Genomic DNA, 56240 nt, shown 5'->3' with positions numbered 1-56240 from the left:
CCACATCAATGGCCGCCACCGGCGCCGCACCGGTGGGCCGTAGCAGTTCGGCGATCGCTGTGGCGCCGATCCCGTGGCCGACCTCCTTCAACAGTACGGGGTAGCCGAGCTTATCGGTGAGGTCATGGAGTCGGTCCAGTGAACCGGCAAAGTCGGTATCGCCGTTGTCCTGCATTGCCTCCTGCAACGGATTCGTGTGCACGGCAAGGGCATTCGCCCCCACCCGGTCAAGTGCTTGCGCGATGTCGCCTATCGTATCCTTGGTGAACTGCGACAGCCCGATGTTGCCGAACAGCAGCACGTCTGGTGCCACGTCACGCACGGTGAAGCTGGGGGCGGCACGTTCGCCCAACGCGCTCTCGAGCATGATCCGCTGTGACCCCAGCATCATCCCGAGGCCGAGTTTCTGCGCCGCTGCGGCCAGATGCCGATTGATGGTGCCCGACAACTGCGCGCCGCCGGTCATCGCGCCCAGCAGCACGGGCGCCCGCAACCGCACCCCGAGAAATTCGGTGGACAAGTCGATGTCGTCGAGGTTGGTCTGGGTCAAGGCGTTGTAGGGCAACGTGTAGCGTTCCAAACCGGTCGTCGTGCCCTGATACCCGACGTCATCGTGCAGACAAACGTCGATGTGCCGGCGTTTACGTGTGGTCAATTCAGCGCGGTCGGCCGTCATTGTTATCCGGTCCGCTTGACCGGCACCGCAATTTCATTGCGCCGCAACGGCGGAACTGTCCACGGCGGATCGTAGAACCACGCTGCGGGCTCATCGGTGGCTTTGAATCCGTTGTCGCGCAACGTATTGAACAACTCAGCGGTCTGCGCGGCAACAGCGCGGGCACTTCGGCTGCCGGAGAACCGACGTACCGCCATCGTCTCCGGCGGCACGCTGACCAGCCTGACTTCCGCGTCGTCGGGCACCGGCAACGACTCCAGCGTCTTGTCGGCAGGCATGAAGAACCGGATCACCCATTCCTGGTCGCCGGCTCGGACTTGGGCCACCGGTGCAGTCATGGCTATCTTCTCGCCTTTGCCGGTGCGCTGTTCAACCGGTGCCGTCATGGCGATCTTCTGGCTGTCGCGGTTGGCACCGAATATGTACCGGGCAAGCCGCCGGAAGCCCGCGTTGCGGGCACTCTCTTCGTCGGCTCGCACCGTTGTTTCCGCGGCGATCCGTGCACCGTAGCGGCGGATTTCCACGTTCTCAGTCAGCTTCTCGACGCTATGGTCGGGCTCCTCGGTGCCGTGACGGTACCCGACCACCGAACCCGCCGCCTCGAGCAGCTGCCCGACCATGCTTGCTATCGACCCGAACACAGCAACCTCACTCATTTGGAATACACGCCAGCCTATCGGAAGATGGGTTTTAGTTAAATACTTGAATGTTTCAGTTACTTAACGTAATCTCGGCATCGATCGCCGCCACCGAAGCCGCGGGAACCAACGGTTGGAGGTCACACTCGCCTTGGGATCCGCCGCCCGTCAGAAATCGCTGAAGTCATCGCGCGGCATGGGGCGCGTGCTCGCCCGCCGGCGCCCGCCGAGGGAAGATGCAGGCCGCGGCCCCCTGGCGCGAGCGGCGCGATTGTGCGTGAAACACCCCAAGCGAGTTATCGCAATAGCGCTGTTAGTCCTGTTGGCCACCACCGTATTTGGCCTGCCCGCTGCCAACAGCCTGTCGGCCGGCGGATTCATGGACCCAACTTCCGAATCGGCGCGCGGCGCGGCAATAATCGCCGGAAAGTTCAATCAGGGTGAGCTCGAACTCATTCTGTTGGTGAGTTCGCCCAACGGCGCCCGGGACGGCTCAGCAAGGACGGTCGGGACCGAGATCGTCGGGCAACTTGTGAAATCTCCGTTCGTATCTCAGGTGGCATCCCCGTGGGACTCCCGACCTGCGCCCGGCTTACTCACCGCGGACGGAAACACCGCGATGATCCTCGTCGCTCTCAACGGGGATGAGAACAGCGCTCCCAAGCGTGCCCAGTCACTCGCAGAGCGTTACGTAGGTGACCGGCAAGGAGTGACGGTGCGGGCGGGTGGATCGGCATTGGTGTTTGAACAGATCAACCAGCAGACCGCAAAAGACCTGCTGCGAATGGAAGTCATCGCGATACCGCTGAGTTTCATCGCGCTGGTCTGGGTGTTCGGCGGGATACCGGCCGCGGCACTACCGATGGCCGTCGGCGCTTTGGCGATCGCGGGTTCACTCGCGGTATTGCGCGCGATCGCGTTGCTGACGAACGTATCGGTCTTTGCCCTCAACGTGACGGTGGCACTGGCGTTCGCCCTGGCCATCGACTACACGTTGCTGATTATCAGCCGCTACCGCGACGAGCGTGCGGACGGGGTGGGTCCCGACGAGGCGTTGGTGAAAACCGTGACCACGGCCGGCCGGACCGTGTTGTTCTCGGCGAGCACGGTGGCGCTGGCACTGGCTGCTACGGCACTGTTCCCGATGTATTTCCTCAAGTCCTTCGCCTACGCCGGGACGGCAGTGGTCGTGTTCGCCGCCGTGGCGGCGGTGGTGGTGGCGCCCGCAGCGATCGCGCTGATCGGAGACCGGCTCGACGCGCTGAACGTCTGGCAATGGGGTCGTCGGCTCCTCCCTCGCCCGTCAGCACAACGGGGGGTGCAACAGAGCTTCTGGTACCGAACCGCGAAATTGGTTATGCGTCGCGCGATCCCAGTTGGGATGGCCCTCACGGCAGTCTTGCTGGTGCTCGGTGCGCCGTTCCTCGGCGTCAGATGGGGCTATCCCGACGACCGAGTACTGCCGAGATCGTCGACGGCCCGAATCGTCAACGATCGAGTCCGTACCGAATTCGGCACAAATTCAGAGACCCGAGTGAAGGTCGTCTTTCCCGAATCCGACGGTCTGACAACGACCGAGCTGGACAACTACGCGATGCGGCTGTCCCGAGTCACCGATGTCTCTGCGGTGTCCTCTCCGACCGGAACCTTCGTCGCCGGTGAGGCCAAGGGTCCGCCGTCGGCTCCGGCCGGGATCGCGGGGGGCAGCGCGTACCTGACCGTTGAAAGCACGGCACCGCTTTTCACACGAGCGTCAGAGGCACAACTGGCTCGCTTGCACGCGGTCGTCCCGCCGCAAGACCGACGTGTCCTGATCACCGGTCTGGCACAAACGAATCGTGATTGCATCGACGGCATCACCTCCCGGCTGCCGTTCGTGTTCGCGTTCATCGCCGTCGTCACAATGTTGCTGATCTTCCTGCTTACCGGCAGCGTGATACTTCCGGTCAAGGCGGTGCTACTCAACGTGCTGTCGCTGACCGCGACGTTCGGTGCCTTGGTGTGGATCTTTCAAGACGGCCACCTGGGGGCGGCAGGAACCACGTCGACGGGCACGCTGGCGGTCAACGTCCCGGTGCTGATGTTCTGCATCGCCTTCGGATTGTCGATGGACTACGAGGTCTTTCTGCTTGCCCGGATCCGCGAGTATTGGCTCAGCTCACCGCGCACGCGGACGGACAACGACGAAAGTATCGCCCTGGGTCTGGCGCGCACGGGCCGGATCATCACCGCCGCGGCGCTGCTGATGTCGATCTCTTTCGCGGCGCTGATCTCCGCCGGGGTGTCCTTCATGCGGATGTTCGGTTTGGGACTGACGATCGCCGTCTTGATGGACGCGACTGTGGTGCGCGTGCTACTCGTGCCGGCATTCATGCATGTGCTTGGCGGCCTGAACTGGTGGGCCCCCGCGCCGCTGGCACGATGGCACGATCGCACCTTCGGCGACCGTGCGGCGCGGCTAGGGCTGGGCTGAGCCCAACTCACCCTGGAAGTGGCGCATTGCCGCGATAACTGCCGTGAAGACCCGATGTGCCGCAGCCAAATCCGCATCAGGTAAGTCATCGAGCGCCGCACGAGTATGGATGCCCAAGGGGCTGAAGAACGAGCGGGCGGTCGCCATACCGGGATCGGAGTACCGCAGGATGACCTTGCGACGATCGTTTGCGTCCGAATCTCGGGTGATGTGACCGGAGTTGATCATGCGCTCGACCAGGTAGGTGATGGCCGCCGCGGACAAGCCCATCCGTTGGCCCAACTCCCCCGATGTCAGTGGCGCCCCGGAAGTCTCGGCCACCAGGATGTGCAAAAGGGCGCGAAAGTCATTGGGATGCAACCGGTGTACCGCCGCGAACACTCGACCCATCTGGTCGGACTCTGCGCTGAGGGTACGTGCGTCGGCCGCAATCAGTGCTTCGAGCCGAACACGTTCGGGGGAGCCCTCGTTGGGGTACATCAGAATCGCAGCATAGCGCTTTCCTACCAAGAATGTTAAGTTGATTAATGATTAATCGACTGAAATAATGGTGCCGATGTCGAACACTCTCGCCTCGTGGGTGAGCAACCGTCGCTCGTGGCGGCTGGGATTGGCAGCGGCCCTGCTGGGCATGGGGTTGATCGTGTTGATCGGCGCAAATGCATCGGCCGGGCAGGCGCCGCTGTCGTTACCCAGCGACTCGGACTCGGCCAAAGTCGACGCCCTGGCCAGGCAATTCCCCGGCGGCGATCAGGCTCCCCTGCTGTTGGTGGTGAGCCGTGTCGACGGCGCCCCGCTGGACTCCGCCGACGTGACCGCGACCCGGGCCGCCCGTGACCGGATGCAGCGCGTCGTCGCACCGTTCGCGGCGGCAAACATGCAGCCGCCGATGGTGTCGGCGGACGGCAAGGCGGCCATCGGCCTCGTGACCATCCGCGCGGATCTATCCGGCATGGTCCTCAACGAGGGAGTCGCAGCGCTGCGCACCGCGGCAAACGACGGCCTGCCCGCCGATCTGCGGGACCACGTCACCGGAGGCCCGGCGTTCGGCGCCGATATCGCCAACGCGTTCACCGACGCCAACATCACGCTGCTGGCGGTGACCGCGTCCGTGGTGGCGCTGCTCCTGATTGCCACCTACCGCTCACCGGTGCTGTGGCTGGCACCGCTGTTGGTGATCGGCTTCGCGGATCGGGTGGCGGCGGCGGTGGGGACCTCGGTGTCGTCAGTAACGGGCCTGAGCTTCGACGGCGCGACCTCCGGGATCACCAGCGTGCTGGTGTTCGGGGCGGGCACCAACTACGCGCTGCTGCTGATCTCCCGATACCGGCAAGAACTTCGGAGCCACCCCGACCACCGCGACGCGTTGCGCCTCGCGGTGCGCAGAGCGGGACCGGCGATCCTCGCCAGCAATGCGACCGTGGTGCTGGCGCTGCTCACCCTGCTGTTCGCGTCGACCCCCAGCACCCGCAGCCTGGGCGCGCTGGCAGCCTGCGGCCTGGTCATCGCGGCCCTGTCGGTCCTGGTGGTACTGCCTCCGCTGCTCGCGCTGTGCGGCCGGCGACTGTTCTGGCCCCTGATTCCCCGGCCCGACGGCGCCGACACTCTGGAAGCCGGAGCGTGGCACCGGGTCGCCGAACAGGTGGCCCGTCGTCCCGCCGTCGTCGCCGTCGTGGCGATAGCGGTGCTGGCGGCATTGGCCAGCGGGCTGCTGGGGACTCGAATCGGCTTGTCGCAGACCGAACAATTCCGGGTGCAAGCCGACTCAGTGTCCGGCTACGACATCGTGGCCGCGCATTTTCCCGCCGGCTTGGCCAACCCCACGCTGGTCGTGGCCCCCCGCTCCCAGGCAGCCCAGGTGCGCACGGCGATCGCCGCGACTCCCGGTGTGGTGTCGGTGACCGACGCGGGTCAGTCGAACTCCGGCCTGACGAAATGGTCGGTGGTGATCAGCGCCGCGCCCTCGTCGGACCGAGCATTCGCCACCATTGCCGCACTGCGCAATTCGACGAAATCCGCCTCCCCCGCTGCGCTGGTCGGCGGATCCGACGCGCAAGCCCTCGACGTCCGCGACGCCGCCCTGCACGACCGGCTGACGCTGATCCCGGCGATCCTCATCGTGATACTCGTCGTCCTGTTCGTGCTGCTGCGCTCGGTGCTCGCCCCGCCCAACCTGCTGTCCGCGACGATTCTCGGCGCGCTGGCGGCGCTCGGCCTCGGCGGCTGGACGAGCCAGCACGTCTTCGGATTTCCGGCCCTGGACAACAGCACCCCTTTGTTCGCGTTCCTGTTCCTGGCCGCCCTCGGCGTGGACTACACAATCTTTCTGGTCACCCGCGCCCGTGAAGAATCGGCGCGGCACGGGGCACGCGATGGCATGATTCGAGCCGTGTCGGCCACCGGCGGCGTGATCACCAGCGCGGGAATCGTTCTAGCCGCCGTGTTCTGTGTGCTGGGAGTATTGCCGCTGATCGTGATGACCCAGCTCGGGATCATCGTCGGGCTCGGGATCCTGCTCGACACCTTTGTGGTGCGCACGCTGGTCATACCCGCTCTGTTCGCCCTCATGGGCGATCGCATCTGGTGGCCTGCAAAGCCAACTGAAACGACAGTCATTGCGCAACAGCGCAATTCGATCCAATATGAACGGAGTACGCTGTGAAGCGCTCAACTCTGGCCGTGACATCGCTTGCCGTAGCCGTGGCCGCGGGCACCGGAAGCATCGCCAGCCCCCGACGCGTGCCCGGGTGGTACACGCGACTACGCAAACCCGCATACCAGCCGCCCAGCGTCGCCTTCCCTATCGTGTGGACCGCGCTCTACGCGGACATCGCGACCACGTCCGCGGTGACCGTGGACAAGTTCCGCGCAGCGGGACAACACGACAAGGCGCGCGGCTATGCCGCCGCCCTCACCGTCAACCTGCTGCTCAACGCCGGATGGAGTTGGCTGTTCTTCCGTTTTCACAAACTCGGGGCGGCGGTGCTCGGTGCGGCCGCGTTGACGGTCAGCAGCGCCGATCTCGCCCGCCGCGCCGCCGCGGCCGACCCGCGCGCCGGCGCGGCCCTGGCGCCCTACCCGCTGTGGTGTGCGTTCGCCACTGTGCTGTCCACCCACATCTGGCGGCTGAACCGATAGTGCCTGCCCTCTTGTGGTTTCGCCGCGATCTGCGGTTGCGCGATCATCCCGCGCTGCTCGCCGCGGCCGAATCGCAGGACGTGCTCGCCTGCTTTGTGGTCGACCCCCGGCTCGAGAACTCGTCGGGTCAGCGCCGCCTGCAGTTCCTGGGTGACACGCTGCGACGACTGCAAGACGACCTGGGCGGCCGGCTCCTGGTGACCCGAGGCCGCGCCGAGGAGCAGATTCCCCGCATCGCCAAGAAGATCGACGCGACGGCGGTGCACATTTCGGAGGATTTCGCGCCCTACGGAAAACGCCGCGACGAAAAGGTGTGCGCCGCACTGGGTTCGGTGCCGTTGGTTGCGACCGGATCGCCGTATCTGGTGTCTCCCGGTCGGGTCACCAAAGACGACGGTGAGCCCTACAAGGTGTTCACCCCGTTTCTGCGGAAGTGGCGAGAAGAAGGATGGCGCAAACCCGCACAGTCGAGCGCCGATTCGGCCCGCTGGCTCGACCCGGCCCACGTGGTCAAACAGTGCGCGATCCCCGACCCCGGCGTCGAGCTGGGTCTCGAAACCGGTGAGGCGGCGGCACTTTCGCAGTGGAAGCAGTTCGCCGACGACGGGCTGCAGCGCTACGCCGAAGACCGGAACCGGCCGGACCTGCCGGGCACCAGCCGAATGTCGGCCCATCTGAAGTTCGGCACCATCCATCCCCGCACCATGGTGGCGGCGATGAACCTGGGTGCAGCTGGAGCGCAGACATACTTGCGGGAGTTGGCCTTTCGTGACTTCTACGCGGGGGTGTTGCACTATTGGCCGGCCAGCGCCTGGCGCAATTGGAACAGCGACTTCGACGGCATCCAGACCGATACGGGCGCGGAAGCCAAACGTCGGCTCGAAGCGTGGAAGGCCGGCAGGACCGGGTTCCCGATCGTCGACGCCGGCATGCGCCAACTCCACGAGACCGGCTTCATGCACAACCGGGTACGGATGATCGTCGCGTCGTTTTTGGTAAAAGACCTGCATCTGCCGTGGCAATGGGGTGCCGAGTGGTTCCTGGACCAGCTCACCGACGGCGACATGGCCAACAACCAGCACGGCTGGCAGTGGTGCGCGGGTTGCGGCACCGACGCCGCGCCGTACTTCCGGGTTTTCAACCCGACCACCCAGGGCCAAAAGTTCGATCCCGCAGGCGATTACATCCGGTACTGGCTGCCCGAACTGCGCGGCGCGGAGGATGTGCACTTACGCAAAGGCGAACGGCCACAAGGGTATCCGGAACCGATCGTCGACCACGGCACCGAGCGTGCCGAGGCGCTGCGCCGGTACCAGGACATCGGCTCCTAGCCACCACGCTCTGATCTGGCGTCCGCACTGTAGGGCAGGCCGAGACAATCTTTTGCCGAAATCGGCTTCCCATACCTATTTCGCATGTAATCATCAGCCGATTCACAGTCGTCAAGTCAAAGCGCCAGGGAGGCGATATGGCCCACTCGATCGTTCGGACGTTACTGATTTCTGTTGCTGCGGCGGGTCTGATGGCCACCGCCGGCGCCTGCTCGTGCTCGGTGGGTTCGTCGTCGTCGCACGCGGTGGACAAGAAGGACGTCGCAAGCCAGATCACCCAGAAGTTGACCGACGCTCAGGGCAATAAGCCCGATTCGGTCGACTGCCCCGGCGATTTGCCCGCGAAGGTCGGTGCGCAGCTGAACTGCTCGATGATGGTCAAGGGCGCCTCCTACGGCGTCAACGTCACCGTGACCAGCGTCGAAGGCAGCAACGTCAAATTCGACATGGTGGAGACCGTCGACAAGTCCCAGGTCGAGAAAGCGATCAGCGACAACATCACCCAACAGGTCGGGACCAAGCCCGAATCGGTGACCTGTCCCGACAACCTCAAGGGCGTGCAGGGCGCGACGTTGCGGTGCCGCCTTGTCACGGGAGGCCAGAACTACGGCGTGAATGTTTCCGTCACCGGCGTTGACGCCGGCACGGTCGACTATCACTTCGTCGTCGACGACGCGCCGTCCTCGCCCTAGGGGTCAGTAACCGACCGCGGCGAAGTACCCCACCACGCCCAGCAATTCGGCCAGCGCGGAGATGGCCAGCGTCGCGACGGCGTACGGCCAGCCCGACCGTCGGCGCACCAGCCGGATGACCGTGGCGATACACCCGAGCACCGTCGCCGCGGCCACCACCGAAACCGACAGCAGGACGGAGGTGGCTGCCCGGTCGGTGCTGCAGTGTTCGGGCGGACAGTAATCGGTGAAGGCCAGGAACATGAATTCCATGCCTGCGGTCGCCCCCCAGCCGACGACGGCGACGACCATCAGCACGACGGACAGTGCCACGTCCCAGCCGGGACGCGTCGGCGCGGGACCGTATTGGCCCGGTGAGGTCAGTGCGCGGCCTTCTTGCGCTCGATATCGGCCAGGGCCGTGGCCAATTCGGCCCGCTGCGCGGCGGAGCTCTCCCAGGACAACTGCCGGTTCTTGACCACCTTGGCCGGCGCACCGACCGCGATCGAATAGTCGGGAACGACGCCGCGCACCACCGCGTGCGAGCCGAGCACACAGCCCCGCCCGATCGAGGTGCCACGCAAAACGGTCACCTTGACCCCGACCCAGGTGTCCGGGCCGATCCGCACCGGGGACTTGATGATGCCCTGATCCTTGATCGGCAGGTTGATGTCGTCCATCCGGTGGTCGAAATCGCAGACGTAGCACCAGTCGGCCATCAGCACCGAATCCCCGAGCTCGATGTCGAGGTAGCAGTTGATCACGTTGTCGCGGCCCAGCACGACCTTGTCGCCGAACCGCAGCGAGCCCTCGTGCGCGCGGATCGTGTTCTTGTCGCCGATGTGCACCCAGCGGCCGATCTCCAACTGCGCCAACTCGGGTGTCGCGTGGATCTCCACGCCCTTGCCGATGAACACCATGCCGCGGGTGATGATGTGCGGGTTGGCCAGCTTGAATTTCAGCAGCCGCCAATAGCGCACCAGGTACCACGGCGTGTAGGCACGGTTGCGCAGCACCCACTTCAGCGAGGCCATCGTCAAGAACTTGGCCTGACGTGGGTCTCGCAGCCGATGGCCCCGCCAGCGGCGGTGTACCGGGGCTCCCCACATGCTTGTCACAGCCGGAAAGCCTAACCCGGTCAATCGACAGTGCGCGAACCGCCACGGGTTACCCTCACCTGTACCGAGCGACCCGCGTGCCGAAAGGATTTGGAAAATCGAGGTGCTTGCCCGACAACTCCGGCATTGGTCAGCTGCGGCGCTCGCGTCCGTGCTCACGGCGGGGCTCGCCGGTTGCGGCAATACCGACTCGTGGGTCGAAGCGGCGGCGGCGCCGGGCTGGTCGGCGCAATACGCCGACGCGGCCAACAGCAGCTACACGACAACCGCCGGCGCCACCAAGCTGTCGCTGCAATGGACGCGGTCGGTCAAGGGCAGCCTCGGAGCCGGACCCGCACTGGGCTCGAGCAACTACCTCGCCCTGAATGCGCAGACCCCGGCCGGATGCTCGCTGATGGAATGGGAGAACAACGACAACGGCCGGCAACGCTGGTGTGTGCGGCTGTTCCAGGGCGGCGGCGTCGGCGGTCCCCTGTTCGACGGTTTCGACAACCTCTACGTCGGCCAGCCGGGCGCTTTTCTGTCGTTCCCGGTGACGCAGTGGACGCGCTGGCGCCAGCCAGTGATCGGAATGCCTTCCACCCCAAGGTTTCTCGCCGACGGCCAACTTCTGGTCAGCACACACCTGGGACAGGTGCTGGTTTTCGACGCACACCGCGGCATGGTGGTCGGCAGTCCGCTGGACCTGGTCGAGGGGATCGACCCGACGGACGCGACGCGCGGGCTGGCCGATTGCGCCCCGGCGCGGCAGGGCTGCCCGGTCGCGGCGGCCCCCGCCTTCTCGGCAACCAGCGGCATGGCGGTACTCGGTGTGTGGCAGCCGGCCGCCCCGGCGGCGGGACTGGTCGGGCTTAAATACCACCGAGGGCAGACGCCCCTGATGACCCGCGAGTGGACCAGCGACGCCGTTGCCGCCGGGGTGATCGGCAGCCCGGTGCTGTCCGCCAACGGATCAACCGTCTACGTCAACGGCCGCGACCAACGGTTGTGGGCGCTCAACTCCGCCGACGGGAAGCCGAAGTGGTCGGCGCCGCTGGGCTTCCTGGCGCAGACGCCGCCTGCGATCACCCCGCAGGGCCTGATCGTCTCCGGCGGTGGACCCGACACCAAGCTGACGGCCTTCAAGGACGCCGGCGATCACGGCGATCAGGTGTGGCGGCGCGATGACGTCACGCCGTTGTCGGCCGCGGGCCTGGCCGGTCCGAGCGTCGGCTACGCGGTGGTGAGCGGGCCGCCGCACGATGATGCTCCCGGCATGTCGCTGCTGGTGTTCGATCCGGGCAACGGCCATACCATCAACAGCTATCCGCTCCCCGCGGCCACCGGCTATCCCGTCGGCCTCGCGATCGGCAACGATCGGCGGGTCGTGGCAGCCACCAGCGACGGTCAGGTATACGGCTTCGTCCCGGCCTGAACCCGTCAGATGGCCAGCGGCGGGATCGCGTTGCGCGGCACCTGGGCCTGGCACGGGCCGGCGAATGCGGGCAGCATCTCCCCGGGTGCGAAGTAGAAGATCAGCTGATCGTCGGTGATCGCGAAGTTCTGATAGTGCGACGGGTCGCGGCCCGACGACGGCAAGATGGCTGCACCCAACGCGTTCTGCCGTTGCAGGTCGCGCTGGATCAGCGGGAAGATCGCCTCGAGCGCCGGCGTGTTGGGGGCGAACAGGTTGTCAAAGGTGATCGGCTGCTTGGTCCCGAGGTTGTAGTTGAACGTCTTGTACCACGTGGACGTGTGCGATCCGCCGACGTCCTGGAAAAATTTGAGCACCACACTGCGGGTGTTGTGCGGTGGCTGACCAGCGAAGTGCTGCTCCGCGGTCGCCTCCAGCTGGTACGGCTGGTCGCGAGGCCCGGACGTCTGCGCGACGGAGAGGAATCCGTCCCGGTTCTGCGTGATGTAGTCGATCAACGGCTGCGGGTCGGGGTAGTCGGCCGGAAACGTCATGTTCAGCGTGTAGTTCGGCCCGTTCGCGCGGATGTGACACAGCTGTCCGTCCCCGACGGTGCCGCCCACGCTGGCACACGACGGCGGGTCGGCGGCTGCGGGTGAGCCCAGCAGAACAGTGCCGACCAGCACCGCGGCCGCGATCAGATAGCGCATAACTCGATTGTCCCCGTCGACGAAAAGGTCCCCCGGAAAGTGACCGCCGACAGCGTACAGGGCGCTAATACGACGGGCGGCAGACATACGCCGTCGCCCGGGCGGCGGACCCGGAACCCAGGCGGGTGATGACCACCGACAGAGATTGGCTGCCGCGCGGGCGCAGCCGTCGCCGCAACGCGTCGGGGTCGACCTGCACACCACGCACCAGGATCTCCAGCACACCGCAGCCGCGCGCCGAGAGCACCTGCCGCAGCCGGCGCTCGTCGAAGTCCAGCTGCTCGAGCACCTCGAAGCCGCGCACGCCCGGCGGCAGGCTGTCGCCGGACAGGTAGGCGATGTCCGGGTCGAGTTGCCACAGGCCATGCCGTGCGCCATAGTGGCGTACCAGCCCGGCCCGCACCACGGCGCCGTCCGGGTCGACGATCCAGCGCCCGGCTGCGCGCACTGCGCACTCGTCGGGCTCGGCGTCGGTGAGCTGTTCGCCGCGGTCCAGGACCGTCGCGCGCCGGCGGACACCCGGCTCGACAAGCCCGCCCGACCACAGGCACGCTTCCCGCACCGAGCCGCGATACGACGTCACCTCGATCTCGCCGTCGAAGCCGAGCCGTCCTAATGACTCGAAATCTATTCCGGGAGCGCACTTTACGACGAGATCGCGGCCCCGGTAGCAGTCAATCAACTCGCCCAGTCCCGGTTGGTAATCGGCCGGGTTGAACCGGCGTTGCCCGCCGCTGCGGCGTGCCGGGTCGACGACGACGATCGCGTCGCGGGTCACCGGGTGCAGCGCGTCGGCGCGGCAGAGAATCGTGCCGGACCCCAGATTGTGGGCCGCCATCGCCAGCCGCACCGGGTCGATATCGCTACCTACCGCGGCGACGCCCGCGTCGCGCAGCGGGGCCAGTTCGGTGCCGATCGAGCAGGTCGCATCGTGGACGACTGCCCCGGAGACGCTCAATCGCCTGGCCCGGTGCTGGGCCACCGGCGCCGCGGTCGCCTGCTGCAACGCCTCGTCGGTGAAGAGCCAAGTCGACACGTCACCCAACTTCCCCAGCTTTTCGGGGGCGCGGCGGCGCAGCAACGTGGTCTCCACCAGCACGGGTGTCCGGTCACCGAAGCGGGCCCGCGCGGCGGCGATATCGGCGATCCGGGTGGCGTCGGTCAGCGCTAATTCGGCGACCACCGCCAGCGCCGCGACACCCGAATCCGAGCGCAGGTAATCGACGTCGCGGGTGGTGAAGCGCAGGCCAGCACTCAGGAGGGTTTGACCCCGGTGACCATCACGTTGTAGAACCAGCCCTTCGGTGCCAGGTGCCGCCAGAAATTGGCGTCGACCCAGCTCAGCGTCTTCCAGCCGTTGAAGGCGAATTTCGCCCAGCCCCAGCCCAGGCGTCCCGGCGGCACCGATGCCTCGAAAGTGCGCACCGGCCAGCCGAACATCGCGGCGGTGAACTCCTCGCTGGCGGTGCCGACTTCTACCGCGCCGGCGTTGGTCGCCATCCGCTCGAGATCTTCCGGAGCGAAGGTGTGCAGATCGACGATGGCTTCCAGCGCCGCGACGCGCGAGGACTCGTCGAGCTCGACCTGTGGGCGCCGCCAGCCGCCCAGGCCGGGCAATTTGGTGACGTTGGTGGCCACCCGCCAGGTCAGCGTCGACAACGACCGGGCGTAAACCTCGCCGACTTTGGTCGGCTCGCCCGCGAAGACGAACCGTCCGCCGGGCTTGAGCACCCGGATCACCTCACGCAGCGACAGCTCGACGTCGGGGATGTGGTGCAGCACGGCGTGCCCGACCACCAGATCGAAGGTGTTGTCCTCGTACGGGATGCCCTCCGCGTCGGCGACCCGGCCGTCGATGTCCAGGCCCAGCGATTGCCCGTTGCGGGTGGCGACCTTGACCATGCCCGGAGACAAATCGGTGACCGACCCGCGCCGTGCGACGCCGGCCTGGATCAGGTTGAGCAGGAAAAATCCGGTGCCGCAACCCAATTCGAGGGCGTTATCGTAGGGAAGTTCACGCTGAACCTCATCGGGCACCGCCGCGTCGAAGCGTCCGCGGGCATAGTCCACGCAGCGCTGGTCGTAGGAGATCGACCATTTGTCGTCGTAGGTCTCGGCCTCCCAGTCGTGATAGAGCACCTGGGCCAGCTTGGTGTCGCGCCGCGCGGCTTCGACCTGGTCGGCCGTCACCTGCGCAGCCGGAGTTACTTCGGTCATGCAGGGCAGCCTAACTGCCTGGCGGATTGGCGCGGCACGAGGTGAAGTGCCAATCGGCGGCAGCGGCCTAAACTCAGCACCGTGGCTGACGTTCTTCGGGTCAGTGCTGAGGGGCTGCAGGTATTGGCGGCACACTGCGAGACGGTGTCGGCGGAGCTGGTGGCCGCGACTGGGCTGCCCAAAGTTGGGCTACCGATCCAGGCGACATCGGGTGCCGTCGGCGCTACCCATGCGGCCGTTGGTGGCGTGATCGCGGTATTAGCCCAACGAGCGCAAACAAGCGCGGTCAAATCGGCCATGGCGGGCGCCGAGTTTGCCATGACGGACACCGATGGTGCGCAACAGGCCGCCGCAATCGCCGCCTCGATACCCCGGGTGTGACCGGTGGCGGGGGCCGGCGGCGTGGGGGTTCCGTCCCTCTCGGAGATCCAGGCCTGGGATGTCGCCCACCTGGAAAGTGCGGCGACGGACTGGAAAGCCACCGCCGAGCATTGGGAGTCCTCATTCAGTTCGATTCATCGGGTTACCGTGTCGCCGGGCGGGACGGTGTGGCAGGGCGTCGCCGCCGAGGCCGCACAGGAGAGAGCATTCGCCGATCTGGTCAAGGTACGAGGACTGGCCGATGTCCTGCACGAATCCGCTGAGATAGCGCGCCGAGGAGCCGAGAGCCTCGATTCCGCCAAGCGCAGCGTTCTCGATGCGGTCGAGGAAGCCAGCAGTGCCGGATACGTTGTGGGCGAAGATCTTTCGGTAACGCCACCACGAGCCAGTGTGGCCGCTCAGGCGCAAGCGCAGGTGTACGCCGCCGACCTCCGACAACGCGCCGCACAGCTCGTCGCCCACGACCAAGCGATCGCCGCCAAAATCACCACCGCCAGCGCACCTCTGAGTGCTGTCAGTTTCGCCGAATCGCAAGCGCCGGCCGTGGCTCGGGCGCTCGGCGCCGGCTTCAAGCTGGACCACGAATGGGACCCCTACACCGATCAGCCCGCGCACGGGCCATTCGAGCCGGTCTCGCCGGGTCCGACGCAGTTCGATCCGAAAACGGGAACGGTCCAGGGCGGCGGCGGTCCCATCGGCGGAAAAGGTCCACCACAACCGTCCGCCCCTACCGGCAAGCGCGGCAGCCCGATGGATGTCCCGCGCGGAACAAACGCTCCCGCGGTGATTGATGGAAGATCCTTCAGCGGACACGCACTCGACGAAATGCAAAGTGATGGCATTCCTGCGAGTGTCGTCAACAACGTTCTTCGAACCGGCTTGTCGGCGCCCAGCAGAGGAGGCACAACTGTGTTTTATGATCCCACCAACAATATTAGTGTCGTACAAGCTCCGAGTGGGTCGATTGTCACAGTAAGCTATGGAGATCTGCGATGACGACTGAGGCGAGTTCAGGTGACCGCGTTACCCTACTCCGGCAATTGGCGACAGAATGTCTACAGAATTACGTCGGAGGTTTCGCAGAACTCGAGCAATTAGATCGAGATCTCAAGTCGATAATCCGCACTCTTAGCGACATCGCGAATCCATCCTGGACGAAAACATTGCGCCAACAGTGGGGTCAGCTTGAAATTATTTATGCGTTGGCGCTTGCTGAAGGACGCTTCCAGCTGAGCCCTGAAGAAGAGACCGACGTGCAAGGCATCGTGGCGGAGCTAATCACTGCCTTCCGTGACTCATCTCCTTAGCGATGGAGTTCTGGGGCCGTCGCCACGGGTGCTAATCACAAGCAGTTTGACCCATCGGCAGGTGAATAAATAGGAAATGAAAGCGATTTCTATGCAGCCGGTAATTGACTTCGAGATCCACTTGCTTATGACGATGAAAGTGCGAATGTCAATGGCTGGTAAGGAATTTCTACTGGAAGCCAAGCTCGCCGAAAACAAGCTCACAATCGAGCAGGCGAAGAATATTCATGAGCGAGTGGCCGAAGCTCTTGGCGACGAGGCCTCTCGTTTTCAGAACGTGAAGAAGCTGCTGGGCATCGTCGGTCCGGATGCTTCGTCACTAAAATACAGCAGCGCCTTGTGGCCCGGATTTGACTTTACTGCTACCGCGGGCGAAGACGGAACTGATTGAGTCTTCGGGGTACTCGCATACACGGCATGATTCACTGAGCGTCGCTTCCCCAATTGAGATGCCCACCTGGAGCGTGTACAGCGCAGAGTTCGCGAAGCATTTTCGCCCCTGACCCTCCGCGGCAAGTGGCCCCTGTTCGATGAATATACGCCTGGATACGAAGAATACGAATCTCCATGGAAGGGAGAGCGTTACGGCGCGCGATTCATCTGGGGTCTGTTTCTATCGTCATCAATGTACTGGGACTGAGCCCTGCCTTCAGTTCTTGCCGAAGTAGTGGAGTGAGCGATGGATACAAATGCGATAGTCGACTTAGAAGTTTTTCTTTTAATGACGATTAAGCCGCGACGGTCTCTGGCCGACACCAGAGGCCTACTGGACGACAGGGTGAGCAGGGTAGGGCTGTCTTTGGAAGACGCGGTGCGTATTCACAAGCGAGTACCGCTGCCTTGACCGAAGAGACGTCGCGATTTCGGGACGTAAAAGCGCTATTACGCATCCCTGACAAAGACGCCAGATCGCTCAGCTACAGCAGTGTGTTGTGGCCTGGGTTCGACTTCAATGCGCATGCTGACGAACGATGATCAATCGAGTCGGCAGGGTACACACATGCCAAGACCCTAACGGCCTGTTGGCACGGCTAATCGAAAACGGCGCAACTCATACGGTTCGGCTACGACGTGTTGTGCCACGCTGGGTCGGTCGCTTGCGACACGACGACTTGACCGATGATGCCGCCAGGCCCATAAGAGCCACCGGAACCGACGGAGACAACTTCGCCGGAGCCCAGGCTGAGGATGCCCCCCGACGCGACGGGCACGCTGCCCCCGGAGTCGACCGTGAGGCCGCTGCCGGTGGAGATGGTCAGGGTGCCGGTCGGGTCGACGTTGAGGGTGGCGCCCGAGGCGACTTCGAGGGTGCCACCGGGGTTGATGGTGACGGTGCCCGAATCGACGAGGCTGTAATTGACGTAGAGGGAGCCGTTCTCGGTCAGGGTGCCGCCGGAGTGGACCGTCACGGTTCCCCAGTCGGTGAAGGTGCCGGAATCGGTCAGGGTGCCATGCGATAGGACATCGAGGGCGCTGTTGTCGTAAAGGGTGATGCCACCACCAACCTGGTCGGTGAGGGAGCCACCGGACTCGACGACGACGGACCCATGGTCGAGGAGGAACGCGTTGCCGCCGGACTGGACGTTGATGGTGCCGTAATCGGCGACGACGCCGTAGCTGTTGAACGTGCCGCTGTCCTGGACGGTGATGGCGCCGTAGTTGGTGAGGGTGGCACCGGATTCGGTGGTCATATAGGCGCCGGGCTGCACGGTGATACCGCCGCTGGGGTTGACGGTCACGGTGCCGGCGTTGGTGATGTTGCCGCCGTAGGCCTCGACAGTGATGTGGCCGGAGTCGATCAAGGTGCCGCCTTCTCTGACGGCCAGATAACCGCCCGAGTCGACGTTCAAAGTACCGCCGTTGCTGAACGTGCCACCGTCAAGGGACACATAGCCGCTGGGGCTGACCTCAAAAGTACCGTTAGGGCTGACGGTCAGGTTCCCCCCGGACTGGATCAGCGTGCCCGAGTCGGTGAGGGTGCCGCCGGGTTCGACGGTGATGGAACCGCCTGAGTCGAGGTTGACGGTACCGCCGGTTTCGAGGGAGCCGCCGGAGTCGAGGGTGACGGTGCCGTAATCGTTGAGGGCACCGCTGTCGGTCAGGGTGCCGGTGACTTGGATTTCGAGGGTGCCACCGGACTGGACGGTGATGGTGCCGGAATTGGTGAGGGTACCGCCATTGGCGAGGGTGCCGCTGACATAGAGGGTCCCGGTGTTGGTGAGCGTGCCGGCGGATTGGACGGTGAGAGTGCCGGTGTTGGTGAGGGCGCCGGCGTTGGTGAGCGTGCCGTCGACGGAGAGGGTGCCGGCGTTGGCGAGGGCGCCGTTGGATTCGACGTTGATGGCGCCACCGGAGGCGACTTCGAGGGTGCCGCCGGAGTTAATCGTTAATGTGCCACCGGATTGGACGTCGAAGGCGCCGCCGCTTTGGACGATGACGATTTGATTGGCTCCGACGGTGTAGGGGCTGGTGCTCGTGACATTGACGGTGTTGGTGATGTAGGTGGTCGTGACGGGGCCATTGGTGGTGGTACCGACGGCGCCATTGGTGGTGCCGCTCACGGTGCCATTAGTGGTACCGACGGTGCCACTCGTGCCGTCCGTGGGGGTGGTGGGCGAGACGGGCTGTATCGGGCCCCCGCCGCGACGGCTGACGGCGTTGCTGACGGATTGGGTCACGCTGCGCGCCTGGTCGAGCTGCCCATTCTGGTTGGTGGTCTGCGGCGGTTCGTCAAACGAGGTGAGGGTGCTCGCGGTCTCCGAATCACCGGCGTAGCCGTACATCGCGGTGGCGTCTTGGGCCCACATCTCCGAGTATTCGGCTTCGGTGGCCGCGATCGCCGGGGTGTTTTGCCCGAGGAAGTTGGTGGCGACCAGCGCCATGAACCGCGCGCGGTTGGCCGCGATCAACGGCGGTGGCACCGTCATCGCGTAGGCCGCCTCATACGCCGCGGCCGCACCGTAGGCCTGGGTGGCGGTCTGCTCGGCCGCCGCGGCACTGGCCTGCAGCCATTCCACGTAGGGGGTCACCGCGGCCGTCATCAGTTCCGAAGACGTCCCTGTCCACGCTTGTCCCGTCAGCTGCGCAACCGTCGAGGAGTAGCCGGTCACCGTGGACTCCAGCTCCGCAGCCAGCGCGGACCAGCTTGCCGCGTTCGAGAACATCGGCCCCGATCCGGGCCCGGCATAGATCAGACCGCTGTTGATTTCCGGCGGCAACAATGCGAAGTCCATACCGATCTCTTTCCTTTTTCAGAGGATTTTCAGTGATGAACGCCGGGCTGTCAGCACGGTTGTCGCCATGTAACGGGATTTTCACACGGCAGTCGCCTAGCTGCCGCTGTGTAGCCGGAAGCGCGTGCCAAAACGCGACCGGCGATCTAGGTCCACCCGCCCCGCCGGCTAATCGAAAACGGCGTTGATGCCGGCCTTGGCAGCGGCCAGGGCATCGCGGGGGCCGTCGAGAAATCGCCGCGCCCAGTTCGCCGCGGCGTCGTACACGTCGTCGGGGGCCACCATCTCGTCGATCAGGCCCAGCTGCAGGGCCTCCTCGGCGTCCACGAAGCGCCCGCTGAACACCAGGTCCTTGGCCTTGCTCTCGCCGGCGACGCGGGTCAACCGGGCCAATCCGCCCGGGACGAATCCGTTCAGGATCTCGGTCGCCCCGACCTTCACGTTGTCGCCGCTGATCCGCCAATCGGCGGCCAGCGCCAACGTCAGACCCGCGCCCAACGCGTAGCCGGTGACCGCCGCAACGGTCGGCTTCGGGATCGCCGCGACGGCCTCGACGGCGTCGGCACGCACGCGGGCCGCGCTGTCCGCCTCGGCGGCGCTCAGCGTCGCCACCTCCGGCATGTCATCACCGGCGGAAAAGATCTCGTGCCCGCCGAACAAGATCACCGCGGCGACGTCGTCGCGCTCGGCGACCTCGGCTGCCGCCGCGGCGATCTCCCGATAGACCTGCCGGGTCATCGTGTTGGTCGGCGGCCGCGACACCAGCAGGACGGCCAGGCCGGCGTCCTGCGAGCCGTCGCTGACTACGACGTGGACGAACTCGCTCAATGCCGCCACCCCATGCCGCCCTTTTCCCGGGCCTGGTGGTAGCGGTCGGAGTCGAAGAACTCGAAGATCCAGTTGTCCCCCTGGATCTCCAAATGCGGTTGCACCGTGACGATTTGGCGCTCGACGGCCAGCACTTCGGCGACGGTGTGCCCGGCGAGTGAGTCCAGCTGGGTCCAGGTCGGCGGCAGCAAGAAGCAGCGTCCAGCCTCGAAGTCGTCGATCGCGGCTTGCGGCGTCGACCAGCCGGCACTGTCGGATTCGGTGTTCTCCCCGTCGGCCCGCTGGCCCTCCGGTAGCGCGCCGACGAAGAAATAGGTGTCGTAGCGGCGGGTCCGCTCGGCTTCCGGGGTGACCCAGTTGGCCCACGGCCGCAGCAGGTCGGAGCGCAGCACCAGGTTTTCGGTCCGCAGAAAGTCGGCGAACGACAACGTTCGGTCGTCCAGAGCGCGGCGGGCATCGGCGTAGACCGAGGCGTCGCGCACGATCCCGTCCGGGTCATCGGCCGGCCCGGCGAACAGCACCCCGGACTCCTCGAAGGTCTCCCGGGCCGCCGCGCACACCAGCGCCGCGGCCAGCTCGGTGTCGATGCCGAACCGCTGCGCCCACCACTGCGGCGCCGGGCCGGCCCACGCGATATCGGCGGTGCGGTCGCGGTCGTCGACCCCGCCGCCGGGGAACACCATCGTGCCGGGGGCGAACTCCATCTTGGCGTGCCGTCGCATCAGGAAGGTCTTCACGCCGCCGGGCACGTCGCGGATCAGCATCACGGTGGCCGCCGGCCGGGTCGGCAGCGGCTCGGGGGTGGTGGTCATTCCAGCCTCCTCCGATGGGCCGCGCGGGCGCGGACACGCCGCGCGAAGTACCTCCCATCGATGACGTCCAGGGCGATCGACTGACCGAAAGCGGTCGAGAGGTTCTCGGCGGTCAGCACATCTGCCAGCAGCCCCGCCGCCACCACCCGTCCCTCCGACAGCAGCATGCAGTGGCTGAAGCCCGGCGGAACCTCTTCGACGTGGTGAGTGACCAACACCAGGGCGGGCGCGTCGGGGTCGGCAGCCAGGTCGGTCAGCCGGGACACCAACTCCTCGCGGCCGCCGAGATCCAGGCCGGCGGCGGGTTCGTCGAGCAGCAGCAGCTCGGGATCGGTCATCAGCGCGCGGGCGATCAGCACCCGCTTGCGCTCTCCCTCGGACAGCGTTCCGTAGGTGCGGTCGGCCAGGTGCTCGGCGCCCAGGCTCTCCAGCATGTCCAGGGCGCGCTGATGGTCGACTTCCTCGTAATGCTCGCGCCAGCGGCCCAGCACCGCGTATCCGGCCGAGATGACCAAATCGCGCACCACCTCGTCGGTGGGGATCCGCTGCGCCAAAGCCGAAGAGCTGAGCCCGATCCGGGCCTTCAACTCCGACACGTCGACGCGGCCCAGCCGCTCACCGAGCACGAAGGCGATGCCGGTCGACGGGTGCTCGGCGGCCGCGGCGATGCGCAGCAGTGACGTCTTGCCCGCCCCGTTGGGGCCGATGATCACCCAGCGCTCGTCGAGTTCGACGGCCCAATCCAGCGGCCCGACCATGACGTGGTCGCCGCGGCGCAGCGAGACGTTTCTGAAGTCGATCAGCAGATCGGGATCGGCTACGGCAGTGCCCGTTTCGGGGCCAGTTTCGGGGCCGGTTTCGGAGCTTTCGGGACCGGTTTCGGGCACCCGATCATCGTGCCGTACCGCGAGTGTGTGATGGCTGCCGGGTCGGTCCAGTGCGCACCTACTCGGGCGGAATCTCGACGCGGCGCACTTCGCCGTCGACGGCATCGGCGGCCTCGATCTCGCCGCGGGTGATGCCGAGCAGAAACAGCACCGTGTCCAGGTACGGGCTGCTCAGCGACGCGTCGGCGACCGCCCGCAGCGCCGGCTTGGCGTTGAACGCCACGCCCAGCCCCGCCGCGGACAGCATGTCAATGTCGTTGGCGCCATCTCCGACGGCGACGGTCTGCGCCATCGGCACCCCGGCCTGCTGCGCAAAGTCCCTCAGCGCCTTGGCCTTTCCGGGCCGGTCGATGATCTGGCCGACGACCCGCCCGGTGAGCTTGCCGTCGACGATCTCGAGCTCGTTGGCGGCGACGAAGTCCAGCATCAGCTCTTCGGCCAGCGGTTCGATGATGCGCCGGAACCCGCCGGAGACCACGCCGCAGTGATAGCCCAGCCGCCGCAATGTGCGCACGGTGGTGCGCGCGCCGGGCATCAACTCGAGCTGGTCGGCGACCTCGTCGATCACGGTGGCGGGCAGGCCCTCCAGGGTGGCCACCCGCTGCAGCAGCGACTCGGCGAAGTCCAGCTCGCCGCGCATTGCGGCCTCGGTGATCGCGGCGACCTGACCCTCGGCACCGGCCTTGGCCGCCAGCATCTCGATGACCTCGCCCTGCACCAGCGTCGAGTCGACATCGAACACGATGAGCCGTTTGGCCCGCCGCTCCAGGCTGTAGTCCTCGACCGCGACGTCGACGCCCTCGCTGGAGGACACCTTGTTCAGCGCGGTCCGCAACGGGCCGTCGGCTCCGGGCGGCACCGAGACCCGAAGCTCCAGACCGGTCACCGGATAGTCGGAGACGCCGCGAATCAGTTCGATGTTGACGCCGAGCGCTGCGACCTCGCGGGCCACCGCGCCGAACGCCCCTGCCGTGATCGGTCGGCCCAGCACGTAGATGATGTGCGTCGACGGCTCGCGGATGATCGGCACGGCCTCGCTGCGCTCGATCGTGACGTCGAGACCGACCGCGTGGATGGCGTCCTCCACGTCGTCGCCCAGGACGATGCTTTCGGCGACTTCCGGGGGGCAGCAGAGCAACACCCCGAGCGTCAGGCGGCCCCGGATGACGACCTGCTCGACGTTGAGCAGGTCGATTCCGTGCCCGGAAAGCGCATCGAAGAGCGCCGACGTTACACCCGGTTGATCCACTCCGGTGACGGTGATGAGCACCGACACCTTAGGTGGTGTCTTCACCCGAGACGGGCCATTAGCTGCGGACTTCGACGTCGAGTCGTGTGACGTCGTGGCCTTCTTTTCCGTGCGCCCGGCCGACGTGCGACTCGGCGCGCATGCGCTCCACCATGTGTGGGTAGTGCAACTCGAAAGCCGGCCGCTCCGAACGGATTCGGGGCAGTTCGGTGAAGTTGTGCCGCGGCGGCGGGCAACTGGTCGCCCACTCCAGCGAGTTGCCGTAACCCCACGGGTCGTCGACGGTGACCACTTCGCCGTAGCGCCAGCTCTTGAAGACGTTCCACACGAACGGGAACATCGAGGCGCCCAGAATAAATGCGCCCACCGTCGAGACGATGTTCAGGCCCTGGAAGCCGTCGGTGGCCAGGTAGTCGGCGTAGCGGCGCGGCATACCCTGATCGCCCAGCCAGTGCTGCACCAGGAAGGTGGTGTGGAAGCCGATGAACGTCAACCAGAAGTGCAGCTTGCCCAGGCGTTCGTCGAGCAGCCGGCCGGTCATCTTCGGGAACCAGAAGTAGATTCCGGCGTAGGTGGCGAACACGATCGTGCCGAACAGCACGTAGTGGAAGTGCGCGACCACGAAATAGCTGTCGGTCACGTGAAAGTCCAGCGGCGGGCTGGCCAGCAGCACGCCGGTCAGGCCGCCCAGCAGGAAGGTGACCATGAAGCCGACCGAGAACAGCATCGGCGTCTCAAACGTCAACTGGCCCTTCCACATCGTGCCGATCCAGTTGAAGAACTTGATTCCGGTCGGCACCGCGATCAGGTACGTCATGAACGAGAAGAACGGCAGCAGAACGGCTCCGGTGGCGAACATGTGGTGGGCCCACACCGCGACGGACAGCGCGGCGATCGACAACGTCGCGTAGACCAGCGTGGTGTAACCGAAGATCGGCTTACGGGCGAAGACCGGGAAGATCTCCGAAACGATGCCGAAGAACGGCAGCGCGATGATGTACACCTCGGGGTGCCCGAAGAACCAGAACAGGTGCTGCCACAACAGAACTCCGCCGTTGGCCGAGTCATAGATGTGGGCACCTAGGTGACGGTCGGCGGCCAGTCCGAACAGCGCCGCGGTCAGCAGCGGGAACGCGATCAGAATCAGGATCGAGGTCACCAGGATGTTCCAGGTGAAAATCGGCATCCGGAACATCGTCATGCCGGGTGCCCGCATGCACACCACGGTGGTGATCATGTTGACCGCGCCCAGGATGGTGCCCAGACCCGCGACGGCCAGGCCCATGATCCACAGATCCCCGCCCGCGCCCGGAGAGTGGATCGCGTCGGTGAGCGGGGTGTAGGCGGTCCAGCCGAAGTCGGCGGCGCCGCCCGGCGTGATGAAACCGGCCATCGCGATCGTGGCGCCGAACAAGAACAGCCAGTACGAGAAGGCGTTCAGCCGCGGGAACGCCACGTCGGGCGCACCGATCTGGATCGGCAGCACCAGGTTGGCGAAACCGAACACGACCGGGGTCGCATAGAACAGCAGCATGATCGTGCCGTGCATGGTGAACAGCTGGTTGTACTGCTCATTCGACAAGAACTGCAGACCCGGCGCGGCCAACTCGGCACGCATCAGCAGCGCCAGCAACCCGCCGATCAAGAAGAAGGCGAAGCAGGTGACGACGTACATGATGCCGATCAGCTTGTGATCGGTCGTGGTGATCAGTTTGTAGATCAGGTTCCCTTTGGGACCAGTCCGGGCCGGGTACGGCCGCACGGCCTCGAGTTCTCCCAACGGGGGCGCTTCGGCTGTCAACAGCTCCTCCAAACATCCATCCCAGACAGGGGTTCCCCCGAATCTTAGCGCCCGATCAAGCCGCTGGCAGTGCTGGTCCTACAAACTGTCGTAATTGGCTCATCGCGGACGCCGGGCCGCGTCGGCAGACCGGTTCCCAACTGGCCGGATGTTAGCGTCGAACGCGTGCAATCAGGCGGTAGGCGACCCACCCCGAGGCCCGTCGACCGACGTCTGGTGGCCGTCGCAGCGATCGCGGCGGCCGCGGTCGTGGCGTGCGGTGGTTGCGGGTCCGGGCAGCCCGGCCCCAAGGGATCGTCGACGCGGTCGCTGGTCACCCCCACCACACAAATCGCAGGGGCCGGGGTGCTGGGCAATGACCGCAAGCCCGACGAGTCGTGCGCGCGGGATGCGGCACCGGCCGATCCCGGGCCGGCGACCCGGCAGGCCCACAACGCCGCGGGGGTCACTCCCGACTCGGTCCAGGTGCCCGCGGAGGCGCAGCGCATCGTGGTGCTCACCGGCGATCAGCTCGATGCCGTCTGCGCACTGGGCCTGCAGTCGCGGGTGGTCGCCGCCGCCCTGCCGGACGATTCCTCGAGTCAGCCGTCCTATCTGGGCGAGGCCGTCCACGCATTGCCCGGTGTGGGGACCCGCAGCAACCCCGACCTGCGCGCGATCGCCGCACTGCACCCGGATCTGATCCTGGGCTCGGTAGCGCTGACACCGCGGACGTATCCAAAGTTGGCAGCGATCGCCCCGACGGTGTTCACCGCCGCACCGGGCGGAGCCTGGCAGGACAACCTGCGCATTGTCGGCGGCGCGACGGCGCGCAGCGGTGCCGTCGACGGGTTGATCAGCGGTTTCACCCAGCGCGCCAACCAGATCGGCGCCTCCCACGACGCGGCCCACTTCCAGGCTTCGGTCGTCCAGCTGACGGTCAACAGCCTGCGGATTTACGGCGCCAACAACTTTCCGGCCAGTGTGCTCAGCGCGGTCGGGGTGGACCGGCCGGCGTCCCAGCGGTTCACCGACAAGCCCTACCTCGAGATCGGGGCCAGCGACGCCGACCTGGCCAAGGGTGCGGACTTCTCGGCGGCCGAGGCCGACGTGATCTATATGTCGTGCGCGAACCGCGCTGCCGCCGACCGTGCCGCGACGATCTTGGACAGCGCCCCGTGGCGCAAGTTGTCCGCGAACCGCGACAACCGCGTTTACATCGTCAACGACGAGGTATGGCAGACCGGGGAGGGCGTGATCGCGGCCCGGGGCATCATCGACGACCTGCGCCTGGTCAACGCCGCGATCAATTAGCTCCACCCGGTCGGTGTACGCACACATGGCCATAAGCTCATGCGTGGGTCCAGTCCGATTGGCCTGAAACCTTTACCCTAGCTAAGCTTTTCTAGGACGCAATCGAATCGAAGAGGAATTGCTAATGAGCACTGTTTCCGCGTATGCCGCCACGTCGGCCAAGGAACCGTTGACCAAGACCACGATCACCCGCCGCGACCCAGGGCCACACGACGTGGCAATCGACATCAAATTCGCCGGCATTTGCCACTCCGACATCCACACCGCCAAATCCGAATGGGGTGTGCCGAACTACCCCGTCGTCGTCGGCCATGAGATCGCCGGTGTGGTCACCGCCGTCGGCGATGAGGTGACCAAGCACAAGGTGGGCGACCACGTGGGCGTGGGCTGCATGGTCAACTCCTGCGGCCAGTGCAGCAGCTGCAAGGCCGGGCTGGAGCAGTACTGCAAGCGGGGCGCGACTTTCACCTACAACTCCACCGACAAGGACGGCACCCCGACCTACGGCGGCTACAGCCAGGCAATCGTCGTCGACGAGAACTTCGTCCTGAGCATTCCGAAGTCGTTGCCCCTGGACAAAGCCGCACCGTTGCTGTGCGCGGGCATCACGCTGTTCTCACCGCTGCGCCATTGGAAGGCCGGGGCGGGCACGAGGCTGGCGATCATCGGCCTGGGTGGCCTCGGCCACATGGGCGTCAAGCTCGGCGCGGCGATGGGTGCGGAGGTGAGCGTCTTGTCGCAGTCGCTGAAGAAGATGGAGGACGGACTGCGGCTGGGCGCCAAGAACTACTACGCCACCTCCGACCGCGACACCTTCAAGAAGCTGCGCAGCAGTTTCGACCTGATTCTCAACACCGTCTCGGCGAACCTGAAGCTCGATGACTACGTGGGCCTGCTCGACGTCGACGGGACGCTCGTCGAATTGGGCATCCCCGAGCACCCCATGGAAATCGGGGCGTTCCCGCTGGCGCTGGCGCGCCGCAGCCTGTCCGGGTCGAACATCGGCGGCATCGCCGAAACCCAGGAGATGCTCGACTTCTGCGCCGAGCACGATGTGACCCCCGAAATCGAGGTCATCGAAGCGGCTTACGTCAACGAAGCCTACGAACGGGTGCTCGCCAGCGACGTGCGCTACCGCTTCGTCATCGACATCTCAACCCTGTGAGACGCCCTCGGGCACGTCGTCGTGGCGGCACGCGATCTCTTCGGCCGCGGCGGCGTGCTCGTCGTCGGGCGCGACCGCGCTGACGCTGATACCGGCCAGCGGCCAGCCGGCGGCTGCCAGCGTGGCGGCGACGCGCTGAATGTTCTCTTTGCCCGGGTCGTGGTGGGTCGTCTTGGTGATGAACTCGGCGATCTCGTCCTTGCTAACGACGCCGTCAGCTCCCGGCTGCGATTCCTTCGCGGCAATGTTGTGAGCGACCTCTTCGAGCTGCTCTTCGGTCAAGGGGGTGCTCCGCAGCAGGGCGAACAATGCCACCTGGTCCGGGCCGGGGACGCCTTGCGGGTAGCCGACGTCCAGCCAGCGGATCACTGACTTGAGAAATTTCGCGTGCTTGTGAGAGTGATGTTCCGACACCCCCTCAGTCTCGTGGTACGGATGGTGCCGTGGCCTACGACCATGGCGACTATTCATATGCCGTTCACGACCTGAACATCTAGTGCCGGAGCCCGCCAATGCCGGGCTGCCGACGAGCCGTCCGGCGAATCAGTGCTCGTTGCCGCTCCAGCGAATTAAGATGAGCGGGCCGACAACGGCCCGGGCCCAGCCCGGAAGAACGGAGTGGTCATGTCTCGTCGCACGAGCAAACTCGTCGTCGCACTGGTTCTCACCTTCGCCGCCGTCACGACCGCGGGGTGCACCATCAACTGCCCAGACGGCCTCGGGGTCTGCGGCATTAGCTGAAAGCTCCTACGCCTAGCGGCGGAGCTCTTCGGCCGCCGCACATGGTTGGTCGCGCGGCGGAGGGTTGAACCCCGGTGGCCACGACGTCGAACCGTCGTAGTGGACGCATCTGAACACCGCACCATTGAGATTGGCGGTTTTCAGGTTGGCGCGATACAGCACCGTCTGATCGAACATTGCCCCCGTGAGATTGGCGCGGTCCAGATCGGCGCCGCTCAAATTGGTGCCTTTCATTTCAGTTTCCGATAGATCCGCAGCAACGAGATCCGCGTGGTCGAGACGGGCAAAATTGAAACTCGCGCCGGACAGATTCGAGTTATTGAATATCGCTCCCTCGAGTTGCGCGTCGTCGAAGTTGGCGTGCGCCAGCTGAAGTCCGCGCAGATGCTGCCCGCGCAGATCAAGACCCCCGAATGGCCGCGGTTGATAGGGGTCGACGGCAGAGTGGTCGCGTACGAATCGGAGATTTTCCAGCCGCAATGCCCGGTCCTCTCGAGCATCGTCGAGCAGGGCCTGGCCCTTGATTGTCCCCACCGCCACGATGGCGCCGGTAACCAGCGCGACGACGGTGGGAATGACGAGCTCGCTGAAAAACCAGGGCAGTTCGCGGTGTTTGCGCGGCTTGCCGGAAGGTGGCGGATTCGAGACGGGCGGCGGCGTCGCCGGTGCGACGCGCCGGGCTCGTGGGCGGCCCGCGACCGCGGGTCGTGTGCACCGCGGCCTGCGGGATCCGCCGCTAAGGGATAACGCCCGCCTTTGCGCATGGGTGACGACCACAGCCTGTGCCATGGGCGCAGGCTATCGGCGAGCACCGAAGACCACACAAAATGTGGGCATCGAGATAGTTGCGCGTTAGCGGTTCTCTTCGCGCAGGGCCTGCATCGCCAGGTTGTTGAGCAATTGCCGGCCGACCTCGGTGCGCAATTGCGGCAGCATCGCCGAGACGACACCCGCGGCGGTCAGAGCGAGGCGGACCAGACCGTCGGGCGTGGCGTCCGCGTCGCCCAGCACCTCGTATTCGACGCCGGGATCTCCCGCATGTTGGGCCATCGCCATCCGGGCCACCAACCGGTTGTCGCGTTCGAGCTCGACCTCGTCGAGTCCGGACGCCTGGGTCAGGGTTTGGCCGATCTCCGCGATTTCGTGCGGTTCACACAGCTGAGCCACCAGTTGCCAGAAGATCGACACGGTGGCGCGGATCAGCTGCGGAAGCCGTTCACTTGGAATGACCTCGTCGTCGAGGACGACGCGCATGCCGGCTTCGTCGCCGCGCTCCCCGTGCTGAATGAGCGCCAAGGCGCGTCGGAAGTCGGCCGCGCCGACGGGCTCGTCATCGCTCACCTGTCCATCCTGCCCGGATCTGTCGGGCCCTGGCATCGCGGCCTGCGAATCTAGAAGTCCCAGTCCTCGTCCTCGGTGACGACGGCCTTGCCGATGACGTAGGAGGACCCCGAACCGGAGAAGAAGTCGTGGTTCTCGTCGGCGTTCGGCGATAGTGCCGACAGGATAGCCGGGTTCACATCGGTCTCGTCGCGCGGGAACAGCGCCTCGTAGCCCAGGTTCATCAGCGCCTTGTTTGCGTTGTAGCGCAAGAACTTTTTGACGTCCTCGGTCAGCCCGACCTCGTCGTAGAGGTCCTGGGTGTACTCCACCTCGTTGTCGTACAGCTCGAAGAGCAGCTCGTAGGTGTAGTCCTTGAGCTCGGCGCGCTTGGTCTCGTCGACCATCGCCAGCCCGCGCTGGAACTTGTAGCCGATGTAATAACCGTGCACCGCCTCGTCGCGGATGATCAGCCGGATCATGTCGGCGGTGTTGGTCAGCTTGGCCCGGCTCGACCAGTACATGGGCAGGTAGAAGCCCGAGTAGAACAGGAAGCTTTCCAGCAGCGTGGAGGCCACCTTGCGCTTGAGCGGCTCGTCGCCGCGGTAGTACTCCATGACGATCTCGGCCTTGCGCTGCAGGTTGGGGTTCTCCTCGGACCAGCGGAAGGCGTCGTCGATCTCGTTCGTGGAGCACAGCGTGGAGAAGATCGAGCTGTAGCTCTTGGCGTGCACCGACTCCATGAACGCGATGTTGGTGTAGACGGCCTGCTCGTGCGGCGTCAGCGCATCGGGAATCAGGCTGACCGCGCCGACGGTGCCCTGGATGGTGTCGAGCAACGTCAGCCCGGTGAAGACGCGCATCGTGAGCTGTTTCTCGTTGGCGGTCAGCGTCCCCCATGACGGGATGTCATTTGACACCGGCACCTTCTCCGGCAACCAGAAGTTTCCGGTCAGCCGGTCCCACACCTCGGCGTCTTTCTCGTCTTGCACCCGGTTCCAGTTGATCGCCGAAGCACGGTCGATCAGCTTCATGTTTTCGGTCACCAGAACCCCACTTCACACACTGTTTTGCCGGAGGGACGTCAGGCTCCAGACACTACCCCTGGGGTCGGACATCCTGCCGTAACACAAGAAGTTGTGTTTGCGTGTCGCAACCCGGGCCACGTTGGAGTGTTCGCGTCGCCTCCGAGATCCATTGTGCCGTCTGCTCCGGGTGGCGCCTTCAAACCCACAAGGCCGTGGTTATGGCGCGGTGTCGATGACTTGCAGTACTCCACCGGAAACGCCGGCCACGAACAGACGACCGCTTTTCGGGTCGACGCCCACGGTGTAGGGGTCCGGTACCGTCCGGATTCGTTGTCGCTCAACGGGAGTGGGCCCGTTCATGTCGTAGCCGATCACTTCGTTGGTGCCCGAAGAGGCAACCCAAAGCCGGTCGCGCACAGCGTCGTAGGCAATGCCGTACGGTCCGCCCGGCTGAGCAATGCTCGCTACCTCATGCGGTGCGGGCAGCGCAGCGAACACCCGCACCGTGTTGCCGCGGGTATCGGTCGCGATCATCCGTCCGTGCTGGTCAACGACCAGATGAGTAGGACCCGCGCCGGCCGGCGTGGATCCCACGATGGTCAACCGCTCGGCGTCGTACACGGTCAGGTCGTTCTTCCGCACATCGAGCACGCCCACCGTGGTCCCAGCTGCCGCCGTGCCGGCCGGCTGCACACTGTCGGTGAAGACCTTCACGATCTGGCCATGACGCAACACCGCCACGGTGCCGCCGAGTTCGTTGGCGACGAAGACGGTGCCATTGGTCGCCTCAGCCGCATCATGCGGCGCGGTGCCGGTGACGATGGGCGGCGATAGCTTCCCTTGCGGCAAGCCGACTTGCACCAACGCATTGGCGGTCTCGACCGGGACCAGCACAGGACCGCCGGGCGCGGCGAGCTGCAGATGCCGGACCGTCCCCGGCAGCGAAACCCGGCCGGTGATGTCGCCCGAGTCCGCATCGATCAGCACCAGTTCATTGGGGTCGCGCGTCGCAACCGCGACGGTTCGCGTTGACGCGTCCACGACCACACCTTCGGGCTGGTGTCCCACCGGGATGGTCCGCCCAACGAGCCCGTCGGGGGGAATGGGTGGCCCCTTGAGCGGTTCGGCCGCCGGCGGTAGCCCGGTCGCGGGCGGGCGGGTGCCTTCGGTCGCAACCCCCGGCGGCAGCATGCCGGTGGTCGTGGATCCCGCGGACGTCGGCACGGCCGCATCGTGACCGCAGGCTGCCATCATCGCGGTGGCGAGGCAGACAACGGCCTGCGATGAGAGCTTGCGGATCACTTGCACGGTTTTCGGGTACCCCGAGCGGACCGCATCAATCCGACGGTGTTGGGCGGCAAGCGGTTTCGTTGGTCAATCCAATCCGGCTTCGCGCAGGGTGTGCGTGAGCCCGTCTTCCAGCGCGCTGAGCGCGATGTCGGTCAGCCGGCTCAGCTCGTCGATATCCTCGCCGGCTTTGCTCATCCACGCCTCCAGCGAGGCGAAAACCGCCGTCGCCAGGCTGTGCGACGCGATGTCGGCGATCATGGCGCCTTCAACGGCCAAGCTGGTCGGCTTCGACCGCGCGTGGATGAACCGGCTGATCTCGTCGGCGACCTGATCGCGCATCCGCCCGATGTGCGTGGTGATGATGTCCTGGTCGAGGTCACGCGACCGGATGGTGGCGGCCTCGCGGACCATCGCGAAGTCAAAAGGGAAGGCGTCCACGGCTTTTCGCACCGAGGCGGTGACGGGTTCACCGTGCGGACGCAAAGCCAGTGCGCGGGCGAACCATTCGAAGCCGATGTCGTAGTCCGCGAAGATCACCGCGTGCTTGGACGGGAAGTGCCGATAAAAGGTGCGCTCGGTGACTCCGACATCGGCGGCGATGTCGGACACGCTGGTCTGGTGCACGCCATCGGCGACGAAGCGCTTCATCGCCGCCTGGATCAAGGCCTGCCGCGTCCGCTGACTACGAGATTCCACCAGGCAAGCAGACACCAAATGTCAGCATTGACGCAACTATGTCAGATATGACATTGTGCGTGGAGCCGGGGATCACGCAGCGAGGAGTCAGCATGGCGGACTACGACGCAATCGTCATCGGAGCAGGTCACAACGGATTAGTTGCCGCGAATGTGCTGGCCAAGAACGGCGCGAAAGTCCTGGTCCTGGAACGCGCCCACTTCCTCGGCGGCATGGCCGCGACCCGCGAACTCTTCGACGGCTACAAGCACAGCGTCGGTGCCTGGGCCGTGCTGATCTGGCGCCAGGAGATGACCGAACGGCTGGAGCTCACGCGGTGGGGCTTCGAGCTGATGGATCAGTGGACGTCGACGTGCACGTTCGGCCCCGGCACTGAAGCCGAAGACACCCCGTTCGTGATGTACAACGACTTGGAGCGGATGGGGCGCCATCTCCTCGAGGATCACGGGGCCGACGTCGCGACCGCGCTCGGCGGATTATTCGCGCACATAGGAAGATTCGCGCCCTACTTCGTCGACTCGGCGTTCGGTCCGCCGCTGGACATCATCGAAGTGATCGCCTCGCAGCCCACGCCTGCGGACCGGCACGACTTCGCCCAGATGTGGTACGGCAGCACGATGGACACCGTCCGGCGATTCCTTGCACCCGACCAGGGGCGCTGCATCCAGGGTTCGCTGGCCGCGATGTCGATCGACGCGTTCGACGGCGGACCCTGGACTCCAGGCTCGAATGCGTCGACGCTATACCACTACCTGATCGGCGGCGGCAACGTCGAATACATCATGCCGCGCGGCGGCATCGGCGCACTGAGCACCGCACTGTGCCGGCGCGCGGAGTCGCTGGGCGCCGAAGTACAGTGCAAACAGCACGTCAAGGAGATCCTGGTCGAGAACGGACGCGCCACCGGGGTCCAATTACGGGATGGCACAACGATTTCCGCCGATGCGGTGCTGTCGTCGCTGGACCCATACACCACCTTCGTCAATCTGGCCGGCGCGCAGAACTTTCCGCCCGACTACATCCGCAAGATCAAGGAGATCAACTTCAACCTGGGATACATCCAGGCCCATCTCACCATCGACCAAGCGCCGCAATGGATCGAGCGCTTACAGCCCTACCTGCACGACAACGGCCAGTGGTGTCCGACAGTCGCTTACGCGCCGTCGCCGGAATACATCAGTGACGCGTGGGAGCAGTACCGCAAGGGCATGCTGCCCGATGCACCTCCCACCTACCTGTACATACCGAGCATGGTCGACTCGTCGCTGGCGCCCGAAGGCAAGCACAGCGCAACGATTTTCACGCCCTACTTCCCCACCGGGCTCGACGCCGACGAAAACCGAAGCTGGAAAGAGCAATACGCCGACACCTGCGTCGGGATTTTCGACAAGTTCGCGCCCGGGTTCGCCGACTCGGTGACCAACCGAGTCGTCTTCTCCAACCGCTACTTCGGCAGCACATTCAGCGCACACGCCGGCGACTACTCGCATGGGTTGTTGCAGCCCAACCAGTTGTGGACCGGTCGCGTCGTCGAGGGAGCCGACAAGTTCGCCACTCCGGTCGACGGGCTCTTTCTCTGCGGCCAGTGCACCCATCCGGGCCCGGGAGTCACCGGCATCCCCGGGTGGAACGGCGCCGAAGCGGCACTCGAGCACCTCAACGCACGGATCGCGGTACGACCGGTCTCGACTACATCTGAGTGATCGTGCAGTCGTAGAAAGCCCAGAGCTGAATCCGGTCGGCGTCGGTGTAGATCTTGATTTCGACAGGACCGCTGCCGCCGGCCGGGACGACGAAGGTGAACGTGGTGGGTCTGGCGGTGTCCTCGAAACTGGCCGCCACACCAGGGCCTTCCACGCGGTAGTACCCGGGGTAGTGCGGTCCTACCGCGATGCTTGTCGCCCGACAGGTGACCAAGACCCCGCGGCCCGTCGGGGCCTGCGCCAGCGTGAGCCGCAGATAGGGCTGAAACTGCGGGTTGCCCGTGAACGTCCCGACCGACGCGAAAGCATTGGCGCCGGCCGTGTAGTAGGCGACGGTCTCGAAATCGAGCCACGCGACTCCGTCGACCGCGGGCCGGCGCGGGCTCAGCACGGCGAGCGTCGCAAGCGGGGCAGCATTTAAATCCGCCACCGCGTCGCCCGCGGTGTCGAGAATCTCGCGTTGACCGACTGTTGTGGTCAGCACCGGAATGCGGTTCACCTGCAAGCCAGGCCGCTTCTCGAGCTCTCGCAGGCGAGCCACCAGCGTCTTCGGCAGCGAAGCCGCCGCAATGACATCCGACATTGTCGTGCTCCTCTCGTGAGGTGTAATCCGTTGTGTGGAAAAGGTTTATCTCGCGGCCAGCAAGCGCGATAGCGTAGTGCACTACTCATTTGATCGGCCGAAAGGTCGGGGCGCCCTAGGCAGCACGTGCTGTTTTATGTACCATCTGGTACATGTTTGATGAAGACAGCATCGAGATCGATGCGGCGGCGCAGTTGGTATGGGATGTCTTCACCGATGTCGAGCACTGGCCCGACTGGACCGCGTCCGTGACCTCGCTTACCGGGCTGGACGGACCCGTCCTGGCCATCGGCAAACGGTTCGCGATCAAGCAGCCCGGCATGCAGAAGCTGGTCTGGCAGGTTACCGAGCTTGAACCGGGGTCATCCTGGACGTGGGTGCAACGCTCCCCTGGCGTGCTGGTCCGCGCCCGCCACGATGTCATCGGTCAGCCGGACGGCCGCACGCTGGTGCGCCAGCAACTCGACCAGGGCGGCGTCCTCGGGGCGCTCGTCGGGCGGCTGATGGCCAAGAAGACCAAGCGCTTTCTCGAACTGGAAGCCCACGGACTCAAGGCCCGCTCGGAGCAGCTCAGCCGGGCCCATGGCCCGCACCCCTGACCTGGCGCGGCGCCGGCAGCTCCTCAACTCGCTGATCGACGAATTCGCCGACGGCGGCATCGGCGACCGCTCCCTGCGTCAGATAGCCGACGCCGTCGGCACCAGTCATCGAATGTTGCTGCACCACTTCGGTTCTCGAGAAGAACTGTTACTGACGGTCGTCGAGGAGGTCGAGCAACGCCAGATGGGGCTGCTCCCCGAGTTGCCGTCGGACGCCGCCGACGGCTTCACCACGATGTGGGCCGACCTGCGCCGGCCGGAGCTGCGCCGGCTGGAGCGCCTGTTCTTCGAGTGCTACGCGCGCGCCGCCCAGGGTGAAAAGCCCTTCGCCCGAATGGTTCCCAATGCCGTCAACGACTGGTTGGGCGCGGTGGATGCCGCCGCGAAAGGCACGGCAGACCCGGCGATGGCCAGGCTCGGCCTGGCCGTCACGCGGGGTCTGCTGCTGGATCTGGTCGCCACCAACGACGACCGCGGCGTGGACGCCGCCGCGCAGGCTTTCGCCGATTTACTTCGCTTTGGGTAGAACCGAGATGAGAGTGTCGACGAGCTCCGCGGCGTCGGTGTGCCACTTGTCCAAATCCATGTGACCGCTCAGGTCCAAACCCGTGATGCCGTGGGCGCTGGTCAACAGCAGGGCTGCATAGCGGCTCGCCTGCTGCGGACCGGTGATGCGGCCCACGATGTCCAGAAATAAATCCTGCGCGCGCTGGGCCACCCGCATCGCCTCGGTCGGGTCACCCGCCGGCGGGGTGAACATCAACCGGTACAGGTGGGGCCGGGTGCGGCCGATATCGATCAACGAGAGTAGCCCGGTGCGCAAGCACTCCTCGGGCGAATCGTCGCTGTTGACCAATGACTCCAGGGCGTCGCCCAATTCGCTCAGGGCGTTCATCGCCACCACCGCCAGCAGCGACTCCTTGTCGGCGAAGTGGCGATAGGCCGCCGAGCGCGAAACACCAGCCCGGGCACCGACTTCGCGCAGCGTCACCGCTTCGACTCCGCCGAGATCGAGTAACACCTCGGCGGCCTCCAGCAGCGAGCGGCGGGTCGCCGCAGCACTCTCCGCGCGTGTCGTCACCCGCCGAGCATAAGCCAGCCCTCCAGTTGACAATGTCAACTCAACCGCCTAACTTCAGTTGACAACGTCAACTCAAAGGCTCGCCACCGGATGGAGATTGTCATGAATTCCTCGAACCGCATTGACCGTCAGGAACTGGTCGTCGTGACCGGTGCTTCCACCGGCATCGGAGCGGCAACGGCAAAAGAACTGGCCTGCAGAGGTTTTCATGTGTTGGCCGGTGTCCGCCGCGATGCCGACGCCGACGCGTTAGTGGCCGACGGGCTCGAGGGGTTAGAACCCGTGATTCTCGATATCACCATGGAATCGGACGTGGCCGCGATCGCCGAGCGGGTCGCCCACGATCCACTGCATCGCCCGTTGCGCGCGTTGATCAACAACGCCGGCATCGCGATCAACGCCCCGGTGGAAGCCTTGCCGATTACTCAGTGGCGCAAGCAGTTCGAGGTAAATCTGTTCGGTCACATCGCGATGACCCAGGCATTGTTGCCGGCACTACTGCTCAGCGCCGGAACCGTCGTGAACATCAGTTCCGTCGGCGGAAAGGTGGTCTTGCCGACTTACGGCGCCTACGCCGGTTCGAAGTTCGCCCTCGAGGCGGTCAGTGACGCGCTACGGCGTGAGATCGCCGAACTGGGCATCAAAGTGGTCGTCGTCGAGCCCGGCGCGGTCAAGACCGAAATGGCCGAACGTGGAATCGCCACCGCCGAAGAGCTGCAGGCCAACATGACCGACACCCAACTCGCCCGGTATGGCGACCTCGCCGCGGCCGTCACCGCACAGGCCCGATCGTTCGGCGAGGTCGGCGTTTCGGCCGGGCATGCCGCGAAAGTCATCGCCAAGGCGGCCACCGCTTCTCGGCCGCGGACTCGCTACACGATCGGGCGTGACGCCGCGATCCTGGTGCGGGTCAGCCGCGTCGTCTCGGACCGGGTCTTGGACCGGATCGTGCGCTCGAACCTTCGGTCCTTCGCCAAGCAGTCAACCGAAAGGCCCAGCGCCGCAACGACTTCGGTGGGCGCCTAGCCGATGCTTCAATCGGAGGTGTGGACGATCAGGACATCCATCTTGGCCCTGCGGGAGACTTCGGAGGGGACCGATCCCAGCAGCCGCCCCGCGACGCTGGCGAGCCCGACGTTGCCGACGACCAGCAGGTCGGCACCGACCTCCTCGGCGAGCTGTACCAGCGCAGTGATGGGGGCGCCGACGATCGCCTTCTCCTCCACGTTCTTGGCGCCGGCTTGGTGGGCCCGCTCCCTGGCGTTGTGCAGGATCGCGTAGTAGGGGGCCTGGCCCACGGTCCGGTAATCCTGACCGTGGTCGCTCCCCGGCGGGATGGCGTAGCGACCGCGTTCCTCAGCGACGGGGGGATGTGCCGTCGCTACGATCAATTTCGCCCCATCGTCCGCCGCGATCGCGGCCGCGCGGTCCACCGCACGCAGCGACGAGTCCGAGCCATCGGTGCCGACCACGACGGTCTGATACGCGCTCATAAACCTCCGAGTCTAAAGCCTGCCCACTTCTTTTGGGGAGTCCTGAACTGCGGTTTTGTCTCAGCAGCGGGTTCAGCCCTGCGCGGCCACCGCGGAGCGCTGTGCGCGTGACCCGCTGCGCACGCCGAAGAACTGATATTCCTCGGGTTTGACCGAGTGGGTGGAACGCCAGTACTGCCAGGTGTAGCCGCCCCACAGCACGGTGTTCTTGCCGTGCTCGTCGAGATACCAGCTGCTGCAACCGCCGCTGTTCCACACCGATCCCTTGAGCTGCTCCTGCAACTCGTCGTTGAACTTGTCCTGCGCCGCGCGGGTCGGCGCCAGCGCCTGCGCGCCGAATTTGTCGCACTTCTTGATCGCGTCGGCGACGTAGCGGATCTGGGACTCGATCATGAACACCACCGAGTTGTGCCCCAGCCCGGTGTTGGGACCCAGCAGGAAGAACAGGTTGGGCATGTCTGCGACGGTGATTCCCCGGTGCGCACCGATGCCCTCCCGGTTCCAGCGGTCGACCAGGTCCTCACCGTGGCGTCCTTTGATCTGGACGTAGGTGTAGGAGTCGGTGACGTGAAAGCCGGTGCCGTAGACGATTACGTCCACCGGGCGTTCGGTGCCATCGGCCGTCACGATCCCGTCGGGCGTGATCCGGGTGATGCGGTCGGTGATCAGTTCGGTCTTCGGGTCGGCGACCGCACGGTAGTACGTCGACGAGTTCAGAATTCGCTTGCAGCCGATGCGGTAGTTCGGGATCAGCTTGCGGCGCAGCTCGCGATCCTTGACCGAGCGACGGATGTTGTATTTGCAATACGCCTCAATGAATTTCAGCGCGTTCGGCCGCTTCGTCATGCCGAATGCCAGCGCCTCCTGTCCCCAGTAGATGACCAGCCGCACCAGCGCGCGCAGCCCGGGCACGTTCTCCATGGCCCGGCGCAGCGCAACCGGCAGGTCGGGGTTCGACCGCGGGACCACCCACGGCGGGGTGCGTTGGTACAGCTGAAGCTCGCCGACCTGCCCGACGATCTCGGGGACGATCTGGATCGCGCTGGCGCCGGTCCCGATCATTGCCACCCGCTTGCCGGTGAGGTCTACGCTGTGGTCCCACTCGGCGGAATGGAAAGCGGGACCGCGGAATTCGTCGCGACCCTCGATCTCGGGGATCGACGGGATGTGCAGCGCGCCGGCACCCGAGATCAGGAACTGGGCGACGTATTCGCGTCCATCGGTGGTGAACACGTGCCAGCGGTGTTCGTCGTCGTCCCAATGTCCGCGATCGACCAGCGAATTGAACTCGATGTAGCGGCGCAGCCCGTACTTCTCGGTGACACCCTTGAGGTAGTCCCAGATCTCGGGCTGGTAGGAGAACGGGTTTTTCCAGTCCGGCTTGGGCTCGAATGAGAACGAGTACAGGTGTGACGGGATGTCGCAGGCGCACCCGGGGTAGCTGTTGTCGCGCCAAGTGCCGCCGACGTCATCGGCTTTCTCCAGGATTACGAAATCCACGCCCTGCTGCTGCAGCTTGATCCCCATGCCCAGCCCGGAGAACCCGGTCCCGATGATCAGCGCGCGGGTATGCACCGGTGCCGGGGCCTCACGCCCCGAAACTGGGTTTGCTTCGGCTTGTGTCAATGCATCGGTCACAGTGGATCGGTCCTTCTATTGGCTTATCGGCTCGTGCATTAGCCGCCGCACCTCATGTTTACCTTGGGCCGGCTAACGCGGATACCCGGTACCGACGGTATCGATTGAGACCGAGTCTTGACGAAAGCCCTGCTGATGTCAACGGGCCTTTAGTCCTCAGCTGGCCGCGGGGTTACTCCGCACGGCGCTGTGCACCGGCTGATCAGGGTCGACCGCGATGCCCAGCGCTTCGGCGGTGCCGACGATGACCCCCATCATGATCGTCGTCAGGTGGGCGACAAACTGATCGCGCGGCATGCGTCGCGGGCTGCCGGGTTCCCCCAGCCACCACTCGGTGGACGACGCCGCCGATCCGAAGGCCGCGTGTGCGGCCAGTTCGAAGGCGGCATGGTCGAGCTTGAAGTCCTTGAGCTCGTTGTCGAACATGTCGGCAATGGTCAGCGTGATCTGACGGCCCTCGTTGAGGGTGCGCACCGTCGACTCGGTGGTCGCTCCGGAGCGCGCCGAAATGAACACGCGCAACACGTTGGGGTGCTTGTCGACCAGGTTGACGTACTCGTCGACGCTGCGCCGGACGATCTCGCGGGCCGAGTCGGTGGCCAGGTCGATCGAGGGGAAGATCGCCGCCCACAACATGTCGCGAAGCCGCTCGCCGATCGCCTGGAAGAGGTCGGACTTGTCGTGGAAGTGGCGGTAGATCTTCGGCTTGGCGGTGCCGGCCTCTTCGGCGATCTCCCGCACACTCAGTTCGGGTCCCAGCCGGTCGATCGCACGAAACGCCGCCTCGACGATTTCGCCGCGCACCTTCTTGCGATGTTCACGCCAACGCTCGCTGCGCGCGTCGACCTTGGCTCCCGGCTTGACGCTCGGGTGGGGTCTGGCAGGTCGGGGCACTCTCACCACATCAAGCACCATACCGCGCCGGGCCCGCTGACCTGGGCAGACTGCCTTGTACGCGCCCCGCCGAGAGTGAACCTCACGACGCGACACGCCGTGAAACCGTCGTCAGAGTCACACTCGGCGCGCCTCACCGGTGAGTTTTCCTGCGCGGCAGAGTCGGAGTGGGTATGCCCAGAACGAATCTTTCGATGTCGATCTCCGCCGACGGCTACGTTGCGGGACCCGAGCAGAGCGAAGACGAGCCGCTCGGCATTGGCGGCAGAGCCCTGCACGATTGGCATCTGGGCTCCGCCAAGGATCATCCGGTGAATCGGCGCGTGGTCGCCGACATGTTGGACGGGATGGGTGCAACAATCATGGGCCGCAACATGTTCGGCCCGGTGCGCGGCGACTGGGGGGATTCGCAATGGCGGGGTTGGTGGGGCGCCGACCCGCCCTACCACTGCCCGGTGTTCGTGCTCACCCACTACGCGCGGGACCCCATCGAGATGGACGGTGGCACAACGTTTCACTTTGTCACCGACGGGGTCGAATCGGCATATGGCCAAGCCAGGTCCGCCGCCGGCGACCGACCCATCTCCATCGCGGGAGGCGCTTCCTGCGCCCGACAGGCGATCGAGGCGGGGATCGTCGACGAGATCGATCTTCAGGTAAACCCGGTGATCCTCGGATCCGGCGAGCGCCTACTCGATGGCTTTGCGTCAGGTCGGCCACAACTCGAACTGGTTCGGGTGCTCGAGGCTCCCGGCGTAGCGCATCTGCGCTACCGCGTCGTCCGATGACGAGACGACAGTTACAACTGATGGGGGCTACCCACCCCGAGTGTGCATCTGACCACGCGACACGCCGTTGAGCCGTCGCCAGATTCACACTCGCCGCGGCTTTAGGGCTTACGGGCTTACAGCATGCAGGAGACGCAGCCCTCGACCTCGGTTCCTTCCAGAGCCATCTGCCGCAACCGGATGTAGTACAGCGTCTTGATTCCCTTGCGCCAGGCGTAGATCTGCGCCTTGTTCACGTCGCGGGTGGTGGCGGTGTCCTTGAAGAACAGCGTCAGCGACAGGCCCTGGTCCACGTGCTGGGTGGCCGCGGCATAGGTGTCGATGATCTTCTCGTAACCGATCTCGTAGGCGTCCTGGTAGTACTCCAAGTTGTCGTTGGTCAGATACGGCGCCGGGTAATAGACCCGCCCGATCTTGCCTTCCTTACGGATCTCGATCTTGGACGCCACCGGATGAATCGAGCTCGTCGAGTGGTTGATGTAGGAGATCGACCCCGTCGGCGGCACGGCCTGCAGGTTCTGGTTGTAGATACCGTGCTGTTGCACCGATTCCTTGAGCCGCTGCCAATCCTCTTGCGTCGGAATGCGGATGCCCGCCTCGGCGAACAGCTCCCGCACCCGGGCGGTGGCCGGCTCCCACACCTGCTCGGTGTACTTGTCGAAGAACTCGCCCGAGGCGTACTTCGACTTGTCGAAACCACCGAACTTGCTACCGCGTTCGATCGCAATCCGATTCGACGCCCGCAGTGCGTGGTAGAGCACGGTGTAGAAGTACATGTTGGTGAAGTCGACACCTTCTTCGGAGCCGTACAAGATGCGCTCGCGAGCCAGATAGCCGTGCAGATTCATCTGCCCCAGCCCGATCGCGTGGGATTCGTTGTTGCCCTGCTCGATTGACGGCACCGACCAGATGTGCGTCTGGTCGCTCACCGCGGTCAGCGCCCGGATCGCCACCTCGATGGTCTGGGCGAAGTCCGGCGAGTCCATGGCCTTCGCGATGTTCAGCGAACCGAGGTTGCACGAAATATCCTTGCCCACTTTGGCATACGACAAGTCTTCGTTGAACAACGACGGCGTGGATACCTGCAGAATCTCCGAGCACAGGTTCGAGTGCGTGATCTTGCCCTCGATCGGGTTGGCCCGGTTCACCGTGTCCTCGTACATGATGTACGGGTAGCCGGACTCGAACTGCAGCTCGGCCAGCGTCTGGAAGAATTCGCGCGCCTTGATCTTAGTCTTGCGGATGCGCGCGTCGTCGACCATCTCGTAGTACTTCTCGGTCACCGAGATGTCGGCGAAGGGCATGCCGTAGACCCGCTCGACGTCGTACGGCGAGAACAGGTACATGTCCTCGTTCTTCTTGGCCAGCTCGAAGGTGATGTCGGGAATCACCACACCGAGGCTCAGCGTCTTGATCCGGATCTTCTCGTCGGCGTTCTCGCGCTTGGTGTCCAGGAACCGGTAGATGTCCGGGTGGTGCGCGTGCAGGTACACCGCGCCCGCACCTTGACGCGCCCCCAGTTGATTGGCGTAGGAGAACGAGTCCTCGAGCAGTTTCATGATCGGGATGACACCCGAGGATTGGTTCTCGATGTTCTTGATCGGAGCGCCGTGTTCGCGAATGTTGCTCAGCAACAACGCAACTCCCCCACCACGCTTGGACAGCTGCAGCGCGGAGTTGATCGAACGCCCAATCGACTCCATGTTGTCCTCGATGCGCAGCAAAAAGCAGCTCACCGGCTCACCGCGCTGCTTCTTGCCCGAGTTCAAAAACGTCGGGGTCGCCGGCTGGAACCGGCCGTCGATGATCTCGTCGACGAGCTTCTCGGCCAGCGCGTTGTCGCCGGCGGCCAGCGTGAGCGAGACCATCACGACGCGGTCCTCGAAGCGCTCGAGGTAGCGCTTCCCGTCGAACGTCTTCAGCGTGTACGAGGTGTAGTACTTGAAGGCCCCCAGGAAGGTCGGGAACCGGAACTTCTTGGCATAGGCCCGGTCCAGCAGCGTCTTGACGAAGTTGCGGCTGTACTGGTCGAGCACCTCGCGCTCGTAGTAGTTCTCCTTGATCAGGTAGTCAAGTTTCTCGTCCTGATTGTGGAAGAAGACCGTGTTCTGGTTGACGTGCTGCAGGAAATACTCATGCGCGGCCTCGCGGTCCTTATCGAACTGAATCTTGCCGTCTTTGTCGTACAGATTCAGCATCGCGTTGAGCGCGTGGTAGTCGGTCTCCCCCGGCAACGCGTGGGCGCCGGTGGTTACAGGCTCTGCAGTGACGGTTGGTGACACGTCTGGTCCTTCCAGAATTCTTCCAAGCCCGCGCGAACGGCTTCCACGTCGTCCGGGGTACCCATTAGTTCGAAGCGGTAGAGGTAGGGCACGCCGCATTTGCGGGAAACCACGTTGCCCGCATAGGCGAATTCGGCACCGAAGTTGTTGTTGCCCGCGGCGATGACGCCGCGGATCAACGACCTGTTGTGCTCGTTGTTCAAAAAGGCGATGACCTGTTTAGGGACGTAGCCACCGTTGTTTATGTCAGGCGTGGCCTTCCCGCCGCCGTACGTGGGCAGTATCAATACGTACGGATCGTCGACCTCGATGCGGCCGTGCAACGGGATTCGCGTGGCGGGAACACCCAGCTTCTGCACGAAGCGGTGGGTGTTCTCCGACACCGACGAAAAATAGACCAGTGACGATCGCAAGCCCGGCGCCGCCGGGCGGTGCGGGTCGTCACTCATCCAATCCAGGTTGCGCTGCGTGCTATCCATGGCACCGCAACCTCCTTACTTGCTCATCTACTGCATCAGGCGCTGAGCGCGGCTCCAGCAAGCGCCTTGATGCGGTCCGGCCGGAAGCCCGACCAGTGGTCGTTTCCTGCCACCACGACGGGCGCCTGCAGATAGCCCAATGCCATCACGTAGTCGCGCGCTTCGGCGTCCAGGCTGATGTCGACCTTCTCGAACGCCAGGCCCTGCTTCTCGAGAGCCTTGTAGGTGGCGCTGCACTGCACACATGCCGGCTTGGTGTACACGGTGATGCTCATTGAAGCCGCTCCTCTGCGGGGAAGAAGGTCGGAAAATTTGCTATGGACTGGCAACTACTTGGGGCACTGCATCGCCGATATGTTCAGCGATCCGTCAAGCCCCAAGATTCCCGTCTGCGGCGGTCAGCTCTGACGACCTGACGAAGCCGATTCCGAGAGGTTCACCGCGCCGCGCTGGCTTGGTGAACCTGGGATCTGCCGGCTCGCCAAACACTACACCTAGTGGCTGACAAGATCCGTAGATACAAGATGTTCTGAATAACAATTCTGAAATTCCCTGGTCGTAAGCCCTGTCGCGCGGACACGCCTCGGCGTGTCGCAGATCACAAACACCGGTGGGGACGCCCATGGGTAGAGGTATAGCAGCGCCCACCGACAACGAGAGCGACATCGGGGCGCCCACCCGCCGCTAGCAAAGCCGCCAGCACATGGCTGGCGGCTTTAGCTATTAACTTTCCCGAACGCTGCTGGTCACCGGGCGAACGGCTTGTTGACTTCTGCCAATTCAGGAGCCAAATTCAGCCGACTTCCGCCGCGAGCTTGCCGACCGCGTCGCGCACATTGGCCACCAGTTCGGCGTGCTCGGCGGGCGCTTTGCCCTCCAAAGTTCCGAACGGCACCGACAGTTTGATCGCCTCGACGACTCGCGCGCCGGCGATGCCGAAGGACTTGCGGGTGTCGTCGTGCGCCCACACGCCGCCGTAGCGGCCGAAAGCCCCGCCGATCACCGCCAGCGGCTTGTCCTTGAGCGCGCCGTCGCCGAACGGGCGCGACAACCAGTCGATCGCGTTCTTGACGACTGCCGGGTAGCTGCCGTTGTACTCCGGAGTGACGATCAGCGCCGCATCCGCATCCGCCGCCGCGGCACGCAACGCGGCCACCGGGGCCAGCGCGGCCGCCTCGGCGTTCATCGCGTCGTCGATCTCCTCGTTGTAGAACGGCAGATCGCCCAGCCCCTCGAACACGGTCACGGTGACATCGTCGGGGGCCACGTCAACCGCGAGCTCGGCGATCTGGCGATTTACCGACGCCGCCCGCAAGCTGCCTACCAACGCCAAGACTTTGATCTCTGACACTGTTTCGATTCCCTTCGGTTGATGGTCTACATCCTTGCACGGCTTAAGCGGACTATAGTCCGTTTTATTCCGGCCGCGTTAAAGTGCAGTGGTGAGCGGTGTCGAGAGATTGGGCGAGTTGCCCGTGTCGGCTCCGCGGGAGCTGCCACAGGAGCGGGGTGACGCGGCACGCAACCGCGAGCTGTTACTGCAGGCAGCACGCCGCCTGGTGGCCAAGCGCGGCGCGGATGCGGTCACGATGGACGACGTCGCGGCGGCCGCCGGCGTCGGCAAGGGCACGCTGTTCCGCCGGTTCGGTACCCGAGCCGGCCTGATGATGGTGCTGCTCGACGAGGACGAACGCGCCAGCCAGCAGGCGTTCCTGTTCGGCCCCCCGCCGCTGGGTCCGGACGCCGCGCCGATGGAGCGACTGCTGGCGTTCGGCCGCGAGCGCCTGTGCTTCGTGCACACCCACCATGCGCTGCTGTCCGCGGCCAAGGGTGATCCGCTGACCCGCCACGCCGGCGCCGCGTCGGTACAGCGCACGCACGTGCGAGTGTTGTTGCAGACGGCCGACACCAGCGGCGATCTCGACGTGCAGACCGATGCGTTACTGGCCTTACTCGATGTGGATTACGTTGAGCACCAACTGAATTACGGCGGCCACACGCTGGAGAGCCTGGGCGACGCCTGGGAAAGCCTGGCGCGCAAGCTGTGTGGGCGGTGACCTGACCGACATGGCCTCGCCGACGACGAGCTGGGTCCTGCACGTCGATCTCGACCAGTTTCTGGCCTCGGTCGAGCTGCGCCGACATCCCGAGCTCGACGGGTTGCCCGTCATCGTCGGCGGCAGCGGCGATCCCACCGAACCACGCAAGGTCGTCACCTGCGCCTCGTATCAAGCCCGCGAATTCGGGGTACATGCGGGCATGCCGTTGCGCACCGCGGCTCGGCGCTGCCCGGACGCCACCTTCTTGCCGTCGGACCCGGCCGCCTATGACGAGGCCTCCGAGGAGGTGATGGGGCTGCTGCGCGATCTGGGGCACCCGGTCGAGGTGTGGGGCTGGGACGAGGCTTACGTTTCAGTCACGGCGGCCGACCCCGCCGAAGTCGCGGAACACATTCGCACCGTTGTCCTTTCGGAAACCGGGCTGTCTTGTTCAGTCGGCATCAGCGACAACAAACAACGAGCCAAGGTGGCCACCGGCTTCGGGAAGCCCGGCGGAGTCTTCACCCTCACCGACGCGAACTGGATGGACGTAATGGCCGATCGCCCGGTCGACGCACTGTGGGGCGTGGGCCCCAAGACGTCGAAAAAGCTTGCGGCGCTGGATATCACCACGATACGAGAGCTGGCTCATTGTGACGCCGAGCTTTTGACGTCCGCCTTCGGACCGCGCACCGGCCTGTGGCTGCTGCTGCTCGCCAAGGGCGGCGGCGACACCGAGGTCAGCGCCGAACCGTGGGTCCCGCGCTCACGCAGCCACGTCGTCACGTTCCCGCGCGACCTCACCGAACGCGCCGAAATGGACTCGGCGGTAACAGAATTGGCGAGACGTGCGCTCGATGAAATCGTCGCGGCGGACCGAATCGTCACACGGGTCGCGGTCACCGTGCGCACCGCGACGTTCTACACTCGCACCAAAATTCGCAAGCTGCCGGTACCCACCACCGATGCCGACGTCATCGTCACGGCGGCGCTGCGGGTCCTGGATCTGTTCGAACTCGACCGCCCGGTCCGGCTACTCGGGGTCCGGCTCGAATTGGTGATGCCGGCCTAATTGCGCCGGGGCCGGCCGCAGCGCCCGGGTGAAGATGACGTTCACCTGGCGCATCGCCACGCTGTAGGGCCACCAGGCCAGCCGTTTGAACGCGTACAGCGCGCGGATGTCCTGCGACGTGTAGATCAGGTACCTGTTCTTCGACACTCCGGCCAGGATCTTCTCGGCGGCCTTTTCCGGCGACACCGCATGACCACTGAAGCGGTCGACCCAGCGACTCACCTTGGGGTCTTCGCGGTCGACGCCGGCGATTTCGACCGTGTCGACCAGCGGCGTCTTGACCGCCCCGGGCACCACGACCGAAACCCCGATGCGGTGCCGGGCCAGGTCGAAGCGCAATACCTCCGACAGACCGCGCAAACCGTACTTGCTGGCGCTGTAGGCGGCGTGCCACGGCAGCGCGACCAGCCCGGCCGCCGACGACACATTGACCACATGCCCACCGCGGCGGGCCGCCACCATCGACGGCACGAACGTCTCGATGACGTGAATCGGACCCATCAGATTGATCGCGACCATCTTGGTCCACTGCTCGTGGCTCAGCCGGTCGACGGTCCCCCAGGCCGACACTCCGGCGATGTTCATCACGACGTCCATGCTCGGATGCGCGGCATGGATATCGGCGGCGAACGCGGCCACCTCGTCGTAGTCGGAGATGTCCAGCACCCGATGCGCCGACACTTGCGCGCCCAGGGCGCGGGCGTCGGCCACGGTCTGGGCCAGCCCGTCGGCGTCGCGATCCGTCAGGAACAACTCGGCGCCCTGCGCCGCCAGCCGCAACGCGGTCGCCCGGCCGATGCCGCTGGCCGCGCCGGTGATCAGACTGCGCTTTCCCGCGAAATACCGCGCGGATCCCCTCTGCGCCATGAGGGTGACGATACCGTCGGTAACGCCTGATCCGCGGTTATCCGCGGCGGCCGCCCCACAACGAGTTCAGCCACAACTGCTCGAGCAGCCGGACGCGGCGGTCGATGTCGTCGTCGGCGCGGCCGATGAAGGCCGGATCACCGGTGAGCATCAGCGCCGTCGTACCGGTCAGGGTGCGCACCAGCGTCGGGATGTCGTCGCTGATCGGATTGGCGGTCCCCGCCTTCATCTCGGCGTCGACGATCGCGACGATCTCACCCACGACGACCTCGAACTGCTGCTCGAGGATGCCCCGGATCTCGACGTCGGTATACCGGGCGGCGTTGCAGGCCGCCATCACCGGGTCGTTGTGCGCGTAGACGGCGGCGGCGCTGCCCACCATGCGCTTGGCGAACTGCTCGGGCGACTCGTCGGGCTGACGGGGAGCGAAGAACTGGGTGAGCTCTTCGAGCTCCTGGGTGGCCTCGGCGACGATCTGAGCGAGCACTGCGTACTTGGAGTCGAAGTAGAAGTAGAACCCGGACCGACCCACCCCGGCTCGCAGGCTGATGGTGCTGACCGACAGCTCCGCAAACGGCCGTTCCTGCAGCAGCTCCCGCACCGCCTGCATGATCGCCTGCCGGTGCTTGTCGCCGCGTCGCCGCGTCGCCGGCTCGCCCGGCTCCGCGTGGCTGCTCATCCCCTGACCTTGCACCACACCGTCCCAAAAGCAAACTTGACAGCCGTCAACTTTTTGTCGAAGGTTAAGAACAGTGACCGATGTCACCTGCCCCTGGGTCCGCAAAGGAGCGTCCATGCCCGCCACCATCAGCACGCCGCACTACCTGCTCGACCAGGCGAAACGCCGGTTCACACCGTCGATCAACAACTTCCCCGGCATGGGGATGGTCGAGCGCAAGCTACTGAACACCCAGTTCCCCGAGCGGAAGCTGGCCGACCCTCCGCCGGATAGTGGCCTCAAGGCGGCCGTCGGCGACGCGGGTCTGCCCGTGATCGGGCACATCATCGAGATGCTGCGGGGCGGGCCCGACTATCTAATGCACCTCTATAACACCAAGGGGCCGGTGGTCTTCGGGGATTCACCCGTGCTGCCGGGCATCGCCGCCCTGGGCCCGGACGCCGCCCAGGTCATCTACTCCAACCGCAACAAGGACTACTCGCAACAGGGCTGGGTGCCGGTCATCGGCCCGTTCTTCCACCGCGGACTGATGCTGCTCGACTTCGAAGAGCACATGTTCCACCGGCGGATCATGCAGGAGGCCTTCGTTCGCTCCCGGCTGGTCAGCTATGTCGAGCAGATGGACAAGGTCATCTCGCAGACGGTCTCCAACGACTGGGTGGTCAACGACGCGCGGTTCCTGCTCTACCCGGCAATGAAGGATCTGACGCTCAACATCGCGTCGATGGTGTTCATGGGCCACGAGCCGGGCACCGACCACGAGCTGGTGACCAAGGTCAACAACGCGTTCGCGATCACCACCCGCGCCGGCAATGCCATCATCCGCACCCCTGTGCCGCCGTTCACCTGGTGGCGGGGGCTCAAGGCGCGCGAGCTGCTGGAGAACTACTTCCGCGAGCGGGTCAAGGAGCAGCGAGCCACCCAGGGCGACGACCTGCTGTCGGTGTTGTGCCGCACCGAGGACGAGGACGGAAACAGGTTCTCCGACGAAGACATCGTCAACCACATGATCTTCCTGATGATGGCCGCCCACGACACCTCGACCTCGACGGTGACGACGATGGCCTACAACCTGGCCCAGCACCCGGAGTGGCAACAGCGCTGCCGCGAGGAGTCGGACCGGCTGGGCGATGGGCCGGTCGACATCGAGTCGCTGGAGAAGCTGGAATCACTCGATTTGGTGATGAACGAGTCGATCCGCCTGGTGACCCCGGTGCAGTGGGCCATGCGGCAGACCGTGCGCGACACCGAGCTGCTGGGCTACTACATCCCCAAGGGCACCAACGTCATCGCCTATCCGGGCATGAATCACCGGCTGCCCGAATTGTGGACGGACCCACTGAAATTCGACCCGGAGCGGTTCACCGAGCCGCGTAACGAGCACAAACGGCACCGCTACGCGTTCACACCCTTCGGCGGGGGCGCCCACAAGTGCATCGGAATGACGTTCGGGCAGTTGGAGATCAAGACGATCCTGCACCGGCTACTGCGCCGCTACCGGCTGGAACCGCCCCGCCCGGGTTACAAGTGCGAGTGGGACTACGGCGGTATGCCAGTGCCGAAGGACGGCATGCCAATTGTGTTGCGCCCGCTGTAAACCCGCGTACCCGCGTGCTCAGGCCATGAGCCGGTTGGCGCACGCGATCAGCGCGCGCAATGCCGACTGAGTCGGATCCTGCGACAGACCGACCGCCCATTCGGTGCGGACGCCGTCGCTGCCGCAGATGAAGGTGGCGGTTAATCCGTTCGAAGCCATCTGGTGAAACTTCAACGTCTCGATGGCGATCCCGCGCTCATGCAGCATCGCGGTCAGGGCGGCGATCGGCCCACTGGCAGCAGCGGTCGAGGTGCGCAGGCAGTCACCGACGGCGATCGTCGCCCGGAAATTGCGGGCTTGCGGACCAAGCCGCCCGGTCGGTCGCTCGGTATCGGCGCACACCCACTGCCCCAGTCGCAGTGGGCCCGCGGCCTGACCGTAGGTCGACACGAAGTTTTCCCACGTCATCGCGCTGGCCTGGTCGCGCAGGCCGCGCGGCACGGCAACCCCGAAATGATCGCCGAACCATGCGTTGGCGTCACGCCGGCGGGCGGGAACACGGGCAGGAGTGTGCTCCGGAAGGGAGATCGGCCTGGAAAGAGGCCTGGAAAGAGGCTGGGTAAGAGTCACGGTGTCGGTCTTCTCTGGTCAAAGGAGCGACCGACGGTAGTAGCTTCCGACCCACAGCGGGGGGTCGGTCTGGATCAGACCCCGCTGCGGGTGCTGGCTACTACGGCACTCTTCAGAAGACGCACGAGCGCGACATTAGGCGCCGGACGTCGATAGTGCAAATGGATATCGCACCCCACCGGGGGTCGGCAGCCTCTTGACATCTACCCGGAATGGACCGCGTCAGCTACTGGACTTACGATCCTTCGAGGCTCGGGTGAGCGGAGCCGGCGCTGCGGCGACTTCGCCACCGCGAACTCGATTGAAGCCCTGGCACGGGGGAAATCGGCCGGACGCCACCCACCGCGATCGGCATCCTGGCGCGATGTGTTCCATCTTCGTTCGGTGGTCGTTCACCTGGCTACAGCTAATATTGGACACGAGTATAAAAGCAGCCAGGCGAAGGGTTTTCCGATGACCGCACGAAGCAAGAAAATAGTGGCGACATCGGCTATCGCGCTGATGTTCATGGCGTTCGCGACAGGCTGCGGCTCGGTAACCGCCGGCGGAACAGCCGGCGGCGGTGCCGTAAGCGGCGGCACGGGCGGCGGTTCCGTGGGCGGCGTAGTGCCCCCGGCGATGATTCCCTGACGCACCCTTGCGCGCGATCGGCATCGACCGATCGATCCAGGCGAAGCGCGATTTTGTCGCGTTCACCGAATGCCGTACCGGCGATCGCGCCGGTTAATCGCTTACCCGATCGGTTGCGCACTCGGCGAAGCAATCGAACCTCCCAGGTTTACATGTGTTCAATAGTGGTTATCCCGTCGTCGCCTGAACCCCCTTCCCCGAGCGAAAGGCAACGACGATGAAGTCGACGGCAGCCGAGAAGGCGCTTGACGCGGCGGCAGTGGCGCGAGGGCTGATCGAATTGTTGCTGGTGCCGACGCGTTTGTCGTCGGCTTGGGTACGCGCAGCGGCCGCGGAGAACTGACCGGTCCTACCGGTTTACCTGTGTGCAATAGCGGCTATCCCTCCGTCGCCTAGCCGCCACCGGCTCAGATGAAAGGCAACCGACAATGAAGTCGATGACCGCCAAGAACGCTTTCAAAGTTGCCGCGGCCGCGGCCGGATTGGTCGCGGTGTTGCTGGTACCGACGGGATGCTCGACAGCGGTGGGCGGCACGGGTGGCAACGGCGGGCTGACCATCTCCCTCTAACCGGCGAGACCGGCGATCCGGCGGCAACCATCCGCCGGAAGGTTTCCCCTGCGTGAACGTCATTTTTCTGGCTGCGGCCCCGCTGCCCACGGAAAGCTCTTCAATTGCATTGTGCCAGTACGGGTATGACGAAACTTGACGTGAGAAATATCACGAATCGTGGTTTACATGTGTTTAACAAGGGGTAGTCGGGCTTTGCATTGGCCATTAACGGCTAGGTTGTCCCCTCACGGAAAGGCAAGACAATGAAGTCGCACTCCACCAAGAAAACGCTGAAAGCCACCGCAGCCGCCCTCGGGGTAGCCGCAGTTTTAGTACTGCCGACAGGGTGCTCGACCGCAGCGGGCGGCGCAGGCGGAGGCGGTCTTGTTGGTGGCTCCAGCGGCGGGCTCTTGGGCGGAGTACTTGGCGGCCTAGGTCTCTAACCGTTCGGGCAGGAGGCCCGCCGGGAACCTCGGTTCCTGGCGGGCCTCTTATTTCAGCTAACGGGCCCGGGCGACGAATTCAGCCGCAGATACGCCTGAATCGTCGTTCCCGTGCTGGCGGTGTGGGTGCGGACCAGGTCCGAAATGGCATTGACCAGGAACAATCCCCGGCTGGCCGGGCCGGTCGGGCCTGGGTCCAGGCGCCCCACCAGCGGATCGTCGAGCCGGCCGTTGTCGCGCGCCTCGCACACCAGGTGGTCGTCGTCGCGCCAAAAGGCCAGCCGGCAGGCGCCGTCGGTGTACATCAAGCTATTGGTGGCCAGTTCGGTGGCGACCAGTTGCAGATCTTCGATGCCGTCCTGGGATAGTCCAACCCAGCCGGCGTAGTTGACCGCGAAAGACCGCGCTGGGCGCAGGTCTGAGGATTCGCGGACCATATAAGTCACGGCGCCCGGATTAGCCGGTAGCGGCTGATTGCACTGTGCCAGCACGTCATCCGGCGCGTAGTCGGCGCTGTGTTGCAGCGCACCGCATTTCCACAGCAGCGGATGGGTCGCAAGCGCACTTGCCAACACGTCGTCGTCCAGCCGTGCCGCGTCGTAAAGGCACAGCGCGGTCAACTGGCGATCCTCGAAGGCGCTGTTGACCAGCGCCTCGTGCTGCTTGCAGGCCAGAAACTCGTCGGCCGTGCGCTCCGGCCAGCAGACCTGGCTGACGATGCGCGCCCGCCGGCCGGCGTTCTCCTCGACAAAGGAGCCCTCCAGCGCGAGAAACCGGCTCGGATTGCGCGCCGCCTCGACGATGTCGACCAGCTGCAACCCGTTCGTCGAACCCTCACCCCCGAGCGCCTCGCGTAGCGATCCCAGATAGTCACCGGGCACCGCTACCAGTACCGGCTCGTCCGTCGCCAACCCTTCGAGCACGAAGGGCACCACGGCGTCCAGGTATTCGCGTTGCGAGTGGTAGAGGACCGCGGAATGAACGAAGCCTTGACGCTCGTTCTCCGTGCCCCTGATCATTTCGGCGCTCCCGCTTTCCATTAACAATGCCAACCCCCTGCCGGACCGGCTCCCCTTTTCGTATCCCCGCGCCCCATTACCCATGCCAGTACCCAGCGCTCGCGTTCCCTATGCAGGAAAGTGGTCACAAACGCGCCTCGGATAAGCGGATGTTCGTCACAGCCACCACGAGGCGGCGGCGTCCAGATGACGCCGAATGCGGTAGCGCGCCAAGCTATCGTCGCCCGCGGTGATCGCGTCGAGAATCCGCGAGTGCGCGTGCTCGATCGCGACGACGTCGTCGCGGGCCGGTGGCTCCTGCCCGGTACTGGACCAGTGTCGGCGAAACAACTCGATGATGATCCTCAAGAACAGGTCCAGCAGCGCGTTGCCGGCCAGTCGCGCCAACTCGATGTGGAACCGCGCTTCCTCCGAGGTGGCCTGACGCACCTCGTCGGCGAGGTGTACCGCGGCGCCGAGCGCGGACCGGTGGGTGTGCAGGAAGGCTGTCACCTCGGGTGCGGTGCGCCGCTTGACGACCTTGGCGACGTTGTCGATCTCGATGGCGTCGCGCACGCAACGCAGATCTTCGCGGCTCGGCTTCCGGAATTGCAGGTACAGCGCGATCGTGTCGATGCTGGCTTGCGCGTGCGGCTTGGTGACGATCAGACCGCCGCCGGGTCCGCGCCGCATCTGGGCGACCGAGTGGTATTCCAGCAGTCGGACTGCTTCTCGTAACACCGCGCGGCTCACCCGGTAGCGCTCCAGCAGGGCCGCTTCGGTGCCGAAGACCGAACCCACCTGCCAGTCACCTGAGCCGATTTCGTCGCCGATGGCGGCCGCCACCACCTCTGCCAACTTGCCGCGCGGGACCTGCCCGTCGGTTCCCCGTCTACGTCCGGGGCGGCCGGCGCGCCCCGGATGATGCTCGTGCAGCCAGGCATTCACCGCTTCAACGTGTCGCTCGGACAGCGTCTTGGCCCGGGCGGAATCGCCAGCAGTCACCGCGGCAACGAGGTCGGAGTGGTCGTTGTGCATGTAGTCGAGCGCCTCGATGGCCTCACTGGCCGAGTCGGTCCGCGACCGCAGGGCGTACCGAGTGGTCAGCCTCATCAATACCTCGATAAAGAGTTGCAGGACAGGGTTTTTCGACTGCTCCGCCAGCGCGATGTGAAACTCGTCGCGCGGCGCCGGTAGGCCCGGCCGCCACTGTTGCTCCGCGTGCAGCACTGCACGCAGCCGCTCGATGCCGGCTTCGTCGATGCGTTCGGCCGCGAGCGAGGCCGCCAGCGGCTCGAGGACCAGTCGGGCGTTGAGCAGATCGGCCAGCGTGGTGCCCAGGTATTCGAGATAGATGACGATGGCGCGGGTCGCCGGCCCCGCATCGGGCTCAGTGATCAGCAGCCCGCCGCCCGGTCCACGCCGCATCCGGGCCACCCGATGGTGTTCGACGAGCCGAACTGCCTCCCGCAGCACCGACCGGCTCACGCCAAAGCGCTGTTGCAGCGCATGTTCGGAACCCAGCGATTCACCGACGGGCCAGCCGCGGCGCACGATGTCCGCCTCAATGTCGCGGGCAATCGTCGAAGCCAGTTTTTTCGTCCCGCCCGCGCGCGGCGCGGGGCTTACCTGAAGCTCAATACTGCACTCCCACAAGCCTTCTCAGCAGGTGAGCAGCATGCAACCCGCGACCGGACCCCCGCCCACGGAAACCACGCCGACCTCGGGACGCTGCTCCACCTGCCGCTCGCCCGCCTCGCCGCGCAGCTGCAGGCATCCTTCATGCAGTGCCCAGTAGCCGTGCATGCGCCCGGCCGAAAGTTGGCCGCCGTAGGTGTTCAGCGGCAGTTGCCCGTCGCGGGCGATCCGTGCGCCGCCTTCGACGAACGGGCCGGCCTCGCCGTCACCGCAGACGCCCAGGGCTTCCAGCCAGGCGATGGTGAGATAGGTGAAACCGTCGTACAGTTCGGCCACCGCGAGGTCGGTGGGTTTCAACTCGGTGCGCGACCACATCTGCGCGGTAGCATCCGACATCGCCATCTTCGGGTAGTCGTCGCGGTGGAACCACCCACCAGCACCGTCGGATCCGCCGATCGCCTCCACCCGCACGGGCCGATGCGGGCAATCGGGCCCGTACTCGGCGTTCGAGACCACCACCGCGATCGATCCGTCGATGGGCACGTCGCAATCCAGCAGCCCGAACGGCGTCGATACCAGTCGCGCCCCCAGGTAGTCGGCCATCGTCATCGGCTCGCGGTAGACCGCAAGCGGATTCAGTGCGGCGTTACGCCTGCCGTTGAGCGCCAGCCAGCCCAACTGCTCCTTGGTGGTGCCGTACAGCTCCATGTGCCGGCGGCAGTTCAGCGCCAACCAGTTCGCAGCCGAATACGCTTGGGCCGCAACCAGATCGTTGACATCGTCCATCGCGCCGACAGCCGGCTTGGCTTCACCCTCGGGCGTTTCGAACATCCGCGCCAAGGGCGGGGCGGGGGCGTTGTCCTCCTGCTTGACCGGCACCGTGCCGCCGAGCATCTGGATGGTCCGATACACCACCACGTGCCGGGCCCGCCGCTCGGACACCGCGCGACATGCCGACATCACCGGACTCAGCAGGCCGCCGGTGCCGAACCCGCTGCCGCAGTCGGCCGCCTCGATACGCAGTTGGGCAGTGACCTCTTCGGCCGGCGTATCGCCCAAGGTCGCGATGCCGTCGATGTCGGCGGGCAGCAGGCCGGCGTCGGCGATAGCACCACGCACCGCCTCCATGGTCAGATCCCGTCCCGGGATGCCGGTCCGTCGGCCGATCCGGGAAATGCCGATACCGGACACGATCGCGTCTTTTTCGAAATACGTCATCT

Annotated in this window: 57 protein-coding genes and 1 pseudogene (1 of these 58 running past the window's edge); 23 read left to right on the top strand and 35 right to left on the bottom strand. The window is 65.2% G+C overall.

The features are described from left to right. Both fni and AC5Y5O_RS14235 read right to left on the bottom strand, forming a co-directional pair. Window positions 1–676: the 5' portion of a type 2 isopentenyl-diphosphate Delta-isomerase gene (gene fni / locus AC5Y5O_RS14240; RefSeq protein WP_096285864.1), read on the bottom strand. The gene continues 371 nt to the left of window position 1, outside the view; 676 of the gene's 1047 nt are visible here — the first part of the coding sequence; its start codon is at window positions 674–676; its stop codon lies beyond the left edge, outside the window. 2 nt (window positions 677–678) lie between these two features. Beyond that, window positions 679–1332 (bottom strand): SOUL family heme-binding protein, encoded by a 654-nt coding sequence (locus tag AC5Y5O_RS14235; RefSeq protein WP_096285862.1) that lies wholly within the window; start codon window positions 1330–1332, stop codon window positions 679–681. Between the two features lie 178 nt (window positions 1333–1510). Between AC5Y5O_RS14235 and AC5Y5O_RS14230 the strand changes: the two genes are divergently transcribed. Next, complete coding sequence (locus tag AC5Y5O_RS14230) at window positions 1511–3787, top strand: MMPL family transporter (protein ID WP_096290963.1); 2277 nt, start codon at window positions 1511–1513, stop codon at window positions 3785–3787. Here AC5Y5O_RS14230 and AC5Y5O_RS14225 read toward each other — a convergent pair. Next, window positions 3773–4267, bottom strand: a complete 495-nt coding sequence (locus tag AC5Y5O_RS14225; protein ID WP_096285861.1) for a MarR family winged helix-turn-helix transcriptional regulator — start codon at window positions 4265–4267, stop codon at window positions 3773–3775. The two genes, AC5Y5O_RS14230 and AC5Y5O_RS14225, sit on opposite strands and share 15 nt — an antisense overlap. A 76-nt stretch (window positions 4268–4343) precedes the next feature. Here AC5Y5O_RS14225 and AC5Y5O_RS14220 point away from each other — a divergent pair, with 76 nt between their 5' ends. The 4 genes from AC5Y5O_RS14220 to AC5Y5O_RS14205 all read left to right on the top strand — a co-directional run bounded on the left by AC5Y5O_RS14220 (window position 4344) and on the right by AC5Y5O_RS14205 (window position 8948). Continuing rightward, window positions 4344–6449 (top strand): MMPL family transporter, encoded by a 2106-nt coding sequence (locus tag AC5Y5O_RS14220; protein ID WP_096290962.1) that lies wholly within the window; start codon window positions 4344–4346, stop codon window positions 6447–6449. Continuing rightward, window positions 6446–6925, top strand: a complete 480-nt coding sequence (locus tag AC5Y5O_RS14215; protein ID WP_096285859.1) for a TspO/MBR family protein — start codon at window positions 6446–6448, stop codon at window positions 6923–6925. Before AC5Y5O_RS14220 ends, AC5Y5O_RS14215 begins: the two co-directional genes overlap by 4 nt. Further along, window positions 6925–8256, top strand: a complete 1332-nt coding sequence (locus tag AC5Y5O_RS14210; protein WP_096285857.1) for a cryptochrome/photolyase family protein — start codon at window positions 6925–6927, stop codon at window positions 8254–8256. Before AC5Y5O_RS14215 ends, AC5Y5O_RS14210 begins: the two co-directional genes overlap by 1 nt. A 137-nt stretch (window positions 8257–8393) precedes the next feature. Then, window positions 8394–8948 (top strand): anti-apoptotic protein, encoded by a 555-nt coding sequence (locus AC5Y5O_RS14205; RefSeq protein ID WP_096285855.1) that lies wholly within the window; start codon window positions 8394–8396, stop codon window positions 8946–8948. Between the two features lie 3 nt (window positions 8949–8951). Here the strand turns inward: AC5Y5O_RS14205 and AC5Y5O_RS14200 are convergent, their stop codons facing one another. Further along, the gene (locus tag AC5Y5O_RS14200; RefSeq protein ID WP_243393821.1) at window positions 8952–9260 is read right to left on the bottom strand and encodes a hypothetical protein; all 309 of its coding nucleotides are present in this window, start codon (window positions 9258–9260) and stop codon (window positions 8952–8954) included. Window positions 9261–9307: 47 nt separating this feature from the next. Further along, on the bottom strand, window positions 9308–10045 hold the full coding sequence (locus AC5Y5O_RS14195) for an acyltransferase (RefSeq protein WP_500025609.1): 738 nt from the start codon (window positions 10043–10045) through the stop codon (window positions 9308–9310). Between the two features lie 88 nt (window positions 10046–10133). Between AC5Y5O_RS14195 and AC5Y5O_RS14190 the strand changes: the two genes are divergently transcribed. Continuing rightward, window positions 10134–11459: an outer membrane protein assembly factor BamB family protein gene (locus AC5Y5O_RS14190; RefSeq protein ID WP_243393948.1), complete on the top strand. Its 1326-nt coding sequence runs from the start codon at window positions 10134–10136 to the stop codon at window positions 11457–11459. Window positions 11460–11464: 5 nt separating this feature from the next. Here AC5Y5O_RS14190 and AC5Y5O_RS14185 read toward each other — a convergent pair whose 3' ends face one another. From AC5Y5O_RS14185 to AC5Y5O_RS14175, 3 genes are all read right to left on the bottom strand, one after another. After that, window positions 11465–12148 (bottom strand): esterase, encoded by a 684-nt coding sequence (locus AC5Y5O_RS14185; RefSeq protein ID WP_096285851.1) that lies wholly within the window; start codon window positions 12146–12148, stop codon window positions 11465–11467. A 64-nt stretch (window positions 12149–12212) separates the two neighbouring features. Further along, complete coding sequence (locus AC5Y5O_RS14180) at window positions 12213–13445, bottom strand: THUMP-like domain-containing protein (RefSeq protein WP_423790887.1); 1233 nt, start codon at window positions 13443–13445, stop codon at window positions 12213–12215. Next, window positions 13403–14365 carry a class I SAM-dependent methyltransferase gene (locus AC5Y5O_RS14175; protein ID WP_096285849.1) on the bottom strand — a complete coding sequence of 321 codons (963 nt, stop codon included), beginning with the start codon at window positions 14363–14365 and terminating at the stop codon, window positions 13403–13405. Before AC5Y5O_RS14175 ends, AC5Y5O_RS14180 begins: the two co-directional genes overlap by 43 nt. 81 nt (window positions 14366–14446) lie before the next feature. On the opposite strand from AC5Y5O_RS14175, the gene AC5Y5O_RS14170 reads away from it, so the two are divergent. The 4 genes from AC5Y5O_RS14170 (at window position 14447) to AC5Y5O_RS14155 (ending at window position 16444) form a co-directional block, all read left to right on the top strand. Then, window positions 14447–14746, top strand: coding sequence for a hypothetical protein (locus AC5Y5O_RS14170; RefSeq protein WP_096285847.1), 300 nt, complete (start codon window positions 14447–14449; stop codon window positions 14744–14746). A gap of 21 nt (window positions 14747–14767) precedes the next feature. After that, window positions 14768–15742, top strand: a complete 975-nt coding sequence (locus tag AC5Y5O_RS14165) for a WXG100 family type VII secretion target (protein WP_500025608.1) — start codon at window positions 14768–14770, stop codon at window positions 15740–15742. Continuing rightward, a complete protein-coding gene (locus tag AC5Y5O_RS14160; protein ID WP_096285843.1) occupies window positions 15739–16053 on the top strand; it encodes a hypothetical protein in 315 nt (104 codons plus the stop codon). Before AC5Y5O_RS14165 ends, AC5Y5O_RS14160 begins: the two co-directional genes overlap by 4 nt. 76 nt (window positions 16054–16129) lie before the next feature. Continuing rightward, on the top strand, window positions 16130–16444 hold the full coding sequence (locus tag AC5Y5O_RS14155) for a hypothetical protein (RefSeq protein WP_096285841.1): 315 nt from the start codon (window positions 16130–16132) through the stop codon (window positions 16442–16444). Window positions 16445–17117: 673 nt separating this feature from the next. Here AC5Y5O_RS14155 and AC5Y5O_RS14150 read toward each other — a convergent pair. The 6 genes and pseudogenes from AC5Y5O_RS14150 to ctaD form a co-directional block, all read right to left on the bottom strand. After that, window positions 17118–19286, bottom strand: coding sequence for a PPE family protein (locus tag AC5Y5O_RS14150; RefSeq protein WP_423790863.1), 2169 nt, complete (start codon window positions 19284–19286; stop codon window positions 17118–17120). Between the two features lie 171 nt (window positions 19287–19457). Beyond that, window positions 19458–20114 (bottom strand): annotated as a pseudogene (locus AC5Y5O_RS14145) (enoyl-CoA hydratase); the annotation flags it as partial. Next, window positions 20111–20926 carry an NUDIX hydrolase gene (locus tag AC5Y5O_RS14140; RefSeq protein ID WP_500025607.1) on the bottom strand — a complete coding sequence of 272 codons (816 nt, stop codon included), beginning with the start codon at window positions 20924–20926 and terminating at the stop codon, window positions 20111–20113. The gene AC5Y5O_RS14140 and the pseudogene AC5Y5O_RS14145, both read right to left, overlap by 4 nt. Further along, window positions 20923–21813 carry an ABC transporter ATP-binding protein gene (locus AC5Y5O_RS14135; RefSeq protein ID WP_423790862.1) on the bottom strand — a complete coding sequence of 297 codons (891 nt, stop codon included), beginning with the start codon at window positions 21811–21813 and terminating at the stop codon, window positions 20923–20925. The genes AC5Y5O_RS14140 and AC5Y5O_RS14135 overlap by 4 nt, the downstream gene beginning before the upstream one ends. A gap of 58 nt (window positions 21814–21871) precedes the next feature. Continuing rightward, complete coding sequence (serB, locus tag AC5Y5O_RS14130; protein WP_096285836.1) at window positions 21872–23107, bottom strand: phosphoserine phosphatase SerB; 1236 nt, start codon at window positions 23105–23107, stop codon at window positions 21872–21874. 13 nt (window positions 23108–23120) lie between these two features. Then, a complete protein-coding gene (gene ctaD, locus AC5Y5O_RS14125; RefSeq protein ID WP_096290956.1) occupies window positions 23121–24863 on the bottom strand; it encodes an aa3-type cytochrome oxidase subunit I in 1743 nt (580 codons plus the stop codon). Between the two features lie 213 nt (window positions 24864–25076). Between ctaD and AC5Y5O_RS14120 the strand changes: the two genes are divergently transcribed. Then, entirely contained in the window at window positions 25077–26156 is a 1080-nt protein-coding gene (locus AC5Y5O_RS14120) for an iron-siderophore ABC transporter substrate-binding protein (protein WP_096290957.1), read from the top strand. 124 nt (window positions 26157–26280) lie between these two features. After that, window positions 26281–27321, top strand: coding sequence for an NAD(P)-dependent alcohol dehydrogenase (locus tag AC5Y5O_RS14115; protein WP_096285834.1), 1041 nt, complete (start codon window positions 26281–26283; stop codon window positions 27319–27321). On the opposite strand, the gene AC5Y5O_RS14110 is transcribed toward AC5Y5O_RS14115, so the two are convergent. From AC5Y5O_RS14110 to AC5Y5O_RS14085, 6 genes are all read right to left on the bottom strand, one after another. Then, window positions 27310–27735: a DUF3349 domain-containing protein gene (locus AC5Y5O_RS14110; RefSeq protein WP_243393819.1), complete on the bottom strand. Its 426-nt coding sequence runs from the start codon at window positions 27733–27735 to the stop codon at window positions 27310–27312. The genes AC5Y5O_RS14115 and AC5Y5O_RS14110 overlap by 12 nt on opposite strands. Window positions 27736–28074: 339 nt before the next feature. Beyond that, window positions 28075–28851 carry a pentapeptide repeat-containing protein gene (locus AC5Y5O_RS14105; RefSeq protein ID WP_500025606.1) on the bottom strand — a complete coding sequence of 259 codons (777 nt, stop codon included), beginning with the start codon at window positions 28849–28851 and terminating at the stop codon, window positions 28075–28077. A gap of 63 nt (window positions 28852–28914) precedes the next feature. Further along, a complete protein-coding gene (locus AC5Y5O_RS14100; RefSeq protein ID WP_096285828.1) occupies window positions 28915–29403 on the bottom strand; it encodes a hypothetical protein in 489 nt (162 codons plus the stop codon). 50 nt (window positions 29404–29453) lie between these two features. Beyond that, entirely contained in the window at window positions 29454–30428 is a 975-nt protein-coding gene (nrdF, locus tag AC5Y5O_RS14095; RefSeq protein WP_207768481.1) for a class 1b ribonucleoside-diphosphate reductase subunit beta, read from the bottom strand. Between the two features lie 198 nt (window positions 30429–30626). Next, the gene (locus tag AC5Y5O_RS14090) at window positions 30627–31634 is read right to left on the bottom strand and encodes a YncE family protein (RefSeq protein WP_133160831.1); all 1008 of its coding nucleotides are present in this window, start codon (window positions 31632–31634) and stop codon (window positions 30627–30629) included. A 150-nt stretch (window positions 31635–31784) separates the two neighbouring features. After that, complete coding sequence (locus tag AC5Y5O_RS14085; protein WP_133160830.1) at window positions 31785–32396, bottom strand: TetR/AcrR family transcriptional regulator; 612 nt, start codon at window positions 32394–32396, stop codon at window positions 31785–31787. A 92-nt stretch (window positions 32397–32488) separates the two neighbouring features. Between AC5Y5O_RS14085 and AC5Y5O_RS14080 the strand changes: the two genes are divergently transcribed. Continuing rightward, complete coding sequence (locus AC5Y5O_RS14080) at window positions 32489–34099, top strand: phytoene desaturase family protein (protein ID WP_165796329.1); 1611 nt, start codon at window positions 32489–32491, stop codon at window positions 34097–34099. Here AC5Y5O_RS14080 and AC5Y5O_RS14075 read toward each other — a convergent pair. After that, window positions 34086–34682, bottom strand: a complete 597-nt coding sequence (locus tag AC5Y5O_RS14075) for a hypothetical protein (protein WP_096285821.1) — start codon at window positions 34680–34682, stop codon at window positions 34086–34088. The two genes, AC5Y5O_RS14080 and AC5Y5O_RS14075, sit on opposite strands and share 14 nt — an antisense overlap. A gap of 152 nt (window positions 34683–34834) precedes the next feature. On the opposite strand from AC5Y5O_RS14075, the gene AC5Y5O_RS14070 reads away from it, so the two are divergent. Together AC5Y5O_RS14070 and AC5Y5O_RS14065 are read left to right on the top strand one after the other, a co-directional pair. Next, a complete protein-coding gene (locus tag AC5Y5O_RS14070; RefSeq protein WP_096285819.1) occupies window positions 34835–35281 on the top strand; it encodes an SRPBCC family protein in 447 nt (148 codons plus the stop codon). Beyond that, window positions 35265–35807 (top strand): TetR family transcriptional regulator, encoded by a 543-nt coding sequence (locus tag AC5Y5O_RS14065; RefSeq protein ID WP_096285817.1) that lies wholly within the window; start codon window positions 35265–35267, stop codon window positions 35805–35807. The genes AC5Y5O_RS14070 and AC5Y5O_RS14065 overlap by 17 nt, the downstream gene beginning before the upstream one ends. On the opposite strand, the gene AC5Y5O_RS14060 is transcribed toward AC5Y5O_RS14065, so the two are convergent. After that, complete coding sequence (locus tag AC5Y5O_RS14060; RefSeq protein ID WP_096285815.1) at window positions 35790–36362, bottom strand: TetR/AcrR family transcriptional regulator; 573 nt, start codon at window positions 36360–36362, stop codon at window positions 35790–35792. The genes AC5Y5O_RS14065 and AC5Y5O_RS14060 overlap by 18 nt on opposite strands. Before the next feature lie 102 nt (window positions 36363–36464). On the opposite strand from AC5Y5O_RS14060, the gene AC5Y5O_RS14055 reads away from it, so the two are divergent. Further along, window positions 36465–37388, top strand: a complete 924-nt coding sequence (locus tag AC5Y5O_RS14055) for an SDR family NAD(P)-dependent oxidoreductase (protein WP_096290954.1) — start codon at window positions 36465–36467, stop codon at window positions 37386–37388. Window positions 37389–37396: 8 nt separating this feature from the next. Here AC5Y5O_RS14055 and AC5Y5O_RS14050 read toward each other — a convergent pair whose 3' ends face one another. From AC5Y5O_RS14050 to AC5Y5O_RS14040, 3 genes are all read right to left on the bottom strand, one after another. Then, window positions 37397–37855, bottom strand: a complete 459-nt coding sequence (locus tag AC5Y5O_RS14050; RefSeq protein ID WP_096285813.1) for a universal stress protein — start codon at window positions 37853–37855, stop codon at window positions 37397–37399. A gap of 72 nt (window positions 37856–37927) precedes the next feature. After that, window positions 37928–39481, bottom strand: coding sequence for a flavin-containing monooxygenase (locus AC5Y5O_RS14045; protein ID WP_096290953.1), 1554 nt, complete (start codon window positions 39479–39481; stop codon window positions 37928–37930). A gap of 168 nt (window positions 39482–39649) precedes the next feature. Continuing rightward, the gene (locus AC5Y5O_RS14040) at window positions 39650–40396 is read right to left on the bottom strand and encodes a TetR/AcrR family transcriptional regulator (protein ID WP_370495585.1); all 747 of its coding nucleotides are present in this window, start codon (window positions 40394–40396) and stop codon (window positions 39650–39652) included. Window positions 40397–40560: 164 nt separating this feature from the next. Between AC5Y5O_RS14040 and AC5Y5O_RS14035 the strand changes: the two genes are divergently transcribed. Further along, window positions 40561–41175 carry a dihydrofolate reductase family protein gene (locus tag AC5Y5O_RS14035; RefSeq protein ID WP_096285812.1) on the top strand — a complete coding sequence of 205 codons (615 nt, stop codon included), beginning with the start codon at window positions 40561–40563 and terminating at the stop codon, window positions 41173–41175. Between the two features lie 116 nt (window positions 41176–41291). Here the strand turns inward: AC5Y5O_RS14035 and nrdE are convergent, their stop codons facing one another. The 4 genes from nrdE to AC5Y5O_RS14015 all read right to left on the bottom strand — a co-directional run bounded on the left by nrdE (window position 41292) and on the right by AC5Y5O_RS14015 (window position 45296). Beyond that, window positions 41292–43457: a class 1b ribonucleoside-diphosphate reductase subunit alpha gene (gene nrdE / locus AC5Y5O_RS14030; protein ID WP_096285810.1), complete on the bottom strand. Its 2166-nt coding sequence runs from the start codon at window positions 43455–43457 to the stop codon at window positions 41292–41294. Continuing rightward, window positions 43427–43906 (bottom strand): class Ib ribonucleoside-diphosphate reductase assembly flavoprotein NrdI, encoded by a 480-nt coding sequence (gene nrdI, locus AC5Y5O_RS14025; RefSeq protein WP_096290951.1) that lies wholly within the window; start codon window positions 43904–43906, stop codon window positions 43427–43429. The genes nrdE and nrdI overlap by 31 nt, the downstream gene beginning before the upstream one ends. 65 nt (window positions 43907–43971) lie before the next feature. Further along, complete coding sequence (locus tag AC5Y5O_RS14020) at window positions 43972–44211, bottom strand: redoxin NrdH (protein WP_096285808.1); 240 nt, start codon at window positions 44209–44211, stop codon at window positions 43972–43974. Window positions 44212–44729: 518 nt separating this feature from the next. After that, complete coding sequence (locus tag AC5Y5O_RS14015; protein WP_096285806.1) at window positions 44730–45296, bottom strand: NAD(P)H-dependent oxidoreductase; 567 nt, start codon at window positions 45294–45296, stop codon at window positions 44730–44732. Window positions 45297–45378: 82 nt separating this feature from the next. Between AC5Y5O_RS14015 and AC5Y5O_RS14010 the strand changes: the two genes are divergently transcribed. After that, entirely contained in the window at window positions 45379–45993 is a 615-nt protein-coding gene (locus AC5Y5O_RS14010) for a TetR/AcrR family transcriptional regulator (protein ID WP_096290950.1), read from the top strand. A gap of 10 nt (window positions 45994–46003) precedes the next feature. After that, window positions 46004–47047, top strand: a complete 1044-nt coding sequence (locus AC5Y5O_RS14005) for a DNA polymerase IV (protein WP_096290949.1) — start codon at window positions 46004–46006, stop codon at window positions 47045–47047. On the opposite strand, the gene AC5Y5O_RS14000 is transcribed toward AC5Y5O_RS14005, so the two are convergent. Both AC5Y5O_RS14000 and AC5Y5O_RS13995 read right to left on the bottom strand, forming a co-directional pair. After that, window positions 47009–47914: an SDR family oxidoreductase gene (locus AC5Y5O_RS14000; protein WP_096285804.1), complete on the bottom strand. Its 906-nt coding sequence runs from the start codon at window positions 47912–47914 to the stop codon at window positions 47009–47011. The two genes, AC5Y5O_RS14005 and AC5Y5O_RS14000, sit on opposite strands and share 39 nt — an antisense overlap. Before the next feature lie 37 nt (window positions 47915–47951). Next, window positions 47952–48593 carry a TetR/AcrR family transcriptional regulator gene (locus AC5Y5O_RS13995; RefSeq protein WP_096285802.1) on the bottom strand — a complete coding sequence of 214 codons (642 nt, stop codon included), beginning with the start codon at window positions 48591–48593 and terminating at the stop codon, window positions 47952–47954. 115 nt (window positions 48594–48708) lie between these two features. On the opposite strand from AC5Y5O_RS13995, the gene AC5Y5O_RS13990 reads away from it, so the two are divergent. Further along, window positions 48709–50190: a cytochrome P450 gene (locus tag AC5Y5O_RS13990; protein WP_096285800.1), complete on the top strand. Its 1482-nt coding sequence runs from the start codon at window positions 48709–48711 to the stop codon at window positions 50188–50190. Between the two features lie 18 nt (window positions 50191–50208). Here the strand turns inward: AC5Y5O_RS13990 and AC5Y5O_RS13985 are convergent, their stop codons facing one another. Further along, a complete protein-coding gene (locus AC5Y5O_RS13985) occupies window positions 50209–50718 on the bottom strand; it encodes a 2-isopropylmalate synthase (RefSeq protein WP_096290948.1) in 510 nt (169 codons plus the stop codon). A gap of 495 nt (window positions 50719–51213) precedes the next feature. Between AC5Y5O_RS13985 and AC5Y5O_RS13980 the strand changes: the two genes are divergently transcribed. The 3 genes from AC5Y5O_RS13980 to AC5Y5O_RS13970 all read left to right on the top strand — a co-directional run bounded on the left by AC5Y5O_RS13980 (window position 51214) and on the right by AC5Y5O_RS13970 (window position 51959). Next, complete coding sequence (locus tag AC5Y5O_RS13980) at window positions 51214–51390, top strand: hypothetical protein (protein ID WP_165796328.1); 177 nt, start codon at window positions 51214–51216, stop codon at window positions 51388–51390. A gap of 217 nt (window positions 51391–51607) precedes the next feature. After that, entirely contained in the window at window positions 51608–51733 is a 126-nt protein-coding gene (locus AC5Y5O_RS13975) for a hypothetical protein (protein ID WP_279304387.1), read from the top strand. 94 nt (window positions 51734–51827) lie between these two features. After that, window positions 51828–51959, top strand: a complete 132-nt coding sequence (locus AC5Y5O_RS13970) for a hypothetical protein (protein ID WP_279304386.1) — start codon at window positions 51828–51830, stop codon at window positions 51957–51959. A 478-nt stretch (window positions 51960–52437) separates the two neighbouring features. On the opposite strand, the gene AC5Y5O_RS13965 is transcribed toward AC5Y5O_RS13970, so the two are convergent. The 3 genes from AC5Y5O_RS13965 to AC5Y5O_RS13955 form a co-directional block, all read right to left on the bottom strand. After that, window positions 52438–53403 carry an anti-sigma factor RsbA family regulatory protein gene (locus AC5Y5O_RS13965; RefSeq protein WP_096290947.1) on the bottom strand — a complete coding sequence of 322 codons (966 nt, stop codon included), beginning with the start codon at window positions 53401–53403 and terminating at the stop codon, window positions 52438–52440. Between the two features lie 156 nt (window positions 53404–53559). After that, on the bottom strand, window positions 53560–55023 hold the full coding sequence (locus AC5Y5O_RS13960) for a FadR/GntR family transcriptional regulator (protein ID WP_096290946.1): 1464 nt from the start codon (window positions 55021–55023) through the stop codon (window positions 53560–53562). A 21-nt stretch (window positions 55024–55044) separates the two neighbouring features. Continuing rightward, window positions 55045–56238 carry a thiolase family protein gene (locus AC5Y5O_RS13955; RefSeq protein ID WP_096290945.1) on the bottom strand — a complete coding sequence of 398 codons (1194 nt, stop codon included), beginning with the start codon at window positions 56236–56238 and terminating at the stop codon, window positions 55045–55047. Window positions 56239–56240: the final 2 nt, after the last annotated feature.

Source organism: Mycobacterium sp. NGS40 (genome assembly GCF_059812735.1).
Note: the sequence above shows the minus strand (reverse complement) of the source record. Positions and strands in the feature narration are given on the sequence as shown.

Bases quoted from the DNA above. Each gene is read 5' to 3' on its own strand.
- AC5Y5O_RS14235 (WP_096285862.1), bottom strand. From the start codon at position 1,332: ATGAGTGAGGTTGCTGTGTTCGGGTCGATAGCAAGCATGGTCGGGCAG.
- AC5Y5O_RS14230 (WP_096290963.1), top strand. From the start codon at position 1,511: ATGGGGCGCGTGCTCGCCCGCCGGCGCCCGCCGAGGGAAGATGCAGGC.
- AC5Y5O_RS14225 (WP_096285861.1), bottom strand. From the start codon at position 4,267: ATGTACCCCAACGAGGGCTCCCCCGAACGTGTTCGGCTCGAAGCACTG.
- AC5Y5O_RS14220 (WP_096290962.1), top strand. From the start codon at position 4,344: ATGTCGAACACTCTCGCCTCGTGGGTGAGCAACCGTCGCTCGTGGCGG.
- AC5Y5O_RS14205 (WP_096285855.1), top strand. From the start codon at position 8,394: ATGGCCCACTCGATCGTTCGGACGTTACTGATTTCTGTTGCTGCGGCG.
- AC5Y5O_RS14185 (WP_096285851.1), bottom strand. From the start codon at position 12,148: ATGCGCTATCTGATCGCGGCCGCGGTGCTGGTCGGCACTGTTCTGCTG.
- AC5Y5O_RS14175 (WP_096285849.1), bottom strand. From the start codon at position 14,365: ATGACCGAAGTAACTCCGGCTGCGCAGGTGACGGCCGACCAGGTCGAA.
- AC5Y5O_RS14160 (WP_096285843.1), top strand. From the start codon at position 15,739: ATGACGACTGAGGCGAGTTCAGGTGACCGCGTTACCCTACTCCGGCAA.
- AC5Y5O_RS14155 (WP_096285841.1), top strand. From the start codon at position 16,130: ATGAAAGCGATTTCTATGCAGCCGGTAATTGACTTCGAGATCCACTTG.
- AC5Y5O_RS14150 (WP_423790863.1), bottom strand. From the start codon at position 19,286: ATGGACTTCGCATTGTTGCCGCCGGAAATCAACAGCGGTCTGATCTAT.
- AC5Y5O_RS14140 (WP_500025607.1), bottom strand. From the start codon at position 20,926: ATGACCACCACCCCCGAGCCGCTGCCGACCCGGCCGGCGGCCACCGTG.
- AC5Y5O_RS14115 (WP_096285834.1), top strand. From the start codon at position 26,281: ATGAGCACTGTTTCCGCGTATGCCGCCACGTCGGCCAAGGAACCGTTG.
- AC5Y5O_RS14105 (WP_500025606.1), bottom strand. From the start codon at position 28,851: ATGGCACAGGCTGTGGTCGTCACCCATGCGCAAAGGCGGGCGTTATCC.
- AC5Y5O_RS14080 (WP_165796329.1), top strand. From the start codon at position 32,489: ATGGCGGACTACGACGCAATCGTCATCGGAGCAGGTCACAACGGATTA.
- AC5Y5O_RS14075 (WP_096285821.1), bottom strand. From the start codon at position 34,682: ATGTCGGATGTCATTGCGGCGGCTTCGCTGCCGAAGACGCTGGTGGCT.
- AC5Y5O_RS14070 (WP_096285819.1), top strand. From the start codon at position 34,835: ATGTTTGATGAAGACAGCATCGAGATCGATGCGGCGGCGCAGTTGGTA.
- AC5Y5O_RS14065 (WP_096285817.1), top strand. From the start codon at position 35,265: ATGGCCCGCACCCCTGACCTGGCGCGGCGCCGGCAGCTCCTCAACTCG.
- AC5Y5O_RS14055 (WP_096290954.1), top strand. From the start codon at position 36,465: ATGAATTCCTCGAACCGCATTGACCGTCAGGAACTGGTCGTCGTGACC.
- AC5Y5O_RS14050 (WP_096285813.1), bottom strand. From the start codon at position 37,855: ATGAGCGCGTATCAGACCGTCGTGGTCGGCACCGATGGCTCGGACTCG.
- AC5Y5O_RS14035 (WP_096285812.1), top strand. From the start codon at position 40,561: ATGCCCAGAACGAATCTTTCGATGTCGATCTCCGCCGACGGCTACGTT.
- nrdI (WP_096290951.1), bottom strand. From the start codon at position 43,906: ATGAGTGACGACCCGCACCGCCCGGCGGCGCCGGGCTTGCGATCGTCA.
- AC5Y5O_RS14020 (WP_096285808.1), bottom strand. From the start codon at position 44,211: ATGAGCATCACCGTGTACACCAAGCCGGCATGTGTGCAGTGCAGCGCC.
- AC5Y5O_RS14005 (WP_096290949.1), top strand. From the start codon at position 46,004: ATGGCCTCGCCGACGACGAGCTGGGTCCTGCACGTCGATCTCGACCAG.
- AC5Y5O_RS14000 (WP_096285804.1), bottom strand. From the start codon at position 47,914: ATGGCGCAGAGGGGATCCGCGCGGTATTTCGCGGGAAAGCGCAGTCTG.
- AC5Y5O_RS13995 (WP_096285802.1), bottom strand. From the start codon at position 48,593: ATGAGCAGCCACGCGGAGCCGGGCGAGCCGGCGACGCGGCGACGCGGC.
- AC5Y5O_RS13990 (WP_096285800.1), top strand. From the start codon at position 48,709: ATGCCCGCCACCATCAGCACGCCGCACTACCTGCTCGACCAGGCGAAA.
- AC5Y5O_RS13980 (WP_165796328.1), top strand. From the start codon at position 51,214: ATGACCGCACGAAGCAAGAAAATAGTGGCGACATCGGCTATCGCGCTG.
- AC5Y5O_RS13975 (WP_279304387.1), top strand. From the start codon at position 51,608: ATGAAGTCGACGGCAGCCGAGAAGGCGCTTGACGCGGCGGCAGTGGCG.
- AC5Y5O_RS13970 (WP_279304386.1), top strand. From the start codon at position 51,828: ATGACCGCCAAGAACGCTTTCAAAGTTGCCGCGGCCGCGGCCGGATTG.
- AC5Y5O_RS13965 (WP_096290947.1), bottom strand. From the start codon at position 53,403: ATGATCAGGGGCACGGAGAACGAGCGTCAAGGCTTCGTTCATTCCGCG.
- AC5Y5O_RS13955 (WP_096290945.1), bottom strand. From the start codon at position 56,238: ATGACGTATTTCGAAAAAGACGCGATCGTGTCCGGTATCGGCATTTCC.